Origin of the sequence: Paenibacillus sp. YN15 (assembly GCF_003285005.1) — a bacterium.
In the GTDB taxonomy this organism is placed as follows: Bacteria; Bacillota; Bacilli; order Paenibacillales; family NBRC-103111; genus Paenibacillus_AR.
In genome coordinates, this window is the sequence record NZ_QMFA01000012.1 from 115,343 (window position 1) to 159,499 (window position 44,157).

A 44,157-nucleotide genomic window follows, 5' to 3' on the forward strand; every position below is an offset into this window, starting at 1 on the left:
CACCATGGCGGAGATGTCCTCAATCCCCTGCAGGGTCAGATCCAGATATTCAATGGAGGATTTCAGCGCGTTCCCGCTTCGTTCTCCCGCCTGCATCTCCAGCGCATGCTGGGACTGCCGGATAGCAAACAGGCTGACCACGACCAGAGGCAGCAGCACCAGGAGAAAATAACAAGTAAGCCTCATTTGCGTCGAGCGGATTTGCAGCATGATAACCTCCCCAATCTGTTGAATGCTGCTTCACCATTTCTGCTAATGGCCGCCGTTTTCCTGCTTTGGCAGGCGCTTCATCCCGTTTCCGGACTCGCCGGACGATGCCGCGGATAACCGGCTGCCCCTCATCGGGGACGGGCTTGAGAAAGGGATGACGCCTGCCAAGCGCCATCCCTCCCCAATCATGCGGCAACCCTATTGCCTACTTCTTCTGGCCCTTGTACCAGTCATTTACTTCCTTGGTAATTTCGTCTCCGCCCTGCTTCTTCCAATCGTCGACGAATTTATCGAAATCGGTAATCGGCGCCACGCCCATCACGATTTTGTTGAACACTTCCGATTCCATCTTATCCAGCTTTACCCCGTATTTGCCCATGGCCGGCGTCGGAGTGCCCAGGAACTGGCTCTTCACCGGATTCTTCAAGATGCGGTCGATGTTCTCATTCAGCCGGAACTGCATCCCCAGGGCATCATTCTTTTCCTTCAGAAATTCTGTAGGCAGCACCAGCTCGCCAAGGGTCAAACGGTAGATATGCTTGTTATGCTCCTCAAAATCCATGGTGAACTTTCCGTCTTTCGTGGCCCAAATTTCATTCTCAAAACCAAGACCCAGGGTTCGCTGGCCTTTGCCGATAATGAAATCAAGCATTTTGATGGCGGCGTCGGCATTTTTGCTGGTGGCCGGAATCACATTGTAGCCCTTTACGATGCTTAAGCCTACAGAGCCGGATTTACCGTCCTTGCCAACGGGATACTCCAAGGGCACCCACTCCGCCTTCGGATCATTCTGCTTGTTGGTTTGAATCGGTCCCCGGGTGTCATACCAGGCAGCCGAGAATAAGCCGGCCTTGCCGCTTGCCACCTTTTCCTCCAGATTCTTCTGCTTATTCAAAGCCCATTCCTGATCCAGCAGCTTATCCTTGTACAATCCGTTCAAAAACTCCAGGGCCGCCCTCATTTCAGGCTGAATGCTGCTGTTGACCAGTTGGCCGTCCTTCTCATACCATTGATTGCGCTGCACGCCGAAGGCTCCCAAAAACGGCCCCATCCGCTGCAGGTTTTCCATGGCCACAAGTCCCACTGTATCGTTCTTGCCGTTGCCGTCCGGGTCCTGCTCCACAAACGCTTTCATCACTTTGACGTATTCATCCAGCGTTTTCGGCTCGGCCAATCCCAGCTTGTTCAGCCAATCCTTGCGGACATACATGATTTCGTTGGCGGGAATTTGGTTAAGAACCGGCACGGCATAAATTTTGCCGTTAATGGTTACATGGTCCCACGCTTCTTTGGGGATCAGCTTTTTCAAATCCGGGCCGTATTTGTCCAACAGCTCATCCAGGGGCTGAAGCGCTTTCTGATTCACATAATTGACCAGCCAGTTGGGGTCATTGGTATACATCAGGTCCGGCAGGTCCCCGGAGGCCATCATCACGCTCAGCTTCTCCAGGTAGGCGTCGGCAGGCGGCGTAATCAACTGAACATCCACCTTGGCGTTCTCGCGCACATATTTAATATACGGATTATTGTTGGCGTCCATACCCTCGGGATACTTTCTTGAGCCGTTATTGGCCACCACCTTGATGGTTTTGGGCGTTTCCTCGACAGCCGGGGTTTGACCCGCTTCGCCTGTTTTCTGGCTGCCGCTGTCTCCGCAAGCTGCAAGCAACGCTCCTGCCGCCAGGGTAATGGTCAGCACAGCGGACAATCTGGAATAATTCTTCGACATTTTTTTATCCCCCTTTATCCTTTGACAGAACCAATCATGGCTCCCTTGACAAAATGCTTCTGCAAAAACGGATACACAATCAGAATCGGCAGTGTGCTGGCAAACAGCGCAGCGGCCTTCAGCGATTCATTGGCAATCAACTGCTGCTCCAGGCTGTCCTTGACATTGATGTTGCTTTGATTGAGCTGGATCAGATCCCGCAGGTAAACCTGGAGCGGAAACAGCTTCGTATTGGAGATATACAAAACAGCGTCAAAGAAGGCGTTCCAGTGGGCAACGGCATGGAACAAGGAGATGGTGGCAATGGCCGGCATGGACAGCGGCATGACGATCTTGAACAGAATCCCCAGATTCGAGCAGCCGTCGATCCGGGCGGACTCCTCCAGCTCCTGGGGCACATTCTGGAAGAAGCTTCTCATGATGATCAGATTAAACGCGCTGATGGCTCCCGGCAGCAGATAAACCCAGAACGAATCCAATAACCCGTAGGATTTCACCACCAGATAGGTGGGAATCATGCCTCCGCTGAACAGCATGGTGAACACAATGCCCATCATCACGATTCTGCGGCCGTTGATATACGCTTTGGACAGCGGGTAGGCCAATAGGCAGGTCAGCAGCACATTAAGCAGCGTCCCTGAAGCCGTTCTCTCCACACTGACCACAAATGCCCGGATAAAGGCATCGTCCTTGAACACCTCATGGTATGCCTTGAACGACAGATCCACCGGATAAAGCCCCACCTCGCCGGACATGATGGCCCGGTGGCTGCTCAGGGACTGGGCGAATACATGCAGGAACGGGGCCAGCGCCAGGGCGGCAAATATTCCGAGCATGACATAAATGACTCCCGCCATCCATTTTTCACTGCTGGTTAATTTCATGCTTGCTCCTCCTCCTACCAGATTCCGTCGTGGCCCAATTTTTTGGCCAGCTTGTTGGAAGCGACCACCAGAATCAGACCGATAACCGATTTAAACAATCCGACGGCTGTAGAGAAGCTGAACTGGGCTTGCGTCAAACCGACACGGTACACATAGGTTTCGATAACATCGGCCACACCATACACCATCGGGTTATACAGCACAAAGACCTGCTCAAACCCAACATCCAGCACATGTCCCAGCCGCAGGATAAACAGGATGACCACTGTCGGGAGCAGCGCCGGAAGGGTAATATGGCGCAGTTGGTGCCATTTGTTTGCTCCGTCTACTGTAGCCGCTTCGTACAGCTGGGGGTCAATTCCCGCCAAGGCTGCCAGGTACACGATGGCTCCCCAGCCGATTTCCTTCCAGATGTCGCTTGCAACCAGCACCGTGCGGAACCAGCTTGGATCGGCCAGGAAGAAGACGGGCTCTAGGCCGAACCAACCCAGAACTTCGTTGACGATACCGGTGGAGGGGGACAAAATATTATTCAGAATGCCCGCCACGATAATCCAGGACAGGAAATGGGGCAGATAGGCCAGTGTCTGGATCAGCCGCTTGTACGACATATGCCGGACCTCATTGAGCAGCAAGGCCAGAATAATCGGCCCCGGAAAGCCCCACACCAGCTTGTAGAGGCTGATGAGCAAGGTATTCCTGAATATGTTGAAAAAATCGGCGTCATGAAACATGTCTATAAAATGCTTCAATCCGATCCATTCGCTGCCTGTGATGCCGGCAAATACATTGTAATCCTGAAACGCGATCACGACTCCCCACATGGGGGCATACTTAAACGCCAGGAAATACACAATGCCGGGAATCATGATAAGGTATAAATCCCAATAACGCCGCAAGTTCTTCGTCGCGGGCCCTGCCAATCTTGCTTTCTGATTGAAGGCGCCGCGATCCTCTGCCGCTACCCCTCCTTGCATGTTGTGCTCACTCCTCTCGCTGTCGATTACTCTCGGATATCCGACAGCTTTATTATAAGTTTGCCTTATCCCGCTGGGTATAGTAAATCCATGGCCTGATATAATACTTTGATGACAGAACCCGGGTGGCGTCAGGAGAAAAAAGAAATGCCATAACGGAAACTTGCTTCCGTTATGGCACGATTTCCTTTCTACCGATTGCCGCCTGCCTACCGGCCAAAAACCTCCGCCGGAAGGGAGAGCCGCTCCCAGCTTCCTCCCCCGTCCCGGGTCCGCAAGAGCGTATGGCGCTCCCGGTTGGCTTCCGCCAGAAGCCAGCCCAACCGCTCATCCGCAAAGCTGATCCGGGTCACGCCGATGATGTCCTCAAGCGGGGCGGTGTCCCATCCTTTTCCCCCGTCGGCCGTAACCATCAGCCCGCCTTCAATCGGCCCCGCTCCGGGAGTCAGCGCAACAAAGCCTTTGTCCGCGGAGAGAAAATGCATATCCCTGGCATAAGGCCGCCCGCCGCGGAATTGGCTGACCAGCCGCCAATTTCCCGGCTCCTCTGTGGAGCCGCTGTAGAAGGACGCCTCCAGGTTGGCCGGATTGAACAGCAGGACAAACCCGGTATGCGCATCCGGAGCGGAAACGCCAATCACCGTCTGCCCCTGCTCTGCCTCCGGCAGTTCCCCCAGCTGCCAACCGCTGCCGCCGTTATCCGTATATGCCACAACGGGAATCCGGCAGTCCGCCTCTGCCTCGGCCGGCTCCGCCCCCTGGGGCGCACAGCCCGGCGGCGCCTTATAGCCTGCCGCCCAGCCCTGCCGCTGGTCCGGAAACACCGCCTTCTCCGGCACAAACCCCTGCAGCTTGCCGGTGAACGCCGCCGCTTTCCAGGAGGCGCCTCCGTCGCGGGTGAGCAGAAGCCGGTGATCCATCACCGCAAATCCCCATCCTTGGGGATGGACAGACAGAACATCGGCCGTATAAGGGCTCACGCCTTTCGCCTCTGTTTCCCACCGGGGAGTCCAGTGGGCGCCCCCGTCAGATGTTTCATAGATGCCTGTGGCCAAGCAGCCCAGAATCCCCTTTTGCTCCCGGCAGCCCGAATAACCGGCAATAAACCCGCGGTCTTGCTCCAGCGGAGCAACAGCGGTCACATACATGCCGTTTGTGCCAACCTTCGTCCAATTGCCGCCTCCGTCGGAGGTCAGTCCCAAAAAGGTTCCCGATTTATTTTCCCCGGCTATCCAGCCAACCCTGTCATCGGCAAAGCTCATCTGGTCAACCCGAAACCAAACCTCCGTCTCTTCCTCGGCCGGCGTTGCTGCAGGCGATGGCAATAAGGAGGGCAATGAGGATGGCGAAGGGCTTAAAACCGCAGCCGCAGGAAAAGAAGCAGCCGGAGTGGCCGCCGCACCGGACGCCTCCGGCAGAGCCTCTTCTTTCCCACCGCAGCCGGTGAGGGCAAGGACCGCCAGACTGCCGAATAACAGGCAAAACAAAAAAGACCTGCCAAATCCCCTCTTGTTCATACACACCGTTCCTTTCCGATGGATATGAATTAGACGGGAGCCCGGAAGGCCTGGTTCAGAATCGCAGGAAAATTATGCCCCGCTGAAGATTTTTTGGATTGCTTCGGATACTCTTTCCTTTTGGATCGGTTTAACCACAAAATCACTGGCGCCGCTGCGGATGGCATCCAGCACCACTTCCCGCTGGCCCATGGCCGAGCACATTACGACCTTGGCGGAGGCGTCCATAGTTTTGATTTTCCGGAGAGCGCTGACTCCGTCCATCTCGGGCATGGTAATATCCATGGTGATCAAATCGGGCCGCACAAAATGATACAGGTTGACCGCTTCAGCGCCATTTTGCGCTTCCGCCACCACCTCATGGCCCAATTCCTCCATAATGGTCCGCATGGCCATCCGCATAAACGCCGTATCGTCCACAACCATTACTGTTTTCTTCTCCATTCATTCCACTCCTTTGCTGGCAGTTTTGTCATCCGCTGCAATCTATGATACGACTTGGCTATGAACAAATACTGAACATGGGATAAAAGACCTGCCCATTTTTTCGCATTGCGACAAAAAAGACAAAAAAAGCCGCCCGGAAATACCCGGGATCGGCAGATTTTGCTGCATATTGTCACAGCATAAACTTGCGGATTTCCAATGGATAACGTTCGTTCAGCTTATTGTACCTGCGGACAATCTCCCCGTGCAGGGGATGGCGGAACGGAATGCCGGTCAGCTCCCCCAGCGCCGACTGGATGCCCTTCTGGCGGATCACCGTTTGCACCCGGGCCGCATCCTCATCGTTGCTGCTGTCAAAACGAAGAGCCGCGGCGATGGCATCCGCCAGATTGGATACCGGCAGCCCCAGCCGGGAGGCCAGCATGGCCGGACGGACCAGCCGGTTATTGTAGGAGAGCTTGGACAAGGGCGAGCGGGCCACCCGCTCGATCCGGTCTGTCAGGCCCGGGTTGGCAAAACGCTCCAGCGTCCGTTCAATGTAAGCCACATGGGCCTTTTCGTCCAGGCCGTATTTTTGGACCAGCACCCGTCCCGTTTCCTGCATAACCCTGCGGACCTTGATTTTGATCAAAGGCTTTTTCATGGCCTCCTGGATGGTCAGACAGCCTGCCAAATAGCCGAAATAGGCGGCGCTGCAATGGCCCGTATTCACCGTAAACAGCTTCCGCTCCATATAAGCCTCCAGCTCGTCGGCGAGAATGACGCCCTGAATCGCAGGAAACCCGGCTGCGATGCCCCGCTTGTCGATGACCCACTCAAAAAAAGGCTCTACCTTCACGGCAAGGGGGTCCTCCTGCTGCTGCACCGGAACAATCCGGTCCACGATGGAATCGGGAAAATAAATCCATTTCTCCGCCAGCTTATGCAGGCTCGGGTCGAGCTGGGCGTATACCCATTTTTTGAGCTGGGAGCTGCCGCGGAGCGTGTTCTCACAAGCGATCACGTGAAGAATCCGCGGATTTTGCCGCAGCCGCAGCTCAATTCCCCGGGCCAGAGCCCCGGCAATAGCTTTAAGCGAGCCGGCTCCCACCGCCGTCGTCACCAGCTCCGCCTCCGCCACCTGCCGCGCTACCGCTTCCGCATCCGAGATGCGCAGCGCCGTCACATTCCGCACCACGGAAACATCCTCTCCGCCCGCTGCGCCTGCCAGCATCACCGTATATTGCCTGCGCTTTTGAAGCAGAGCAATCTGTCGCTCATTGCGGGCCACGAAGCAAACCTCATAGCCTGAACCGGAGAGCTGCATGCCGATGAATCCCCTGCCAATGTTTCCTGCTCCAAATTGCACTGCCTTCATGTTTCCCCACTCCTTTTTTTCTGAATATTCCGTCTCTTTATGTGACAAAAAGCCGTTATTGGTATTATGCTTCGCCTCCGCCCACGCTGCCCGGGCGGACCGGAGGCCGGTCTCCGGCCCGCGGCAAGCTTGGAGGGGTCAATAGCCCTGGGGATTGGCCAGCAGATGGCGGAAGTCCAGATCGGACAGGGCGTCCAGCCGGTAGTTGCAGGGCTCAAACTCCAGCAGCGAGGTAATCCGGTTGGGGATGACCACACTGTACAGCCCCGCCGCCGCAGCCGCCCGGGCTCCGTTGGGAGAGTCCTCAATGGCCACCGCCTCTTGGGGCTCCGCCCCCAGACACGCCAAGGCCTGCAGGTACAGCTCCGGGTCGGGCTTCACCTTCTGCACATCATCCGCCGTCCGGATGCAGTCGAAATAGCTTGCGATGCCCAGCTTTGTCAGGTAACGGTCAATCCACTCCCGGGAGGAGCTGGAGGCCAGCCCGATCCGCAGGCCCGCTTCCTTGGCGGCCTTCAGGTAATCCAGCACGCCGGGGCGAAGCGCCTCCTTCTCCATCAGCGTGGAGTGTTGGGTGCGGACCGATGTGCGCAGCGCATCCAAATTCACCGGCAGCTTCAGCTCGGTAACCAGATATTCGTAGGGATTAAAGGTATGAAGGCTGGTTCCGATGCATCCCGAATACAGCTCCACCGTCAACTCCACGTTATGTTCCCGGTAAGCCTCCCGGAAGGCCTCGTACCAGGCTGTTTCCGTGTCAATAATCGTTCCGTCGAAATCAAAAATAATGGCTTTAATCATGGTTTCTCCATCTCCTCTCCAAAATAGCGGCGGAAACATGCAGAAGAACAGCACAAAAAGAGCCCTGGCTAAACAGGGCCCTACTCCACTTGTAAAAAGCAAAGAAATGACCCATCTCCTGCTGACGAGGTTAGCTGACGGGCTCGGGTAGATGGTACCCTACATCTCAAGATGATTCGCCCCAATTGCGTGGTTCCCCCGCTTTCCGGCCGCTGCCGAAAACTAAGCGTATTTTTATAATAATTCAGAACCTTTGGAAATGTCAATTTATTTTCAAGACTTATTTTCAAAATGGGAGGTTTCCTGCCATGCAGCCTCCGCCTGCTGCAGCCGGAATAAGCGCCAGTATTCGCCCTGCAGGCGGAGCAATTCCCCGTGGGTGCCGCGCTCCACGATCCGGCCGCTTTTGAGCACCAGGATATGGTCCATCCGCTCCAGCCCCGTCAGCTTGTGGGTGATCCACAGCACGGATTTGCCCGGGAAGGCCGCTTCCTCCGCCTGCCGCAGGAAGGCCTCCTCCGTCACGCTGTCCAGCCCGGCCGTAGGCTCGTCGAACAAGAGCACAGGGGCATTGCGGAGCAGCGCCCGGGCCAGCCCCAGCCGCTGGCGTTCGCCGCCGGACAGCCGGGAGCCCCATTCGCCGACCAGCGTGTCATACCCCTCCGGCAGGCTCAGGATGGTTTCATGGATTTGCGCCGCCTTGGCCGCCTGCTGCAGCTCTTCATCCGTTGCATCCGGACGGGCCAGCAGCAGATTGTCCCGGACGGACTCATTGAAGAGCTGCACATGCTGGGATACTACGGCAAACCGGTCCCGCACCGCCTCATCCGCTAGGTCGGCCAGCTCATGCCCGGCCAGCCGCACGCTTCCGGCCTCATAGGGACGCAGCTTCAGCAGCGCCTGAAGCAGGGAGCTTTTGCCGGCGCCGCTCTCCCCTACCACGGCCACTCTCATGCCCGGGGGAATGGCGAAGCTGACGCCGTCCAGAGCGGCAGGCTCCGACGGCCCGTAGCGGAACGTCAGCTGCTCTACCTGGATGGCGAAGCCCTCCGCGGGCAGCGGATGGGCGGCGGCAGCGGCGGGCCCGGCGGAGGCCTCCCCTTGGCCGGCCTCCGCCAGCTCAAACAGCCGTGAGGCGGCCGCCATAATGCCGCCGAACTGCTGGAAGGTTTGCGGCAGCGGCGCCACTGCCTCGAAGCTGGCCAGGGCCACCGTGGCCAGCACCGGCAGGGCAATGCCGCTAAGCGCTTCGGCGGCCACCAGCGGAATGGCCGCCAGGAGCATGAGCCACATGGCCGCCTGGGTGCAGGCCAGCATCATGCCGGACGCCGCAGCGGCCGTCCGGTTCTGGCTCTTCTGCAGCGCCGAGAGCCGGCGCTGATCCGCCTCCACCCGGCCGGCGGCTTTCTCCGCCCGGCCGTACAGCAGGAGCTCCGGCAGCCCCATGATCAGATCATTGGCGTTGGCGTAGAGCTCCCCGCGGCGGGCGGCGGCTTCCTCGCCTCTCCGCCGCCCTGCAAGATGGGACAGGGCGGGAATGGCCACTCCCGCCAGAATCAGCATCACGGCCAGAATCAGGCCGAACCGCATGTCCCACCAGGCCACAATGCCGATGCCCAGAAGCCCGGACAGCACGGCCACCAAGGGCGGCGACAAAACCCGCAAATAAAAATTTTGCAGCTCATTCACGTCGCTGATGACAGAGCCCAGCACATCGCCGCTGCGCCGGTCCTCCAGCAGCACCGTGCCCCGGGGCTCGATCCGGCTGTAAATCCAGGTGCGCAAATCCGCCAGCACCCGGAAGGTTACATCGTGGGAGGCCAGCCGCTCCAGATAACGGAAGACGCCCCGGGAGAGCCCGAAGAAACGGACGCCCACAATGGGCACCCAGATCAGCAGCACCGTCTCCGGGCGCAAGGCCGCTTTGGCAATGAGATAGCCGGAGGCGCCCATCAGCCCGATATTGGCCCCGATGGTCAGGAACCCCAGCAGCACAGCCAGGAAGGCCCGTCCCTTATAACGGCCGACAAAAGCCAGCGTCCGGCGGAAGGTTCCCTTCATGACGCCTCACCTCCGTTCTGCACCCGCATCATCCGCGCATACACGCTGCCGCTGCGGGCCAGCAGCTCCTCCGGCCGCCCGGCCTCCGCGATGCGGCCATGCTCCAGCACCACCAGCCAGTCCGCGTGGCGGACCGTATCCAGCCGGTGGGCGGCCATAATCACGGTGCGTCCCCGCACCAGCTCCGTCCACGCCTCCTGCACCAGCGCCTCATTCTGCGCGTCCAATTGCGCCGTGGGCTCGTCCAGCAGCAGCACCGGCGCGTCCCGGAGCAGCGCCCGGGCAATGGACAGCCGCTGCATCTGGCCGCCGCTTAAGCGGACAGCCTCGCCGATGGGCGTGTCATAACCCTGGGGCAGCCGGGCAATAAATTCATCCGCCCGGGCCAGCCGCGCCGCGGCCAGCACCTCTTCCCGGGAAGCCTCGGGGCGGCCCAGCCGGATATTGTCCAGCACCGTCCCCTGGAACAGATGCGTCTGTTGGGCCACCACCGCCAGCTTGCTGCGCCACCAGTCCATGGACAGCTCCGCCATATCGGCGCCGTTCACGCGGATGATCCCCGAGCTGGGCCGCAGAAAACCCTGCAGCAGCTCCAGCAGCGTGCTTTTGCCCGCGCCGGTATGCCCGATGACGGCCACCCGCTGGCCCGGCTCCACCGCCAGGCTGATCCCGTCCAACGCCGCAGGCGGCTCATCTTGAACCTCGACCCCAGCTCCGGTCCGCAGCCCGCCTGCTTCTTCCTCCTCCGCATCCCCCGCTTTCTCCGCTCTGGGATAACGGAAGCCTACCTCCGCCAGCTCGATCCGGTAGCCGCCCCCCGGCAGCGCCGGCTCCGCCTTGCGCCCGTCAGGCCGCGACCTCCAGCCGGGAGGCTCCGCATCCAGCAAATCAAAAATCCGCTCCGCCGCAATCCGCCCGTTCATCCCAGTGTGGAACTGGGTGCCCAGGGCCCGCACCGGGCCGTAATATTCCGGGGCCAGCAAGAGCACGCAGTAGGCATTGTAGAAGTCAATGCTGCCGTCAATCAGCCGCAGCCCCAGGAACACGGCCACCACAGCCGTACACAAGGTGGCAAACAGCTCCATAACGAAGGCGGACATAAACGCCAGCCGCAAGGTGCCCATGGTGGCTTTGCGGTGCTCCTCGCCGATGCGGGCAATAATCCGGATCTGCTCCCGGCTGCGGTTAAAAATCCGCAGCGTCGGCAGCCCCCGGACCACATCATGGAAGTGGCCGCTTAAGTATCCCAGAAGCCGGTACTGCTTGGCCGTTTTGGCCTTGGTGGTCATCCCGATAATAATCATAAAAAAGATCAACAGCGGCATGGTCACCGCCAGAATCAAGGTGGACGTAAGATCCATACGCAGAGTGGCGCACAGCACCGCAATGGGAATCAGCGTGGACAAGGCCACCTGGGGAATATACCGGGCCAAAAAGGTCTCCAGCTGCTCCACGCCCTCATAGAGGGTGGAGAGGAGCTCGCCGCTCCGCTCTTTTTTGACCGCTTGGGGCCCCAGCTCCACCAGCTTCCGGACCATGCGCACCCGCAGGTCCTCCTTGACCCGGGCGGCCATATCCGTGGACACCCACTCCCCCGCTATATGGACCGCCACCCGAAGGCCAATCCAGCCCAATAGCACAAAAAGAGCGGGGAGAAGCTCCCGCAGCCCTTCCCCGCCCAAAAATGCCCGGTCCGTAATTCTGGCGATCCATACGGCCTCCAGAATAATCAAGATGCCGCCGGCCAAACCCAGGCCTACGCTCGCTGCAAATAACAGACGGGCGGCCGGCGCGCTTTTCATAAGACGCTTCATCATATTAATAGTCCAGATGGTCCTTAATGCTGACCCGCTTGCGGAACGCCCAGTAGGTCCAGCCCTGATAAGCCAGCACCAGCGGCACCGTACACAGGGCGATGACCGTCATCACCTTCAGGGAATATTCGTTGGAAGCGGCATTGTGGATGGTCAGATTCCAATCCGGGTTAAGCGAGCTGATCATCACCCGGGGATACAGACAGGAGAAAACCGTAATCGTAGACAATACAATGGTCAGGCCGGTCATGATGAAGGCCCAGCCTTCTTTTTTGGCTTTCAGGAAATAGCGGACCGACACCAGGGCAATGCCCGCCAGAATCGGCACGGCGCCAGGGTTGACGCCGGAGAACATATCCGTTTCAAAATAGCTCAGGATAACGAAAATAAAGACGGAAAGGGTGGCCAGCGCCCCCACCTTCAGGGCAAACTGGTGAGCCCGCTCACGCAAATGCTCATCGGTTTTGAGGGTCAGGAACAGAGCGCCGTGCAGCAGGAACAAGAGTACCACGCTCACACCGGCTACAACGGAATAGATGCTGATCAGATCCCAGAAGGAGCCCACATAGTTCATGTCCTTGTCGATGGGCACGCCGCGCATCAGGTTGGCCAGCGCCACGCCCCACAAAAGAGGAGGCAGCAGGCTGCCGAAGAAGATGGTCCAGTCCCAAAGGCCTCTCCACTTGGGATTCTGGAGCTTGCTGCGGAACTCGAAGGACACGCCGCGGCCGATCAGCGCCAGCAGCATCAGGAACAAGGCCAGATAGAAGCCGCTGAACAAGGTGGCGTACCAGTGGGGGAATGCGGCGAACATCGCTCCGCCCGCCGTAATCAGCCAAACCTCATTGCCGTCCCAGACGGGGCCGATGGTATTGATCAGCACCCGGCGCTCCACATCCTCCTTGCCCAGGAAGGGAACCAGCATGCCAACGCCGAAATCGAAGCCCTCCAGGAAGAAAAAGCCGACAAACAGCACTGTGATCAGAATAAACCATAGGGTTTCATACATGGTGTTGCCGCCTCGCTTTCATCTCTTATAATTTGGTGGGATGGGGAACGGCGTGACCGTGCAGGTCTCCTCCGCCCTCCACACCCTTCTTCACGAAGTGCACGAACAAATACACCAGAGCGGCCGCAATAAGCCCATACACCACGGTGAAGCCGATAAGCGAGGTCAGTACCATACCGGCAGATACGGTAGGCGATACGCCGTCCGTGGTCTTTTGCAGACCAAAGACAACCCAGGGCTGGCGGCCCACCTCCGTCATAATCCAACCGGTGGAGTTGGCGATATATGGCAGGGCAATGGCCCAGACCATCAGCTTCAAATAAAGCGTGTTGTTCATCAAGCGGTTGCGCACAATGGCTACCGCGCCGTACAAGCCGGCAAGAATCATCAGCGTGCCGGCGCCGACCATAAGCCGGAAGCTCCAGAAGGTGGTGCGGACAGGCGGTATGTAATTGCCCGGACCGTAGAGGGCTTCATATTCCTTTTGCAGCTCGTTCATACCCTTGACGCTGCCATGCAGCTTGTTGTATGCAAGTATGCTCAATACGCCGGGAACCTGCACCTCCGCCTTGTTCTCCTTGCTGGCGGGATCGATAATGGCGAACAGCGTAAAAGGCGCCTTCTCCCCGGTGGTGTTCCACAGACCCTCGGAGGCCGCCATCTTCATGGGCTGGGCCTCGATCAGATGCTGGGCCTGGCTATGCCCGACCACAGCGGTCAGCACGCTGGAAATCAGCGCCACAATAATGCCCAGCTGGAAGGTGGGCTTGAACATCTCCACTTCCCGTTTGCGGACCAGCTTGTAAGCGCTGATGCCGGCCATGAAGAAGGAACCGGTCGCCAGCGCCCCGAAAATAACATGGGGAAACTCCACCCACAATTGCGGGTTGGCCAAAAGCGCAAAGAAATCGATCATTTCCGCCCGGCCGTTCTGGATGGCATAACCCACCGGCTCCTGCATGAAGGAGTTGGCGGTGAGAATCCACAGCGCCGATAGGGTAGTGCCTACAGCCACAAGCCAGATGGCGGCCAGGTGAACCTTCTTGTTCAGGCGGTCCCAGCCGAAAATCCAGACGCCCAGGAAAGTGGACTCCAGAAAGAAGGACACCAGCGCCTCTACTGCCAGCGGTCCGCCGAACACCGCTCCCACATACCGGGAGTAATCCGACCAGTTCATGCCGAACTGGAATTCCTGCATAATCCCCGTTACCACGCCCACGGCGAAGTTCAACAGGAACAGCTTGCCCCAGAACTGGGCCATTTTCTTATAATTGTCATCCTTTTTCACCACATAGAGGGTGTTCAGGACAGCAATCAGAAAGACCAGGCCAATTGTCAGCGGAACAAACAAAAAATGATAGACCGTGGTAATGCCAAACTGCCACCGAGCCAGAATCACCGAATCCAAAGCTCCTCATCTCCCTTTATAGAGTAGAGCGCAGCCCAAAACAGGCCACGCCAAACAGCCGAATCTCATGCCGGCTTGCAGGGTATACATGAACTAAAATTATTATAAGATAGTTCTATCTTTTAAAATAGTACGAATCAAGATGAAAATCCCTCTCTTTGCTATATTTCGTTTTTTAGACACAATTTATACATAGCCGCCCTTCACAGATATGAAAGAAAAGGAGGAGTTTGATTATAATGGTTTTCCCGCTTGTATCCGGATTAACCCTGGGGTAAGGTTAGAATTGACAGCATTACATTGTGTAACGGAGGGAAGGAAGCCATGAAAAGCAGCCCGACAACCACTGCCGGAACCATCCGCATTGTGGAGTACAACCATTCCTATGCAGCCGCCGTGGCGGATATGTGGAACAAGAGTCTGGGAAGCTGGGGCGGGGGCCACAGCCCGCGCACAGCGGAAAGCATTATGCAGGATATGGACAGCACTATCAATCTTCATGTTTTTTTGGCGGTGGACGGGGATGAAGTGGCGGGCTTCTGCAGCTTCTCCCATTATATGCTGGATGAAGGGGCGCTTTACGTGCCCTTGCTTAACGTCCGGCCCGATTACCATAACCGGAAGGTGGGCAAAGCCCTGATCCTCCACGCCGTGGCCAAAACGGTGGAATTGGGCTGGCCGCGCCTGGACCTGTTTACTTGGGCGGGGAACACGAAAGCGGTGCCCATGTATAAGAAATGCGGCTTTTTCTGGGAAAAGAAGGATGACGGGGTTCATCTGATGAACTACATCCCCACTGTACTGCAAACGGAAGCATTGGAGCCGTATCTGAAGGACCTGGATTGGTATGCGGACAGCACCCGTCCCATCGAGATCAAACCCGACGGAGAGGCCTGCGGCGGGAAATTCGATATTTTCCGGTATTCGTGGCAGAAGGACGGGCAGGAGTTAACGGTGGAATTTGAAAAAACAGGGCGGGGCATCTGGTCCCTGGATACCCCCGACTATGAAATCCGCACGGAAATTGCCGAGCATGACCTGGTTTTCGGCCGATCCTACCCGGTCCGTTACCATATCCGCAGCAAAACCGGCAAACCTGTGGTGTGCGAAATTTCCGGCCAAAACGTCAAAAATATCCAGTTTGATCTTCACCGCACGGTAACCGTCACCGGGACGGAAACGGTGGAGGGGCAATTCCGGGTGGACCCGGTGCAGGAGGAGCAAAGCAGCTGGAAGACCCACCCGGTTGTCCACTCCCAGTGGATCATCAACGGGCGCAAGGCGGAGCTGCGGACCGGCATCGCTCCATTGTTTCCGGCCAAGCTGTCCATGGCGGGCCAAGAGCTGGAGCATTATGCGGGAGTCCGGGAAACCCTGTTTCTGAATATTGAGAATCAGCTCACCGAGGAGGCCGAATACCGCTTCACCCTTCCGGAGGCGGATTTCATCCGCTTCGAGGACCCCCATGTTTCCATCCGGGTTCCCGGCCTGGGCAAAGCATCGGTGGCGGTTCCCTATGTGCTCCGGTCATTCGGCGTCTACTCGGCCGCTGTTGCCGTGGAAACCGTAACAGCCGACTCCGGTGAAACCATCGCCTTCGACCACTCTGTCAGCTTGGTTTTCCGGGGCCATACGGGACGCTTCGGGGGTCAGGATCGAAAGCACGCATACGCTGCCTGCGGTCCCAACATGCTGGTGCTGAACAAAGAGAACAACGAGCTCCACATTCGGCGCACCCATATGGGAGGGGGCCTCTTCTGGGGTTATCCCAGACTGGGCAAACCCTATTCCTCCGAATTTTGCAGGAAAAAGCCTGAGCATGTCCGGCTGGAACAGGACGGGGACGCCCAACTTCTGGAGGCCGTTTATTTGTCGGACGATCATCCGGGCGCTGTGATCAAATCGGTGGCACGGGTATGGGAGGGCGGTTTCATCGAGCATTACTATACGGTGGAGAATCAGTCCGGTGCGCCTTTGGCTGCGGATATGAAGCTGCTGGAATGCTTCCGCTTTGAGCTGAAGGATACGGTGCTGCCCTATGACGGGCTGTATCTGCGGCTGGACGAAGCGCCGGCCCAGCATCTGAACCAGTGGGAGCCTCGGCGGATCAGCGAAAACTGGCTGTTTTCACGCAATGAAAAAATCACCTATGGCGTTTTTTGGGACGGGAAGCAGCAATTGGTCAAATCCGACTGGATGATGGGCCTGGAGCATCCGATAGGCAATCTGCCTGCCGGCGGTTCGATCCGCACCGCCTCCACCTGGGCGGCTGTCGGTATGTTTGCCGACTGGCAGGATTTCCGGGCTTATGTGCACCGTGAACGGGAGGAGGAGCTTCCTTTTCTGACCAGCCACCTGGAAGTCACAGCCAATGGAGGCAACCCCTTCGCGGAGGGCGGCTACCCCCTGGAGGTGACTGACCGGAAGCTGTCTCCCCTCTCCGGCAGACTGTCCTTGCTGTCCGCAGACGGGACCGAGGTAAACGCTCTGGAGATCGATGCTGACGAAAACCTGCATACCGCCGTCCTGAATCGTCCCCATCCCGTTGGCTCCCCTCGGGCAGACCGGCTGCGGCTGGTCTATGAAGGGCAGGACACCCGGCTGGAGCGCCGCGCGGCCGTCTTCCCCCTTTCGCAGGAGCCCGTGGCTTTGGAGCGGCTTGACGGAGAAGCGGGAACGCTATTCCGCTGCGGCAACGGCCTCATGACCCTGGATGTTTCGCCGGCCTTCGGCTGCGCCGCCCATTCCCTCATCTATGCGGGCCGTGAGTGGCTGCACAGCTCCTACCCGGCTCCGGGTCCCCGCTCCTGGTGGAATCCCTGGCTGGGCGGCATGGGCATTGATGTGCAGGGCATGTCTCCGTTAAGCCTGCTTCAGGAGAGCCGAAGCGCGGATTTTGCGCAAGTGGAGGATTCATGCGGCAATGTCTGGTCCGGCATCCGGCTGCGGCTTGCGGTAGAGCAGCATAAGCAGAACCGCGGTCTGACGGTGGACCAATATTATCTGATGCTGCCGGGAGCCCCGGTGCTGGCCAAGGTCAACCGGATCGCCAACCGGACCGGATTTGGCTACCCGAAGCTGCAGATTTGGAACCGCAATTTCTTCCGGCCCGGCGCCGCCCATGATACAGGCTGGACCCAAAATGAAGCAGGAATCCGCTTCCGGCTGGGAACCAATGAAGAGGAATATAAGGCTATGGGACATTTCTGCTTGGGCTCCACAGAGCATGAGGAGCTGCTGCAGGCGGCCTTCGATCCCGAAGGCGCAAGCGGGTTTGTCTATTTCAACAACCAGATTCTGAGCCAGGGAACCGCTCATCATCTGCTTCTCCCTGACGGAGAGACCAAATGGACGAAGCCGGTATTCTATATCTTCGGCCGGGAGCAGCTGACTCCGGAGGAGCTGACAGCACTTACGCGGCTGAGCTTTGCCGTGAAGGGAGATTAATCGGATCATGCCCATTATCGATATCCACATCCACCTGTCAAACATTGAAAGCTTCCGGCAAACGGCCAACCAGCTGTCCTTTGTGGATTATTCGGCAGAGGGACTGAAGCGGGAATTTGCCGCGAACGGGGTTGTCCTTGGAGTAGGCATGGGCGTCACGGAGCAGACGGCAGGGGCCTTTCCCGACAGCGCCTCGCCCAACCCCATGCTGCTGGACCTGGAAGAGTCGGTGCCGCCATTCCTGATGGAATGCGTCGGCATCAACCCGTCCAGGCTGGCGGGCCCGGATGCCGCGGCAGAGCTGGACCGGATTGAAGCCCGGCTGAAGCGGGAGCAGACCGCGGGCATCAAGCTGTACGCCGGATACTACCACTATTACGTATACGACCGGATTTACGGGCCGGTCTACGAGCTGGCCAAGCATTACGGCCTTCCCGTGGTGATCCATACGGGAGACACCTACTCCATGAACGGCTTGCTCAAATATGCCCATCCGCTGACGGTGGATGAGCTGGCCCTGCAGCAGCGGGATGTCACCTTTATGCTCTGCCATCTGGGAGATCCCTGGGTGATGGACGCCGCCGAGGTGGTGGCCAAAAATCCCAATGTATACGCAGACTTGTCCGGTCTGGTGGTAGGTGACAAGGAGAAGTTCCACCGCTTTATGGGCGAACAGCTGTTTATGGACCATTTCCGCAGGGCTCTCGTTTATGCGGACCGGTATGACAAGATGCTGTTCGGCACAGACTGGCCCTTGGCTTCCGTAGAGCTGTACAGCGAATTCATCCGGCGGCTGGTGCCGGAGGCCTTTCATGACGATGTATTCTACAACAACGCCTTGAATACTTTCCCGCGGATACGCCAACGGCTGCTGGGCAAATAAATAAACGAAAGGGCAGGGATTCATTCCCCCGCCCTTCGTTTTGCTTAAACGACCTTTTTGAACTGGCTGGTATACAGCCGGAAGTAAAATCCCTCCGCCGCCAGCAGCTCCTCATGGGTTCCCCGCTCAATGATCTGTCCGCCGTCGATGACCAGAATCTGGTCCGCTTCACGGATGGTGGACAGCCGGTGGGCAATGACAAAGCTGGTTCTTCCCTTCATCAACGTGCGCATGGCCGCCTGAATATGCATCTCTGTCCGGGTGTCGATGCTGCTGGTAGCCTCATCCAGAATCAGAATGGCCGGGTCGGCAAGAATGGCCCGGGCGATGGTGAGAAGCTGGCGCTGCCCGTGGCTTAGGTTGCTGCCCTCCGCAGCCAGCACCGTATCATACCCGTGGGGCAGCTTGCGGATGAAGCTGTCGGCATTGGCCAATCTGGCCGCCGCCTTTACTTCCTCGTCGCTGGCATCCAGCTTGCCGTAGCGGATATTTTCCCGGATGCTGTCGGAGAACAGCGCAGCATCCTGCAACACAATGCCCAGCCCTGTGCGCAGGCTGTTCTTGTCAATGGTGGAGAGCTCCGCCCCATCCACCGTAACCGATCCGCCCTCCAGCTCATAGAAGCGGGTCAGCAAGTTCACCACCGTGGTTTTGCCGGCGCCAGTGGGGCCTACAAGGGCAATCATATCCCCGGGGCGGGCATGGAGGCTGACCCCCTTTAACACAGGCACACCTTCCTTGTAGCCAAAGGTGACATCCTTGAAGATGACCTCACCCTTGGGCGCCTTCCACAGCTTCCCTTCAGTCTCATCTTCATATTCATCCGGGGTGTCCATCACCTCGAATACCCGCTCCGCTCCTGCGATAGCGGCTTGAATCATATTGAATTGATTCGCCAGATCATTAACCGGCCTGCTGAATTGGCGGGAATAATTCAAAAAGCTGACCACCGTACCGATGCTGGTCATGGAACTCAAGGCCATCCAGCCTCCAATAGAGGCAATAAGGGCAAACCCCAGATTGTTGACCACGTTCATAACCGGCCCCATCATGCCGGAAAGGACCTGGGCTTTGATGGAGGTATTGGTCAATTCCCTGTTGATGGCAGCGAACTGGGCAATGGAGGTTTCCTCTCGACAGAAGGTTGCCACCACCTTTTGCCCGGAAACCGTTTCTTCAATAAAACCGTTCATTTCCCCCAGGCTTTTCTGCTGGCTGCTGAAATACCGGCGGGTAAAACCGGCGATTTTTCGGGTAACCAACAGCGTAACAGGCACTGTTACCAGATTCAGAAGAGTGAGCCACACATTCAGGGACAGCATAATGGCCAATGCGCCGACAAGAGTCAGCGCGCCTGTAATCAATTGGGTGACGCTCTGGTTCAGTGTGTTGGAAATATTGTCCACATCATTGGTGGTCCGGCTCATCAGCTCACCATGGGTTTTGCTGTCAAAAAAACGGAGCGGCAGCTTTTGCAGCCGACCCACCAGATCATTGCGCAGCTCCCACACCGCCCGTTGGGAAACCCGGTTCATCATATACAACTGCAGCCAGTTCATTCCCGCTCCCGCCGCGTACACGGCAATCAGCACAATGCACAGCCGCAGCAGTCCGTTTACATCTCCGGGCAGAATATATTTGTCAATAGCCGTACCGATAAGATAAGGGCCGATCAAACCAAGCCCCGCTCCAAAAGCGGTCAGCACAAACACCAGAATCAATCCGGTGCGCTGTCTCCGCAGATATCCCCACAGGCGGCGGATGGTGCCTTTGGCATCCTTGGGCCGCACCTTCGGCAGCATCCCCCGGAGAGCTCCCGGTCCCGGACTCCCAGGTCCACCCGGACCGCCGGGCATTCCCGGCATGGGAGCCGGTCCGCCGCGGACTCCGGCGCGGTTAATGTTCGTTTGCGGCATAGACAATTTCCTCCTCTCCCAGTTGGGATCTGTAGATATCCCGGTAAACGGAGCTATTGGCCATCAGCTCCCGATGATTGCCGGAAGCCGCAACCGTACCGTCCTCCAGCACCAAAATCCGGTCAGCTTCCATAACGGAGGAGATGCGCTGGGCAATAATCAGGCTGGTGGTCTCCCTCATCAGCTCCCGCAGCGCCTTCTGAATGCGGGACTCCGTCCCCAAATCCACCGCACTGGTGCTGTCGTCAAAAATCAGGACCGCCGGCTTCATCAGCAGCGCCCGGGCAATGGAAATCCGCTGCTTTTGGCCGCCGGACAAATTGACTCCCCGTTGGCCAAGCACTGTCTCATAACCCTGCGGCAATCCCATGATAAAATCATGGGCCTGGGCCGCCTTGGCTGCCGCCTCCACCTCTTCCATGGCGGCGTCCGCCTTGCCAAAGGCGATGTTCTCCCGGATGGTCCCGGAGAACAGGACCGCCTCCTGCAGCACCATGCCAATGCTGCTTCGTAATCCCTCCAAGGAATAATCCCGCACATCGATGCCGTCGACCAGCACCCGCCCTTCCTCCGCCTCGTACAAGCGGGGAATCAGGCTGACCAGCGTAGACTTGCCGGAGCCGGTTGCGCCGAGGATGGCCAAGGTTTCTCCGGGCTGCACCGCAAAGCTTATATTCCGCAGCACCCTTTCGCCCCCGTCATAAGCAAACCCTACTCCTTCAAACTCAATTTGTCCCTTGCGAATACGCTCCGCCGCAACCTGTCCAGGATTCTTCATTTCCGGTTCCGTCTCCAGCACTTCTACAATCCGCTGCGAAGAAGCGGTAGCCCGGGAAATATTGGCCAGCATCATTCCCACCATCAACAGAGAGGAAAGCAGCTGCGTCACATAGTTGATAAATGCCGCCAGATCCCCGATGGGCAGCGTCTGATCCCAAAACAGATTGCCGCCCAGCCACAGCACAGTCACAATAGTGCCATTCAGGAGCAGGAACATAACCGGCGACAGCGTAGCCATCATCACATTGGCCCGGAGCGCCACCGCCATATAATCATCGTTGGCATCGGTAAACCGCTTGGTTTCATAATCCGAACGGACAAAAGCCTTAACCACGCGGATTCCGGCCAGGTTTTCCTGAAGAACGGTATTCATCCGGTCCAGCCGCTTCTGCACCTTGGCAAACATGGGGAAGCCCATCCGGGTAATCACCGCAACCACCGTAAACAAAATGGGCACCACAACCACCAGAATCATGGCCAGCCGCCAATTGATCATAAATGCCAGAATCAAACTGCCCGCCGCCAAAAAAGGAGAGCGAACCATCATCCGCAACAGCATCTGCACAAACAGCTGCACCTGGGATACATCATTGGTAAGCCGGGTAATCAGCGATGCCGTATGAATCTTCTCCAGATTCCGAAAGGAAAAGCGCTGTACCTTGGTAAACACCGCTTCACGCAAATCCGCTCCGAACCGCATGGCCGCGATGGTCGAAAAAATACCGCACCCCACACCTCCCACCAAGCCGATCAGGGAGGTTGCCAGCATCATGAGCCCCGTTCTCCGGATTTCATCCAGATTTCCGGCCATAACCCCCTGGTCCACAATCTGCGCCATTAATTTGGGCTGCAGAAGGTCCATGGATACCTCCAGCACCATGAGAAGCGGCCCCAGCAGCGCCGCCTTCCAGTATGGCTTTATATATTTCGCCAGCTTCAACATTGTTGCTGCTTCACCCCGTTTGTCTTTTGCCAGCCAGTTTGCCAGCTGCCTGAATTAATTAGCCAACTAATCGTCTTCCCCCGTCTATTCGGCAATTCCGCCGTTCCGTTCGGCTTCCTTGAGATTCTCGTACATCTGTAGAAGCAAACGACGAAAAATCATCTTCTCCTCCGGCGTGAAATGCCGGAAGCAGGTTTTCTCCATCAGGTCGATCATATTCCGCACCTCCTGATGGGCTTGACGCCCCCGGTCCGTCAGATAGACCCGAGATATCCGCTGGTCCGCCTCATCTGCCCGGCGCTCCACAAGCCCCGCCTTCTCCATTCGGGCAATCATAACATTGAGAGTGGCGGGAGTAATCCCCATCTGCTCCGCCAGCTCCTTCTGGCTTTGCCCATCCCGTTCGGTGAGCGCGCGCAAAAGCGGCGGCTGCCCCGGATAAACCTCCCTGCCCGAAAGATAAGCGGACACCGTATGATGATGCAGCTTGGACACCCGGCGGAACACCGAATCCACATGCTCCGCCTTGTAAATATCCATCATAGCCTAGCCCCCTTCATCCGCACGATTATTTAGTCGACTAATTGTTATTGTAAGGCACCTGCAGATCATTCGTCAATGCACAAGAATACAACAAAAGCCCCCTCATATACCATTCTCATATCTCATAGACCATTCTCATATACCATTCCCATATGCCCTATCCCATCCCACGTACTCCTCCGTCTTCTCTATGCACTATCCCGTGCATCCACCATATTCTCCATTATCCATCCTGCGTATCCTGCCATCCTCTCCATATACGCCACCCCGTACATCCCCACCATATCCTCTATGCTCCGTCCCGCGGCTCCATATTCCAGATGTTTCATCCCGTGTTTCCTGCCGTATTCCCCTTTTCACCCTCTTTTCGTGTATTATCCCCTTTACTCAGGGACCGACTTTATAGCTCACCGTAACTTGGCAGCAATAATTATCCTCCAACAAAAAAAGATGCCCGCAGAACGCTGGGCTATCCAAAATAAGTATGTAAGTATGGAATAATCCGTTATCCCAGCAAATAGACAAAATTAAGTCCCCAAGATTGAGCATGTCCATAAACATCTTCGCTTTACGGGATAGCAAAAGAAGGTGAAGAAGGAATCAGTCGCAAGGACATCCTCCGTATTTATGTGAAAATTGCAAATAGTTATTCATCCCGTCGTTTTGCACGATAGCGAAAAGTAGCGTCAGGTCCAGGTTAGAAATAGGAATTATGAGAAAGAGCAGAACGGGCGCACATACGGCTCATTTCCTGAAATATGCATAAACCCTGCAACAACAAATTCGCCCGGCAGCAAAATTCGTCCAAATACCGTTGCCGATACTTGTCGCCTATGCCGCAAAAAGTGCTATGCAGCCATTCTCCAGCCTGTCTTGCCAAAGGTAGGCCTTTTTTGAACTTGCTGGGGTAAAACCGATTTATTTTAGTAAGACCAGGCTGCCTTGCTGACCCCAATCCCATGTAATGGTCACAAAACTCCTCGATGACTTCCGCCGAAAGCTGACCGTTCTTGTAGTCCTCCATTTGCACAGCCTGCATGTGCATAAGCCGCGGCTCATCTGTCTCTGTCAAGGAAACACAGACTATCACAGACGGAGTTGGGGGAGGGTCACTGCGGGAAGAAGTAGGATGGGAGTAGGTTAAGGTTTCGCTGTGAAGACACATTTTTCCCGATGGAGGAAGCAGTTGCTTGCCTTCCGACAAAGCGCCGCGGATGGCATGAAGCATGTTCCATGCTGTTTTGTAAGTCACGCGAATCAACCCGCATAGCTTAGTGGCGTTCATGTTCTGATCGGGATCTGCTACAGAATAAATAGCGGTAAACCACTTGATGAGGGAAGTCCGTGTCCCCTCCATAATAGTCCCGGCAGTAAGGGAGGTTTGATGCTTGCAGCAGACACATTCATATAGAGGCTGGCGCCGGGTTTTGATTATGTATGCTTTTCCGTAACCGCAATAGGGGCATATAAAACCATTGGGCCACTTCAACTGGAACAGATATTCCTCACAGGCTTGTTCGGATGATTGAAGCCGAAGAAGGAGCGCCTCCTCCTGCTCCCATATATCGGGGCTAAGGGTCTTGTCCAATTTTATTTTCCCCTTCATCTTTATCCCTTCCCCTCTACCCAGAACTACCTACTCCATCACCAAACAGGAACATATATTCTTATTATAGCAAACATATGTTCTTACATCAAGAGTTATTTGATATCCTATCACGGCGAAATCACGAACCCATATATTTCCTGAATGTTCGATTAGCCTTTCAAAAAAATATAAAGAACNTTTCCTCCATCCACGGCGAAATCACGAACCCATATATTTCCTGAATGTTCGATTAGCCTTTCAAAAAAATATAAAGAACCTTGCCTAACCGGCTTGAGGGTGAAGACAGCCTGCCTCTCGTGACCTCCTGTCTGGGTTTTGCTCATCGTCAAACCAACCCTTCCATTTCGGTAAGGGCTCGTCAGGACCGATTCGCTTGGGGAGAGGATCCTCTGCTCGTTGTTGCTTAGGCTTCATCCGGTTGTGCCGCCACATACTGGCTCAGCAACTCGTCCACATACGACGTATTCATACTCGCGATGAACCGTCGCTTGTTCAAGCTTCGCTTGACATGCTTGCTCTTGTCCTGCTTCACCACGTTCAACGCGATCCGCTTGAGCACCGCTACATTCGCCGCCCGGTTGCGCTCCTTGGTCTTGTACCCATCTTCTCCAAATGTTACATCCAAGTGCCAGTGCATGCTCTCGACTCCCCAATGACTGCGGACCGCTTGCGCGAAGAGTTCCACCTTTGTGATGCTGCACAGATAATACGCCTCTTCCTTTCGCGTTTGCCCGTGCTCTTCCACGATCCGCGTCACCATCCCGATGCCTTGCAGTTTTTCCCATTCCTTGCGCGGCGTAAGCCAGTCGATCTGCGTCGTGAACCGGTAGATTCGCTTTTCGATCCGACCATGTCCTTTTTCCGTCGTGGAATAAATCTCGTAGTCCGTTCCCGCTTCTCCCTTTTGCATCGCATCGGCAAAATATTCCTTCACCTCATTGTGCACCAGCCGATGATTGCCTTTTAACGCCAGCACATAGTCCGCCTTGTTCTCTTTGACAATCTGCCGCGCGATTTCTTTTTGCGTATTCAGCGCATCCACGGTGACGATGCACCCCTTGATCATCAACCGTTTCAGCAGTTCCGGCACCACCGTGATCTCATTGCTTTTTTCCTGCGTCTGCTTTTCCCCCAGCACCAGTCCATACTGGGTGCTGTAGGCGCTCACCACATGGATCGCTTTTTTCCCTTCCGCCTCGTTGCCCGTGGATCGCATTGTTTTGCCATCCACCGCGATCACATCCCTTTCCACTTGCCCTCGGATTTCCTTCATCCACTCGATAAAACAGATTTCCACTTGCTTTGGCGAGATCAAGTCAAACACCCGCTCCAGGGTTTGCTCGCTGGGAATCCCATTCGGCAATCCAATATACTGGCGTAGCCACTCTTCCCGTTCATGAGCCCACAGTTCCATCGCCTCCCAGTCTTCACACCGGCATAGACTGGCACACACGCCGATAAACAGGATATCCATCAGCTTGTGCATTACTTTTCCCGCTTGCCGCGGGTCTTGCACCATTTGAAAGTAGTTGAAAAACGACCCTTGGTAGCGAGTTGAGTCTGCCATTTCGGATTCCTCCAGGTTCATCGGGATGATCCTCTCAGCATACCGCTTTTAGGGGCCGTTTGCTTTCTTTTTTTCTCTCCCTGTTTATCCCATTAATGGTCTGTTATTTGCTTCATGATTTCGCCGTGTTCCTCCATCGAACAAAGAAGGGCGTCAATTCTGACCGGATGCATCCTCCTCCAGCAATTTTCGCAGGGAGAGGATTTTTTCCGGAGAAAGACGGGTTGCTTTGATGATGGTTCCGTCTTCAATACCAAGCGAGATTAGGTTCCGGGCAACAGCCTCTACTCCTTGCTCCAACCCTTGCTCCATTCCCTTTTCCAAACCTTCCTCGTAACCCCAACGCTTCCATGCCGGCATCAATTCCATGATCTTCCTCCCNGATATCCTATTCTATTGCCATGACACTTTCCTCATTCCTGATCGAAGGGGATAATATACGAAAAGGGGCAAAAAACCTATAGGATGACAGGCTGCGGGGAGTGGGGAGTGAGAAATGGAGAAGAAGCCAAGGGGGTGGCCGGATGCTGTTTGGTTGGGAGTGTTTGGTTGGGAGTTGTTTGGTTGGGAGTTGTTTGGTTGGGAGCTGGCCGACTAGAAGCTGTTCGGTTGGAGGCGTTCGGCTAGGGTTGGCTGATTGAGGCATTGTTGGCGGAGGGTGTTCGGCTGTAGGGCTGTTTAGCGGGGACTGTTTGGCTGAAGGCCGTCTGGTTGGGGGCTGAGACATGGGAGGATTGGATGAGCGGCGAATAAAGAGGGGGAACGTAGGGAAAATGGGACGGGCTTGGTTGGAGGGGATATGGAAGTGAAGGACCGGTATCTGGAGAGTTATGGCGGGGTACGCGGAGATGGATTGAAGGAGGTATTCTGTCAAAGGCCGTACCGCCACCGCCAATGGTAACACTGGCGGTGGCGCGGGCCGGTAGGTGTAGGTATGAGGTAAATGGGCGATGGTTGGATTGTTGACTGCTGCTTAATTACTGCTTAGTTGCTGATTAGTCGCTGCTTAGTTGTTTAGTTGTTTAGTTGTTTAGTTGTTGTTAGTTGTTCTTGACTTCCACTGTTAATGGTTGGCTGGTTGTTGTTCCTGCTCCGTTGACTAGCTCGGCTACATATTCGTATCGGCCGGGGGATCTGTCCTGGAGCTCTACCACCGCTTGTTGAGCCGATGGGGTGTTGGATTGAAGAGGTTGTTCTGCGATCAGGCTGCCGTTTTCGTAAAGCCGGAACAGGCTGGCATTGGTGCCCCACCACATGTTCATTTGCACCTGGAAGCTGCCGTCTCCGTCCCAGTTGTTATGGGCGAGCACGGGCTGGCCGGGGACTGCTTGAGCGACGGTCACCTGATAGGGATCGCTGCGGGTGGTGCCGAAGTCATTGATCAGCTCCGCTTCATAAACATACACGCCGTTGGGCTTGTAGGTTACCGCGGTGACGGTGGATTGGGCTCCGGGAGTGCGCTCCTCCAGCTGCTTCGTATCGATGAGCATGCCATTTTCGTAAAGCTTGTAGATGCTGCCGTTGTTTCCCCACCACATATCCATACGGATGGAGTAGCTGCCATCCAGCAAGCCGGTGTCATGGCCGTTATTATCCGACAGAACAGGCTTGCCGGGGGCTTTGGCTGGATCAGGCTTATGCACCACCTTCACCCGATGGGTTGCCTGCACCTCTGGAGAAGCGGCCGACTTTACTGTAATAACGGCTTCCCCTACAGCTAAGCCGGAGACTGCTCCGTTGTCATCCACCGTCGCCACGGTGGGATCGCTGGTGGCCCAGACCAACTCACGGTCGGAGGCGTTCACCGGCAGGACAGTAGCCGCCAGGGTAGCAGTTTGCCCAACTTGCAGCTCCGATTGTCCAGGGAGAAGCTCGATGCCCGTTACGGCCACAGGAAGCTGCTTGAACACAATATCGTCGAACAACAGATAGCTGAAGCCTCCGGCATAGAAGCCAACCTTTCCAGATGCTTGATGGCCCGGATCTGAAGCCTCCAGCTTCAGTTGGCCATTCACATAAACCTTAATATCGGCTCCGTCGGCCAGCACCCGGAACTGATATTCCGTGTCCGGCTGCAAGTCCGGAGCAGGCAGCACGTTCTGCTTCACAGTTGCCCAGGCCGCATTGTACAAAAGCCATTTGGACGTACCGTCGCCGGTAGTTCTGTAGCCGATGCGGCTAGGGCCTCCTGTGGCGTTTTGCCGGTCAAAAATGTAGAACGTGGTGGCATCAGGCAGGGTGGGCGGCGTTTTCAGCTTGAAGGTGAGATCGTAGCCGCTGAATTCTTTGTTCACTACACCGGAAGCGCCGTTAAGGATTTTGTACCATCGGTTTCCGTCTATCGTTACAATACTGCGGTTGGGGTCCACCGGCCAGCCGTTGCCCCCCGATTCAAAGTCGGTTGTGTGCATAACGTTGGAGATAATTACTTTGGCAGAGGCTGCGGCGTTGGGATTTTCCACTGATACGGCAGTAATCACCGCCTCGCCCATGGATACGCCGGTCACTACCCCGTTTCCATCCACGGTGGCTACCTGCGGATTGCTGGAGGACCAGTTCACCGCTGTATTGGCAGCATCCGAAGGATCAAAGGAAGCGTGCAAGGTCAAAGTCTCCCCTACGGTCATATTGGCTTGGGTTTTATCCAGCAGCAAACCGGAAACGGCTGTGGTCGGCAGCGTGAACTTGATATCGTCAAACCAGAGATAGCTGAAATTGTTGACATAGAAGCCTACCTTGCCGGTAAGGTTATGGGTAGGATCATTGGCCTTCAGCCTAAGCTGGTCATTGACGTACACACTGATATCCGCTCCCTTGACCAATGCCTTGATCCGGTATTCCGTATTGGGCTTGAGATCGTGGTCCGGGAAGGTGACCTCCTTTACCGTTCCCCAGGCTGCATTGTACAGTAGCCAGCGGGAGGTGCCGTCCGCATTGGTCTTATAGCCGATCCGGCTGGAGTCGGCCCCCACCTGCCGGTCAAAAATATACAGGGTGGCATAAGCCGGTATGGTATCCGGCGTTAGCAGCCGGAAATTCAGCTCATATTCCGAAAAGTCCTTTTTGCTCAGGGAAGTGGCGCCGCTTTTGATCCTGTACCAGCGGTTGTCGCCGATTTTATCGATGGCGCGGTTGCCGTCCAGCACCCAGTCCCCGGAGCCCAGCTCAAAATCGGCGAAGTCCATAATTCCGTCGCCTTCATCAACAGTAACCTGCACCGTTTCCACAAGCAGCGGATTTTCCTGGGAGGTTACGGTAATGACGGCCTGCCCCATGGAAACCCCGGTTATAACCCCCTTGCTGTCCACTGCCGCTACATCAGGACGGTCGGACTGGTAAGCGAGCTTGGAATTGGTAGCATTCCACGGAAGCACCTCCGCCTGAATGGAGGCGGTTTTAAAGATACCCAAGGTGATATTCTTGTTGTATACGTACACTTCCTGGACGGGGAAATGGTCAGGGCCGTAGAGAGTCCCTGCCTTGCCAATGACGCCGATATCCGCAAAAGGAATAGCGGCAAACCCGGGAATGCGGGTAAAGACCTCTGCATCGGCTTTCAGCTCCAGATTGCCGCCTGCCAGATCGGCAAAGCCCGGATCACTTTCGGCAATCCAGTTGCCGGAGTATTGCACCAGGTTGAATTTGTCATAGGCACCGTTGTCGTTGGTGGTGCTGCTTCTGGTTTTGGTCGGATTGTAGATGACATTGTTGGTGAAGGTATTGGTCGTCGGATAGTAGCGGTTTTCGGTGAAGAAATCCGCCAATTCGGGATATTTCGCCATATGCGGCGTACCCACATAGTTGTTGTTGGCAGCGAACAAAGCCTGCCATTGGGGCATATAGTTCTTGGGAATCTGGTTCTCCGGCTTGTCGCCCAAATACAGATCCGCATAGTCATACGGCACCTTACTGTCAATGAAAATATTATTGCGGGTCAGGATATGGGAGCCGCCGTTGTTCTTGATGGCGGAGTTGCCCATTTTGTTGAAGATATTCTCTTCAATAGTGATCCCCATGGTGAAGTTGTCAGGATATACCCCCTCTACCCCGGCCTTGGATTCCCCGATGTTATGGAAGTAGTTGCGCCGGATGACCGTTCCCCGCTCCTGCGGCGAAGCGCCCAGGTTCATGTAGATGGCGCCCAGGTCGGAGAAGGTTTTGCACACATCGTAAATATCGTTGTACTCCACCAGATGGTCGTTGCCGAAGATCAGTATCCCCGGATGCGGCGCATCATGCAGCTCGTTGTGGGACATCCGGTTCCCCGCTCCCGACAAATGAACACCCGGATTGTACGCCTTGTGATAATAGGCAAAATCATGGATATGGGAATTCTCCACAAAGTTATTGCCGGGCTCAAGAGTGGTTTTGTTGCCTCCCGTTACAGTGACGGCAGTTCCCCCGATATGGTGGATATGGGAGTTGGACACGCCGTTGTAGGAGCCGGGAGCGCCGCTGAAATCATTGTAATAGAAGCGGCTTTGGGTGTTCAGAAGCACGCCGCTGTTGGTGAAATTGCGGATCTCGCAGTGGTTCAGAAGCATATGAGTCCCGCCCATAAAAACAGCCGCCGAGTCTCTGCCGTTCTCCAATACCATGTCCTCAAAGGTAATGTAAGAGGCATTTAAGGCATTGATCATCGGCGTTTTAAGAACGGTTACAGTAATTTCCGGGTTGCCCCGCTCGAAGGAAGCATTGGGCAGGAAATACAGCATTCCAGCCTGCCGGTCAATGTAATATTCGCCGGGCATATCGATTTCTTCCAGCAGGTTTTGGGCAAAATGGAAGTCCGGATACCAGTTGTCGTTGAAAATGCCGCTCATTTCCCCGTAGCGGAGGGTAATGGTTTTGTTGGCGGTATCAATGGAGGCAATTTTGTTGTACGACCATTCCCAGCTGTACCCAAAAATCCCGTCCAGCCAGATGTCATCCGCCTGACTCCAATACTGCGGCCGGTCATAGGCATAGGAAAAGGTGCCTCCGCGGGTATGAACCTCGGTTGGCTCTCTGCGGGTGGGACCGGGATCAAGAACCTCATCCATTTTCACTGTGCTTTGGTTGGGCCAGCGGGCCAAGGTCATACCCTGGCCGTCCACGTACAGCTCCATGGGAGGAACCTTGCTCAGGTCATTGGCCAGATAATAGCCGTGACGGCTCAATTCGCCATAATCGGATAGGCCATGGGCGGCCAGGTTTACCTCCAGCACCTTGGTGCGGGCTTCGGGATCAATGATCCGGCTCAGGACGTTCTGGTCGGCAACGGGCGTGAACCAGCTTTTTTGCAAATCCGCTCCCCCCGACAGCCTCACGGTTTCACCGGGATATGCCTGATACTTGATGATTTTGCCCGCTACGCCTGAATCCTCCTCCCGCAGCTCGAAGCTTTGGCTTCTCTCATATAGCCCGCCGCGCAAATAAACTGTCACTCCGCCCTCGGGCAAGCCGTCGGCCGCTTTCAGCTGCCGGATGGTGTCCCTGGCTTTTTCCAGCGTGAGGAAAGGAGCATTCAAGGTGCCGGGGTTGGAATCGTTTCCATCTGTGGCCACATAAAAGATTTGGCCAGGCGCTTGTTCCTGGGTTGTTGCAACCGCTCCCAAAGCGAAGCCTGGCGAAGACAAGAGCAGCAAACCGGCAAGGAGAACAAGCAGCAGACGTTTTGGATACATAACCTCATTCCTTTCAAATAATGGATTTTTTATATCGAAAAAAGGCTGCCGATCCAATGGTTCAACCGGCAGCCAAATTTCTCATGGTGACAAACTATTTTACAAGACCTTTTTTCTTCAGGAATTCATTGAATTGTTTGGTAACCTCTGCGACATACTTATCTTCACCGGCTTTTTTCAGGCGATCGTACATGGTGGGCCAGGTTTTGTCAAAATCCAGGGTGCCTGTAGTCAGCCCCTTCTTGTACTCGCCCCAGATGGCATTCAGGTTGGCAATCTCGGTGCTGACCGGCTCGGAATTAAACTTGAAGGCGCCGATGGGATTCACGTTGGAGGTAGCGTTGATCTTCTTGGTTTCCTCCCAAACATTGGCCGGCTGCCCTTCCTTCAGGTAGGAATTGAACACGCTGCCGAATACCCAGTCCATATTGGGCTTGTAGCGGGAATCCGCCTTGGTCTTCACCACATTGTCGGATACCTTGTCATAGTGGGTGCCTTCAATGCCGTTGCAGAGCAGATTGTACAGCTGCTTATCGGTGTTTACCAGATTGAGCAGCATCATGGCCCGCTCCGGGTTGGCGGAGGTGCGGCTCAGAGCCTGGTTGGTGGTAGCGGAGTAGCCGTTGGAAAACCAATCGGTGATCGGCACAACCACCACATCATTGCCGCCGTTCTTGGTCTTGACTTCCGCTTCCACGCCCGGCTTCAGAACGTTGTTCATGATAACGGCCATTTGTCCCTTGGTTTCATAATCGCTCATCTTGGCTGTGGCGGCATCCTTGAAGATATAGCCGGCTTTGTACCATTTGGAGGCCAGCTTGAAGTTTACCAGATCTTCTTCGGGATAACGGAGCAGCTTGTAGGTGGGATCGTCCTTCTTCACATAGAAGTGGTCGTCCAGCCCCGGCAATACCCACATTTGGTCGCTGTTGACACCCTGGGCGGCGCTGACGAAGGCACTTCCGAAGGGAATGATATTCGGTTCGTTCTGCTTAATTTGCTCCAGGAAGGGTTCAATATCCTCGAACTTCTTGATTTTGGTCACATCCAGATTGTACTTATCCACGAAGCGCTTCTGAATGATGAAGCCAATCCGGTTGCCGTTGATTTGCTGGTTGGGAATGGCATAGATTTTGTCATCCACGGTCAGGCCTTCCCACATGACCTGGGGAACATCCTTCTTTAATTCCGGAGCATATTTATCAAGCAGGGTGTCAAGCGGCTGGATGGCGCCCTTGCGGACGAGTTCTTCAGGCTTCAGCAGGTAGCCGGTCCAGAGGATATCAAACTTTTCGCCCGCCGCCAAAACGGTGTTCATCTTCTGCACATAGTCGCCGATGGGCACCGGCATCAGCTTGACAGTGGCATTCAGCTTTTCTTTGGTAATCTTGTTCACCTCGGCAGCTACTGTCTCCTGATCGCCTTGCAGCTGGGACAACGGATAATACCAAGTCAGCTCCACCGGCGCCAAGGTCTGGGTCCCTGCCGTGGCCGTTCCGGCAGCAGGGGAACTGCCGGCAGCCGGAGCTTCATCCCCTTTTCCGCAGCCAGCCAGGACAGCTGCCGCAAGAGAAGCGGTAAGCGTTACCTTCATCCATGTCTTCATGTTTTTGACCTCCTGTTTTTGTTCTTATGATATATATGTTAACCCTTGAGGGAGCCAACCGTTAAGCCTCTGACAAAAAAACGTTGGAAAAACGGGAAGATTACAAGCATCGGGCCGCCTGCCAGCACGGCAATGGCCATCCGTGCCGAGTTGTTGGGGAAATCGGCCAGGCTAATGCCCATCTGCGACGAAAAATCCGAGTTGGAGGTAAGGAACTCCATGCTGTTCAAAATCCGGACCAGCAAAAGCTGCAAGGGAACCAGCTTGGGGTTGTCGATGTACAGCATGGCATTGAACCATTCATTCCAATACGCGAAGGAAATCAGCAGCCCCATGGTGGCCAGAGCCGGCTTGGACAGCGGCAGGATGATGGTGAAGAAAATCCGCAGCTCCTTGGCTCCGTCCATTTTGGCCGATTCGATGATTTCCAAGGGAATTTTGGACATAAAGCCTTTCATCACCATAATGTTGAAGGGCGACAGGAGCACAGGCAGGATCAAAGCGAACAGGGTGTCCTTCAGGTGAAGATACTGGGTCATGAGAATGTAGGCCGGTACCAAACCGCCGCTGAACAGCATGGTGAAAAACACGTAGAAGGTAGTCACGCGGTTATACCGGTAATCCCGCCGTGAGATGACATACGCCGTCATGGCGGTAATCAGCAGGCCGCACAGGGTGCCGGCGATGGTAATCAGCGCGGTGATGCCGTATGCCCGCAGGATAATGTCCGGCGTCTGAAGCACATAGCGGTAGGCATCCAGGCTGAAGATTTTGGGCAGAAACTGGTAGCCGTTTTGGACGATGCTTTCCTCGCTGGTGAGGGAGACCATAACCACCAGGGCGAAGGGCATAATCATGAGCAGCGAGATGATGATAAAAGCCAGGTGAATGATGGTTTGGGAAATCTGGAATTTAGGCTTCATGCGTTAGGCTCCTCCTTTCTTACCACAAGGAATGGTCCGGATTGATTTTCTTTACAATGCCGTTGGCGGCCAGCACCAGAATAAGACCCACAACCGACTGGTAGAACCCGGTGGCGGCGGACATGCCTACATTGCCCAGCTCGCGCAGTGAACGGTATACATAGGTATCGATAACATCCGTGGAGTTGAAGATGAAGCCGGAGTTGTTGGGAATAAAATAGTGCAGCCCGAAATCTCCGCGGAACATGCTGCCGATGGACAGGATCAGCATAATAATCACCAGCGGCGCCAGCAGCGGAATGGTGATGCGGAAGGCCATCTGACTCTTGGTGGCGCCGTCAATCCGGGCCGCTTCGTAATATTCTGAATTAATCCCGATAATTCCGGCAAAATAGATGAGAGTGGAAAAGCCGACTGCCTTCCAGAGGTGGAAGATGACCAATATAAACGGCCACGGCGCAGAATTCTGGTACCAGGCAACGGGTTCCAGACCAATGGATTCGAGAAGCCGGTTCAAAAAGCCGTCAGAATGGTTGAAGAAGGCATACGCGATATAACCGACCAGCACCCACGACAAAAAGTGGGGCAAAAACAGCGATGTCTGATAAAACTTCGTATACTTGGCCTTCAGCTCGTTCAGCAGAACGGCGAAAAGCAGGGCCACGCAGGTGGTTAAAACGATGTATCCCGCGTTGTACAGGACCGTGTTGCGGGTAATCCGCCAAGCGGCATCACCGGTGAACAGGTATCTGAAGTTATTGAGTCCGGCCCAGGCGCTGCCGAAGATGCCTTTGTCATAGCGGTAATTCTTAAAGGCAATAATCAGCCCGACCATGGGCAAATAAGCAAAAATCAATTTGTACAGGATTCCCGGCAGGGACAACAGGAACAGCTCCCTGTTCTTCCAAAAGTAATGCAGCTCCCGTTTTATTGCAGAACCGGGCCGCCGCTCTTTTTGCGCTGTCACAGCTTTCGGCATAACAAGCCGGGTTTCTTTCTCCATCATAGCAAAGCTCCTTTCCGGTTCAGTTGCCCTTGACGTCAGGCTTTCTGGTTCCAACATAGAGCAAATCCGGCTGTATTGTTACTGTACATACGCAAGATTCCTGTATAGAGGCCTGTAAATAATCCAGATTTCTGCCGCCGCAGCAGCGAAGTTTCTGTACAGTACCGGTTAGTATGGAAGAAAATAAAACAGGCGCCTCCTCCTACTCGCCGGTAGATGGGAAGCGCCTCTGTTGGGATTATACTGTTCTTCTTGCGGCTATATTGCTCTTCTTCAGGCATTGCGGTTAATGGCTGCCTTCAGTCTGTACTCCTTGGGTGTTGTGCCGTAGCGCCGCTTGAACAGCCGGTAAAAATAGCTTTCGTTGCTGAAGCCCACTTTATCCATAATCTCGGCTACAGTCATCTGCTGCTGCTCCAGATACAGCCGGGCCTGGGCCAGCCGGGTTTCGTTGATGCAATCCACTACCGTCATGCCTTCCTGCTCCTTGAACACCTGCCCCAGATACACGTGGCTCATGCGGAGCATGTCCGCGATCTTCTGGACATTGAGATCGGGATCGGCATATTGCCGGGCGACAATTTCCCGGATGGTTTCCGCCACCAGCCGGGCTTTCTCCTCACGGCCGCTCACGCGTTTGTCCAAAGCCTGCCGGACCAGATCCAAGAGGACCTCTCTGACCTCCTCCAGGGTTTCCTTCTCCAGAATCCGCCGGTTGAACTCCTGAAGGTTAACCGTAGCCGCCTGCAGATTATTCGAGTTCATCTCATTGATGGCGTTGCCCAAGGTCACGAACATATGGAGCATCGCGGAAAACATGTTCTCAAAGCTGAAGGTGCGCACCAGCTCCAGCCATTTGTCCATGCTGCTGTTAATCCGCTCCCAATCCCCGCTTTTCAGCCCTTCAATCAGCTGTCTGTCTAATTCCTGGGGAATATGGAACTGGCTGCATTCCTCATTGGGCAACACCAGCCCCGGCTCAATCAGCGCCTCTTTGCCCAAAATCATTCTGTAGTTGGCATAGCGCACAGCCTGCCCGTACATGGCCGTAATGTCCCGGTAGGATGTAAAGACATGGCTTAGGGCCACAGTAACGGTAATGTGGTAATAACGCCGGACGGTCTCCTGAAGCTGGCGGAGAATCGTCCGCAGCTCCTCCTCCCCGATGCCGCTTCCGCGGCTGACGATGAACACCACATGATCGCTTCTCATATCCACCGCTTCACAGGAGTAGCTGCCCCGGATCAGCTCCTGGCCGATGTTGCTGATGGCAAAGTACAGGAGGGCCATGGTAGCCTCCGGCGTCCTGGCGGACACCTCCTGGAGGTTGTCAATGCGGGCCAGCGCCAGCACCATGCTGCCGGATTCGGGAATATCCAGTCCGTATTGCGTCCGGTCATGGGCCATTTCCTGCTCCGGCACCCCTGTGCTCCCCGCAATCAGGTTGCGCAGCCGGTACACCTTGGCCACATTCTGCTGGGCGGCCTGATCCTGCTCAAGCTCCTTCAACTTGTCGGTCATTTGCGAATAGCTGGACGCGATCAGGGACAGCTCATCCCAGTGGGCTTCCCCGCCGCGACCGTCATTGCGCCGCACCAGGGTCATCAAATGCCCGATGGGCCTGTAGAGCCTGACGGAGAAATAAATGGAGATCAGGATGGTCAAAAGCACCACCGAGGCGGTGACAACAGCCGCCGTCCAGCGGATCTGCCTCACATTGGTCAGCACCGCGTCATAATCCTGCAGGCTGATAATCTGCCAATCATTCAACCCGCGGGTCAAGTAGGTGACCCTGTATTTTTTGCCCCCGTGGTTGTAGGTGAAATAGTCCAGCTCCTTGCCGGAGGCGGCAATCTGCGGAATCACCTCATTCTTGATGCTCAGCTGATCGGGCTGCAGCCGGTCATTGGAAATCAGCACCTGGCCTTGGCTGTCGGTGACGAAGATAACATCGTCCTGTCTTTCGGCCAATGCATTAAGCGCTTTCACGTTGTCCAGCATCCACGTGGGCTTAATATTGACGATCAACAGGTTCCCGTTGACGGCATTCAAGGTGGGACCATCGTACACGAACAGGGAAAACACATCCACTCCCTCACCGCCGCCCAGCTTCATGGGAGTTAACTGCAGCTTGGGCAGAGCCGCATGATTCTTCATGTAGTCCTCGAATGCGGCATTCATTACCTTCGTGTCCATGGTATGGTTGACCGTGGAGAAAAACCGCCCCTGAACGGCATTATAAAAAACGATGGAATGCAGATATGGGGAGTTGGACACCAGTCGGGTCAGCTTATCCAGCTTCAGAATGCTCTGTTCAAAATCGTCGCCGGACTTCAGCGCGATAAAATCCTCATCATTGAAGGTGGATACAGCCAAATCCTTCACAATCTGGTTCATGTTCTCAATGTTGTACTTGATTTGGGTTAACAGTTTCCGGTCCGCATCATGCTCCATGCTGGATACCTTGCTTTGGGCATTGAAATACAGGAGGGCGGAAGCCGTGATCAAGAGCAATACCACCAGCATAAAGGCAAGCAGAATGCGCTGCAGGTATTTTCGGGATCGGAGAGTTTGAAGCAGATTCACAAGCATCACTCCTGTTGTACGCATGTGCCCTAACTATAACGCCCCCTCTCTTTTGTTGTCAATGAGAGGGGGCGTGCTGTTCGTTTACCGTTTGCGGTGCATTTTGAATTCCAGGAACAGCTCGTTTAGATGGGACAGGTTCCGTTTGCCCAGGTTCCGGTAGACCTCCAGCTTCTCCAGCACTTCATCCTCGGGATAAAAGCGCTTGTCCCGGGAGATATCTTCAGGCAGGTACTGAAGAGCATCCGCATTGGGGGTGGAATAGCCCACATACTCTGTGTTGACGGCGGCATTCTGCGGGTCCAGCATGAAGTTGATAAACTTATGGGCCCCTTCCACGTTGTCCGCTGTTTTGGGGATAACCATGTTGTCAAACCAGATGTTGGAGCCTTCCTCCGGGATTACATAATCCAGCTCCTCATTCTCGTCCATAATCTCCGAGGCATCTCCGGACCAGACCAGCGCCGCGGCAGCTTCTCCGTTGGCCATCAGCATCTTGATCTCATCGCCCAGGATGGCTTTGACATTGGGAGTCAGCTCATTCAGCTTCCGCTTGGCCTGCTGGAGATGCTCCTCCTCCGTATCATTCAGCGAATAGCCCAGGGTGTTCAGCCCCATGCCGATAACCTCCCTGGCCCCGTCCAAAAGGAATACCTGATTGGCCAGTGACGGGTCCCACAGATCCTCCCAGCTTTCAAAGGTCAGGTCGCCCGCCAGCTCGGGATTGTAGATGATGCCCACAGTTCCCCAGAAGTAGGGCACGGAATACACATTTCCCGGGTCGAAGGACATGTCCAGATACTTGGGGGCGATATGCTTGTAATTGGGCAGCTTGGATTTGTCCAAGGGAAGCAGAAGCTTCTCCTCCATCATTTTGTTGATGGCATAGTCGGAGGGCACCGCCACGTCGAAGGTGGTGCCGCCTTGGGCAATCTTCGTCAGCATAGCCTCATTGGAATCGAAGGTCTGGTAGATCACCTTGATGCCGGTTTCGGTCTCAAACTTGTCCAGAAGCGCCGGATCGATATAGTCGCCCCAGTTGTAGACGGTGAGGGTATTCCCGCCGGAGTACCCCTCGCTGGCGTTCAGGTAGGACGCCAGATACATCAGCGCAAAGGCGGCGATGAACACCGCCAGGAAAGCCCGGGTCAGCTGCTTCATTTGGGCACCTCCGTCCGGAAGGAACGTCCCTGGGTGTTGCTCTTGAGGCTCAGGAAATAATAGATGGCCACCAGCACGATGGTGAACAGGAAGATCATGGTGGACAGAGCGTTAATGGACAGGGAAATTCCCTGCCGGGCCCGGGAATAAATTTCTACCGACAAGGTGCTGTAGCCGCTGCCGGTGACGAAGAAGGTTACGGCAAAATCATCCAGCGAGTAGGTCAAGGCCATGAAAAATCCGGCGAAGATGCCCTGCCGGGTGAAGGGCAGAATCACCTTCGTCAGCACCTGCCGCGAGCTGGCCCCCAGGTCCCGGGCGGCATCCACCAGGGTGGACGGCATCTCCTGGAGCTTGGGCAGGATCATCAGCACGGTGATGGGAATGCTGAAGGCGATGTGGGACAGGAGCACGGACATAAAGCCCAGCTTGATTCCCACCATCGTAAACAGCACCAGGAAGGACGCGCCGATGATGACATCGGGACTGACGATCAGCACATTGTTCAGGGACAGCAGCGTATTGCGGGTCCGGCTCCGTCTCACCGAAACAATCGCCAGCGCTCCGCTGAAGCCCAGAATAGTGGCGATAGCCGACGACAGCAAAGCCAGCACCGCCGTGTTGATGACGATAATAATCAACCGGGTATCCTGGAACACTTCCTTGTACCAGTCCAGGGTAAAGCCTTCAAAATTGCGCATATGCCCGCCGCTGTTGAAGGAGTAGTACATCAGATAAAAAATGGGAGCGTACAAAATGATGAGCACCATGGCCAGATAAATCCGGAAAAGCGTCCGGCCGCCTGTCCGTTTGTTCATGCGCCCGTCCTCCTGTTCCGTTCACCTGTCATAAACATAATGGCCACCATAACAATCACCAGGAATACGGCAATGGTGGAGCCCATGCCCCAATCCTGGGTGACAAGGAAATGCTGCTCAATGGCCGTGCCCAGGGTAATGACCCGGTTGCCCGTAACCAGCCGGGTGATCATAAACAGCGACAAAGCGGGAATAAATACCGCCTGGCAGCCGGATTTCACCCCCGGCATGGTCAGGGGCAGCACCACACGCCGGAAGGTAGTCCAGCGGGAGGCCCCCAGATCCCGGGCCGCATCCGTCAGCGTGGGATTCAGCTCCTCCAGGGAGTTGTAGATGGGCAGAATCATAAAGGGAATGAAGATGTATACCGCCACGAAGATAAAGCTGAAGTCCGTAAACAGAATCTGCCTCGCCCCCAGGCCGCTCCATTCCAGGAAGGTGTTGATGGGCCCGGCGGAGCCGAAGATGCCCAGGAAGGCATACGCCTTCAAAAGCAGGTTGATCCACGTGGGCAGAATAATGAGCAGCAGAAGCAGCTGCTTATGCTTCGATTTGGTGATGAGATACGCCGTGGGATACGCCGCCAGGAGACAGCAGACGGTGATCAGAAAGGCGTATAAAAAGGAATTCACCGTCATTTTCATATACACCGAGGTGAAGGCCTTGCCATAATTGGCCAGGGTGAAGCCGCCCTCCACATTGCGGAAGGAATAGTAGGCAATCAGCGCAATCGGAATAATGACAAACAGCAGCATCCACAGGAGATAGGGCACCAGATACAGGTTGCGGCCGCCGGCCCGGCGGCGGACCTCAGCGGACATATGCGCCCTCATGCTCGTATGCCTCCAGTCGCTTGTCGAATTCCTCTTCCGTTTCATTGAAGCGCATGATGTGGATGGCCTCCGGCTCGAAGGTCAGCCCGATCTCCTCGCCTACCACTGCCTTGCGTGTGGAGTGGACCAGCCATTCATGCCCGGCTTCGTCATAACACACAATCTCATAATGGACGCCCCGGAACAGCTGGGTATCCACCCGGACCTTCATCTTGCCCTGGGCCACTGTGGTAATCTCCAGGTCCTCGGGGCGCAGCACCAGCTCCACAGGCTCGTTAGGCGAAAGACCCGCGTCCACACAATCGAAGCGCATGCCGCCCACCTCAACTACATAGTCCTCAATCATCACCGCAGGCACAATATTGGATTCGCCGATAAAATCCGCCACGAACCGGTTGATGGGCTCGTCATAAATATCGGTAGGCGTGCCGCTTTGCTGGATAACGCCTTTATTCAGCACAAAAATTTCGTCCGACATGGCCAGCGCTTCCTCCTGGTCATGGGTGACGAAAATAAAGGTAATGCCGAGACGCCGCTGCAGCTCCCGCAGCTCGTACTGCATCTCCGAGCGCAGCTTCAGATCCAGGGCCGACAGGGGCTCGTCCAAAAGCAGCACCTCCGGCTCGTTGACGATAGCCCGGGCAATGGCTACCCGCTGCCGCTGGCCGCCGGACATTTCGCGGATTTCCCGTTTTTCGTAGCCCGACAAATTGACAAAACGAAGCGCCTCCCGCACCTTTTCCTCGATAAGCTTAGGCTTCACCTTCTTCACCCGAAGGCCAAAGGCCACATTCTCGAAGACATTCAGATGGGGAAACAGCGCATAATCCTGAAACACCGTATTCACCTGACGCTCATTGGCCGGCACCTGGTTAATCACCTTGTTGTTTAAGGTGATGGTCCCCTTCGTAGGCTCCGCAAAGCCGGCAATCAGGCGGAGAATGGTGGTTTTGCCGCAGCCGGAGGGTCCCAGCAGCGTATAGAATTTGCCCCGCTCGATGTCAAAGCTGATATCGTTCAATACGACTTCGCCGTCATCGTATTCCATGAACACATGCTCGAAGCGGATAATCGTCCGATTGTCCATTTTCCATCTCCCTTATCGACTCAATTTTTTTCATTATACAATAAAGGGGGGGATTGAACAGGATGCGACAAATTTTTTTACAAAGGGTTAATTTAAATGTGAGTTTATATAACATAGTTTTCGACGATTTTGTCACAAATTAACTGTTTTGCTCTTCCAAATCTTGAGCATTCCCCGAAAGCCTTGCTATAATGCATCAAGCCTTGCTGCAACACTATAAATGAGAGCTCAGGAAAGGGTGACTTGGGTATGGGAATGGTGATGGTCCAAGCAGTAGTTAGACCCGAGAAGGCGGATGCCGTGCTGGCCGAGCTGATGAAGGCGGGTTTCCCCTCCGTCAGCAAGATGGATATTGTCGGCCGCGGCAAACAAAAGGGCATTCAGATCGGCGAAACCCATTATGATCAGCTCTCCAAGAAGATGCTGTTTATGGTCGTGGACGAAAACGACAAGGACGATGTGATCAAAATTGTGATGCGGGTGGCGCGGACAGGGGAAAAGGGCGCCTTCGGCGACGGAAAAGTTTTCGTCCTGCCCGTTCAGGAGGCCTATACCATCAGCTCCGGCAAGAACGTGCTCTAATCGCTGTTGGGCCGGCCGGCTGCAGGACAGTCCGGGAAAATTGCAAAATCCCGGAGCGAAGAAACGCCCCGGGATTTTTTCATGTGCATGGGATATGAGGAATGGCCTCCGTTCCCCGCCTTCTATGCCTTCAATATTGACTTGGCCGCTTCGTCCCCGGCATCTGTCATAAAGGCAATGCCGGTTTCCCGCTCGGTTTCCCGGTTGCCGGAGAAAATGTCATCCCTGGTCAGCTCGCTGACGGAGAATTTGCGGGCCCCTGCCAGAAGCTGCTGGAGACCGGCGGCCAGCTTGTCCGCCAGGGTCCAGACGGCGATGGCGCCGTAAGGGATATTCTTCATCTCATCTGCCCCAACCTTCTTCTGGAGGTCGAAGTAGCCGGCGAAGATTTCCTCAGCCCGCGAGCCTTGGTCGGACACGCCTTTGGGCAGCGCGCTCCAGTTGCCGCTGAGCCGCTCCCGCCGCTCGGGATGAAGCGCCCCTTCCACGTTGGCCCCCAGGAAGCCGGGAATCATCAAGGAACGGCCCAGGCAGACCAGCTTGGTATAAGGAGCGCCCAAGGCCAGCGCCTTGAAAATCTGGTCTTCCTTGGCCAGACCGCCGCCGAAGGCCAGATCCGGCACGCGGAAGCCGCGGGATTCCAGCAGCTGCGCATACTCATAAGCCTTGGCATGGAGGTTCAGCGAGGGAATGCCCCATGTCTCCATCATGTTCCACGGGCTCATGCCTGTGCCGCCGCCTGCCCCGTCAATGGTCAGCAGGTCCAGCTCAGCCTCCGCAGCCAGCCTCAAAGCCGATGCTAATCCTTCCATACCGTATGCGCCGGTTTTCAGGGTAATTCTCTGGAAGCCCAGCTCCCTCAGACGGGTGACACTGCGCAGGAACTCCTCCCGGACCGCTTCAAAGCTGTGCTGGTTGGTATAGCCCAAACGGCTGTGCCGGGCGAATGAGCGGACAGCCCCGGCCCGGTAGGCCTCCTGCACCTCAGGCAGCGTCGGGTCCGGGTCCACTACGTACCCCCGCTCCTTCAGGAAAATGGCATAATCCAAATCGGATACCTGGATTTCGCCGCCGATATCCTTGGCGCCTTGTCCCCATTTCAGCTCCACGATCACATTGTCGCCGTATTTTTGCGACAGATATTCCGCTACCCCGTTATTGGAATCCTCCACATTCATTTGCACCAGAATCGCACCGTAGCCGTCGTAATACCGCATGTACGTTTCAATACGGCGGTCCAGCTCCGGCGCCTTCTCGATGCGCCCGTTGCGAATAACCGCCTGCTTGTCAATGCCTGCAACATTTTCGCCGACAACAACGGGGAAGCCCACCAGGGCGGCGCCAACGGCGAAATGCTCCCAATACTTGGCCGCAATAAAGGTGGAGCCCAAGGCTCCGGTCATCACAGGCACCCGCACCTTAGTCTTCACCTTGGCGCCGAAGGCCGTCTCCAAATTGACATTGGGGAAAATGCAGTCGTCTGCGCCGTCGGACAGTCCGGCAGGCAGCCCTTGGGAGCCGCAGTGGAAGCCGTTGATCCGCAGCGAATTATAGGAAACCCCCACATGAGTCGTATTGGCGCTTCCTGCCGTCACCGTTCCGAAATCCCGGGGATAGAGCAGCTTCCTTCCTTTCATGCTGGACACCCACGTCTCACACTTGCCCTGGCAATCCGCCCGACATAATGTGCATAACCCCGATTCTGCAGGATTTCCTCTGTTTACGGTACCAAGCACATCATTGGATTTTGGCCACTGAATCATTCTTTCTACCTCCTGATCTTGGTTAAAGGCTAACATAGCTTGTTAGGTAAGTATATTTGCATCATACTGTGATAACGTTTGCATTTCAATGCTTTATCGCGGTGAAATGTGAATTTTTTGCGATGTTTTTGGATTAGTCTGTCGGCTGCAACCTGGCAGTCATAACCACCGGCTTAGCCGGTGGCTTCCATCAGCCCTATAAGGGCATGGTACTAGCACGCGCC

At 55.6% G+C, this 44,157-nt stretch carries 32 protein-coding genes and 1 riboswitch (1 of these 33 running past the window's edge); of the genes, 3 read left to right on the plus strand and 29 right to left on the minus strand.

Annotated elements, in window-relative coordinates; all coding sequences use genetic code 11:
- The 12 genes from DQG13_RS12260 to DQG13_RS12315 form a co-directional block, all read right to left on the minus strand.
- Positions 1 to 210, minus strand: the 5' end (the start) of a protein-coding gene (locus DQG13_RS12260) for a sensor histidine kinase (protein ID WP_113020053.1). It extends 1,617 nt beyond the left edge of the window; the window shows 210 of its 1,827 coding nt (coding positions 1-210); it begins with the start codon at positions 208 to 210; its stop codon lies off the left edge, out of view.
- A 205-nt stretch (positions 211 to 415) separates the two neighbouring features.
- Positions 416 to 1,939 carry an extracellular solute-binding protein gene (locus DQG13_RS12265; protein ID WP_113020054.1) on the minus strand — a complete coding sequence of 508 codons (1,524 nt, stop codon included), beginning with the start codon at positions 1,937 to 1,939 and terminating at the stop codon, positions 416 to 418.
- A gap of 14 nt (positions 1,940 to 1,953) precedes the next feature.
- Entirely contained in the window at positions 1,954 to 2,823 is an 870-nt protein-coding gene (locus tag DQG13_RS12270; protein WP_113020055.1) for a carbohydrate ABC transporter permease, read from the minus strand.
- Positions 2,824 to 2,837: 14 nt separating this feature from the next.
- Positions 2,838 to 3,800, minus strand: coding sequence for an ABC transporter permease (locus DQG13_RS12275; protein ID WP_113020056.1), 963 nt, complete (start codon positions 3,798 to 3,800; stop codon positions 2,838 to 2,840).
- 209 nt (positions 3,801 to 4,009) lie between these two features.
- A complete protein-coding gene (locus tag DQG13_RS30745) occupies positions 4,010 to 5,317 on the minus strand; it encodes a WD40/YVTN/BNR-like repeat-containing protein (RefSeq protein ID WP_181592724.1) in 1,308 nt (435 codons plus the stop codon).
- 72 nt (positions 5,318 to 5,389) lie between these two features.
- Positions 5,390 to 5,761, minus strand: coding sequence for a response regulator (locus DQG13_RS12285; RefSeq protein WP_113020057.1), 372 nt, complete (start codon positions 5,759 to 5,761; stop codon positions 5,390 to 5,392).
- Between the two features lie 175 nt (positions 5,762 to 5,936).
- Positions 5,937 to 7,121: a mannitol-1-phosphate 5-dehydrogenase gene (locus DQG13_RS12290; RefSeq protein WP_113020058.1), complete on the minus strand. Its 1,185-nt coding sequence runs from the start codon at positions 7,119 to 7,121 to the stop codon at positions 5,937 to 5,939.
- 138 nt (positions 7,122 to 7,259) lie between these two features.
- Complete coding sequence (locus tag DQG13_RS12295) at positions 7,260 to 7,922, minus strand: HAD family hydrolase (protein ID WP_113020059.1); 663 nt, start codon at positions 7,920 to 7,922, stop codon at positions 7,260 to 7,262.
- 104 nt (positions 7,923 to 8,026) lie between these two features.
- Positions 8,027 to 8,161: riboswitch (cyclic di-AMP (ydaO/yuaA leader) on the minus strand.
- 34 nt (positions 8,162 to 8,195) lie between these two features.
- A complete protein-coding gene (gene cydC / locus DQG13_RS12300; RefSeq protein WP_113020060.1) occupies positions 8,196 to 9,983 on the minus strand; it encodes a thiol reductant ABC exporter subunit CydC in 1,788 nt (595 codons plus the stop codon).
- The gene (cydD, locus tag DQG13_RS12305) at positions 9,980 to 11,785 is read right to left on the minus strand and encodes a thiol reductant ABC exporter subunit CydD (protein ID WP_181592725.1); all 1,806 of its coding nucleotides are present in this window, start codon (positions 11,783 to 11,785) and stop codon (positions 9,980 to 9,982) included. Before cydD ends, cydC begins: the two co-directional genes overlap by 4 nt.
- A 16-nt stretch (positions 11,786 to 11,801) precedes the next feature.
- Positions 11,802 to 12,806, minus strand: a complete 1,005-nt coding sequence (gene cydB, locus DQG13_RS12310; protein ID WP_113020062.1) for a cytochrome d ubiquinol oxidase subunit II — start codon at positions 12,804 to 12,806, stop codon at positions 11,802 to 11,804.
- Between the two features lie 25 nt (positions 12,807 to 12,831).
- Positions 12,832 to 14,214 carry a cytochrome ubiquinol oxidase subunit I gene (locus DQG13_RS12315; RefSeq protein ID WP_113020063.1) on the minus strand — a complete coding sequence of 461 codons (1,383 nt, stop codon included), beginning with the start codon at positions 14,212 to 14,214 and terminating at the stop codon, positions 12,832 to 12,834.
- Positions 14,215 to 14,538: 324 nt separating this feature from the next.
- On the opposite strand from DQG13_RS12315, the gene DQG13_RS12320 reads away from it, so the two are divergent.
- On the plus strand, positions 14,539 to 17,661 hold the full coding sequence (locus DQG13_RS12320) for a GNAT family N-acetyltransferase (RefSeq protein ID WP_113020064.1): 3,123 nt from the start codon (positions 14,539 to 14,541) through the stop codon (positions 17,659 to 17,661).
- A gap of 7 nt (positions 17,662 to 17,668) precedes the next feature.
- Complete coding sequence (locus DQG13_RS12325; protein WP_113020065.1) at positions 17,669 to 18,544, plus strand: amidohydrolase family protein; 876 nt, start codon at positions 17,669 to 17,671, stop codon at positions 18,542 to 18,544.
- Positions 18,545 to 18,588: 44 nt separating this feature from the next.
- On the opposite strand, the gene DQG13_RS12330 is transcribed toward DQG13_RS12325, so the two are convergent.
- The 16 genes from DQG13_RS12330 to DQG13_RS12400 form a co-directional block, all read right to left on the minus strand.
- The gene (locus tag DQG13_RS12330; RefSeq protein ID WP_258525643.1) at positions 18,589 to 20,400 is read right to left on the minus strand and encodes an ABC transporter ATP-binding protein; all 1,812 of its coding nucleotides are present in this window, start codon (positions 20,398 to 20,400) and stop codon (positions 18,589 to 18,591) included.
- A 40-nt stretch (positions 20,401 to 20,440) separates the two neighbouring features.
- Complete coding sequence (locus tag DQG13_RS12335; protein ID WP_113020067.1) at positions 20,441 to 22,183, minus strand: ABC transporter ATP-binding protein; 1,743 nt, start codon at positions 22,181 to 22,183, stop codon at positions 20,441 to 20,443.
- 84 nt (positions 22,184 to 22,267) lie between these two features.
- Positions 22,268 to 22,723: a MarR family winged helix-turn-helix transcriptional regulator gene (locus DQG13_RS12340; protein ID WP_113020083.1), complete on the minus strand. Its 456-nt coding sequence runs from the start codon at positions 22,721 to 22,723 to the stop codon at positions 22,268 to 22,270.
- A gap of 191 nt (positions 22,724 to 22,914) precedes the next feature.
- Positions 22,915 to 23,055 (minus strand): hypothetical protein, encoded by a 141-nt coding sequence (locus DQG13_RS30750; RefSeq protein WP_181592726.1) that lies wholly within the window; start codon positions 23,053 to 23,055, stop codon positions 22,915 to 22,917.
- A 368-nt stretch (positions 23,056 to 23,423) separates the two neighbouring features.
- Positions 23,424 to 24,314 (minus strand): transposase, encoded by an 891-nt coding sequence (locus tag DQG13_RS12345; protein ID WP_181592727.1) that lies wholly within the window; start codon positions 24,312 to 24,314, stop codon positions 23,424 to 23,426.
- 424 nt (positions 24,315 to 24,738) lie between these two features.
- Positions 24,739 to 25,923 carry an ISAs1 family transposase gene (locus DQG13_RS12350; RefSeq protein ID WP_113020069.1) on the minus strand — a complete coding sequence of 395 codons (1,185 nt, stop codon included), beginning with the start codon at positions 25,921 to 25,923 and terminating at the stop codon, positions 24,739 to 24,741.
- 132 nt (positions 25,924 to 26,055) lie between these two features.
- The gene (locus tag DQG13_RS12355; RefSeq protein WP_113020070.1) at positions 26,056 to 26,271 is read right to left on the minus strand and encodes a hypothetical protein; all 216 of its coding nucleotides are present in this window, start codon (positions 26,269 to 26,271) and stop codon (positions 26,056 to 26,058) included.
- Between the two features lie 671 nt (positions 26,272 to 26,942).
- Positions 26,943 to 31,568 (minus strand): Ig-like domain-containing protein, encoded by a 4,626-nt coding sequence (locus DQG13_RS12360; protein ID WP_113020071.1) that lies wholly within the window; start codon positions 31,566 to 31,568, stop codon positions 26,943 to 26,945.
- A gap of 94 nt (positions 31,569 to 31,662) precedes the next feature.
- Positions 31,663 to 33,174 carry an ABC transporter substrate-binding protein gene (locus DQG13_RS12365; RefSeq protein WP_113020072.1) on the minus strand — a complete coding sequence of 504 codons (1,512 nt, stop codon included), beginning with the start codon at positions 33,172 to 33,174 and terminating at the stop codon, positions 31,663 to 31,665.
- A gap of 38 nt (positions 33,175 to 33,212) precedes the next feature.
- Positions 33,213 to 34,097, minus strand: coding sequence for a carbohydrate ABC transporter permease (locus DQG13_RS12370; protein ID WP_113020073.1), 885 nt, complete (start codon positions 34,095 to 34,097; stop codon positions 33,213 to 33,215).
- Between the two features lie 19 nt (positions 34,098 to 34,116).
- Positions 34,117 to 35,076: an ABC transporter permease gene (locus DQG13_RS12375; RefSeq protein ID WP_258525644.1), complete on the minus strand. Its 960-nt coding sequence runs from the start codon at positions 35,074 to 35,076 to the stop codon at positions 34,117 to 34,119.
- A 300-nt stretch (positions 35,077 to 35,376) separates the two neighbouring features.
- Positions 35,377 to 37,689, minus strand: a complete 2,313-nt coding sequence (locus DQG13_RS12380) for a helix-turn-helix domain-containing protein (RefSeq protein ID WP_113020085.1) — start codon at positions 37,687 to 37,689, stop codon at positions 35,377 to 35,379.
- Between the two features lie 84 nt (positions 37,690 to 37,773).
- Complete coding sequence (locus tag DQG13_RS12385; protein ID WP_113020074.1) at positions 37,774 to 38,850, minus strand: ABC transporter substrate-binding protein; 1,077 nt, start codon at positions 38,848 to 38,850, stop codon at positions 37,774 to 37,776.
- Entirely contained in the window at positions 38,847 to 39,668 is an 822-nt protein-coding gene (locus DQG13_RS12390) for an ABC transporter permease (protein ID WP_113020075.1), read from the minus strand. The genes DQG13_RS12385 and DQG13_RS12390 overlap by 4 nt, the downstream gene beginning before the upstream one ends.
- A complete protein-coding gene (locus DQG13_RS12395) occupies positions 39,665 to 40,501 on the minus strand; it encodes an ABC transporter permease (RefSeq protein WP_258525641.1) in 837 nt (278 codons plus the stop codon). The genes DQG13_RS12390 and DQG13_RS12395 overlap by 4 nt, the downstream gene beginning before the upstream one ends.
- On the minus strand, positions 40,479 to 41,588 hold the full coding sequence (locus tag DQG13_RS12400) for an ABC transporter ATP-binding protein (protein ID WP_113020076.1): 1,110 nt from the start codon (positions 41,586 to 41,588) through the stop codon (positions 40,479 to 40,481). Before DQG13_RS12400 ends, DQG13_RS12395 begins: the two co-directional genes overlap by 23 nt.
- A 249-nt stretch (positions 41,589 to 41,837) precedes the next feature.
- Between DQG13_RS12400 and DQG13_RS12405 the strand changes: the two genes are divergently transcribed.
- Complete coding sequence (locus DQG13_RS12405) at positions 41,838 to 42,170, plus strand: P-II family nitrogen regulator (protein WP_220094368.1); 333 nt, start codon at positions 41,838 to 41,840, stop codon at positions 42,168 to 42,170.
- Between the two features lie 122 nt (positions 42,171 to 42,292).
- On the opposite strand, the gene DQG13_RS12410 is transcribed toward DQG13_RS12405, so the two are convergent.
- Complete coding sequence (locus DQG13_RS12410; RefSeq protein ID WP_113020077.1) at positions 42,293 to 43,933, minus strand: glutamate synthase-related protein; 1,641 nt, start codon at positions 43,931 to 43,933, stop codon at positions 42,293 to 42,295.
- Positions 43,934 to 44,157: the final 224 nt, after the last annotated feature.

Bases quoted from the DNA above. Each gene is read 5' to 3' on its own strand.
- DQG13_RS12265 (WP_113020054.1), bottom strand. From the start codon at position 1,939: ATGTCGAAGAATTATTCCAGATTGTCCGCTGTGCTGACCATTACCCTG.
- DQG13_RS12270 (WP_113020055.1), bottom strand. From the start codon at position 2,823: ATGAAATTAACCAGCAGTGAAAAATGGATGGCGGGAGTCATTTATGTC.
- DQG13_RS12275 (WP_113020056.1), bottom strand. From the start codon at position 3,800: ATGCAAGGAGGGGTAGCGGCAGAGGATCGCGGCGCCTTCAATCAGAAA.
- DQG13_RS30745 (WP_181592724.1), bottom strand. From the start codon at position 5,317: ATGAACAAGAGGGGATTTGGCAGGTCTTTTTTGTTTTGCCTGTTATTC.
- DQG13_RS12285 (WP_113020057.1), bottom strand. From the start codon at position 5,761: ATGGAGAAGAAAACAGTAATGGTTGTGGACGATACGGCGTTTATGCGG.
- DQG13_RS12290 (WP_113020058.1), bottom strand. From the start codon at position 7,121: ATGAAGGCAGTGCAATTTGGAGCAGGAAACATTGGCAGGGGATTCATC.
- DQG13_RS12295 (WP_113020059.1), bottom strand. From the start codon at position 7,922: ATGATTAAAGCCATTATTTTTGATTTCGACGGAACGATTATTGACACG.
- cydC (WP_113020060.1), bottom strand. From the start codon at position 9,983: ATGAAGGGAACCTTCCGCCGGACGCTGGCTTTTGTCGGCCGTTATAAG.
- cydD (WP_181592725.1), bottom strand. From the start codon at position 11,785: ATGAAAAGCGCGCCGGCCGCCCGTCTGTTATTTGCAGCGAGCGTAGGC.
- cydB (WP_113020062.1), bottom strand. From the start codon at position 12,806: ATGTATGAAACCCTATGGTTTATTCTGATCACAGTGCTGTTTGTCGGC.
- DQG13_RS12320 (WP_113020064.1), top strand. From the start codon at position 14,539: ATGAAAAGCAGCCCGACAACCACTGCCGGAACCATCCGCATTGTGGAG.
- DQG13_RS12325 (WP_113020065.1), top strand. From the start codon at position 17,669: ATGCCCATTATCGATATCCACATCCACCTGTCAAACATTGAAAGCTTC.
- DQG13_RS12330 (WP_258525643.1), bottom strand. From the start codon at position 20,400: ATGCCCGGCGGTCCGGGTGGACCTGGGAGTCCGGGACCGGGAGCTCTC.
- DQG13_RS12335 (WP_113020067.1), bottom strand. From the start codon at position 22,183: ATGTTGAAGCTGGCGAAATATATAAAGCCATACTGGAAGGCGGCGCTG.
- DQG13_RS12340 (WP_113020083.1), bottom strand. From the start codon at position 22,723: ATGGATATTTACAAGGCGGAGCATGTGGATTCGGTGTTCCGCCGGGTG.
- DQG13_RS30750 (WP_181592726.1), bottom strand. From the start codon at position 23,055: ATGAAACATCTGGAATATGGAGCCGCGGGACGGAGCATAGAGGATATG.
- DQG13_RS12350 (WP_113020069.1), bottom strand. From the start codon at position 25,923: ATGAACCTGGAGGAATCCGAAATGGCAGACTCAACTCGCTACCAAGGG.
- DQG13_RS12355 (WP_113020070.1), bottom strand. From the start codon at position 26,271: ATGGAATTGATGCCGGCATGGAAGCGTTGGGGTTACGAGGAAGGTTTG.
- DQG13_RS12360 (WP_113020071.1), bottom strand. From the start codon at position 31,568: ATGTATCCAAAACGTCTGCTGCTTGTTCTCCTTGCCGGTTTGCTGCTC.
- DQG13_RS12365 (WP_113020072.1), bottom strand. From the start codon at position 33,174: ATGAAGACATGGATGAAGGTAACGCTTACCGCTTCTCTTGCGGCAGCT.
- DQG13_RS12370 (WP_113020073.1), bottom strand. From the start codon at position 34,097: ATGAAGCCTAAATTCCAGATTTCCCAAACCATCATTCACCTGGCTTTT.
- DQG13_RS12375 (WP_258525644.1), bottom strand. From the start codon at position 35,076: ATGCCGAAAGCTGTGACAGCGCAAAAAGAGCGGCGGCCCGGTTCTGCA.
- DQG13_RS12385 (WP_113020074.1), bottom strand. From the start codon at position 38,850: ATGAAGCAGCTGACCCGGGCTTTCCTGGCGGTGTTCATCGCCGCCTTT.
- DQG13_RS12390 (WP_113020075.1), bottom strand. From the start codon at position 39,668: ATGAACAAACGGACAGGCGGCCGGACGCTTTTCCGGATTTATCTGGCC.
- DQG13_RS12395 (WP_258525641.1), bottom strand. From the start codon at position 40,501: ATGAGGGCGCATATGTCCGCTGAGGTCCGCCGCCGGGCCGGCGGCCGC.
- DQG13_RS12400 (WP_113020076.1), bottom strand. From the start codon at position 41,588: ATGGACAATCGGACGATTATCCGCTTCGAGCATGTGTTCATGGAATAC.
- DQG13_RS12405 (WP_220094368.1), top strand. From the start codon at position 41,838: ATGGGAATGGTGATGGTCCAAGCAGTAGTTAGACCCGAGAAGGCGGAT.
- DQG13_RS12410 (WP_113020077.1), bottom strand. From the start codon at position 43,933: ATGATTCAGTGGCCAAAATCCAATGATGTGCTTGGTACCGTAAACAGA.